Source organism: Gordonia sp. ALPHA1B1 (assembly GCF_005502615.1).
GTDB classification, from domain to species: Bacteria; Actinomycetota; Actinomycetes; order Mycobacteriales; family Mycobacteriaceae; genus Gordonia; species Gordonia hongkongensis.
Window position 1 is genome coordinate 1 of the sequence record NZ_SCOC01000005.1, and the last position, 57,671, is coordinate 57,671.

54 protein-coding genes and 2 tRNA genes are annotated in these 57,671 nt (G+C 68.5%); 19 read left to right on the forward strand and 37 right to left on the reverse strand.

Translation table 11 applies throughout. The annotated features are described in order from the left end of the window. Positions 1-185 precede the first annotated feature (185 nt). Entirely contained in the window at positions 186-1,154 is a 969-nt protein-coding gene (gene holA / locus FFS52_RS04435; protein ID WP_137808978.1) for a DNA polymerase III subunit delta, read from the reverse strand. A gap of 165 nt (positions 1,155-1,319) precedes the next feature. Here holA and FFS52_RS04440 point away from each other — a divergent pair, with 165 nt between their 5' ends. Continuing rightward, complete coding sequence (locus tag FFS52_RS04440) at positions 1,320-2,732, forward strand: amino acid permease (protein ID WP_137808979.1); 1,413 nt, start codon at positions 1,320-1,322, stop codon at positions 2,730-2,732. Positions 2,733-2,744: 12 nt separating this feature from the next. Here the strand turns inward: FFS52_RS04440 and FFS52_RS04445 are convergent, their stop codons facing one another. The 11 genes from FFS52_RS04445 to FFS52_RS04495 all read right to left on the reverse strand — a co-directional run bounded on the left by FFS52_RS04445 (position 2,745) and on the right by FFS52_RS04495 (position 12,883). Then, complete coding sequence (locus FFS52_RS04445) at positions 2,745-4,142, reverse strand: ComEC/Rec2 family competence protein (RefSeq protein WP_137808980.1); 1,398 nt, start codon at positions 4,140-4,142, stop codon at positions 2,745-2,747. A 3-nt stretch (positions 4,143-4,145) separates the two neighbouring features. Continuing rightward, entirely contained in the window at positions 4,146-5,147 is a 1,002-nt protein-coding gene (locus FFS52_RS04450; RefSeq protein WP_137808981.1) for a ComEA family DNA-binding protein, read from the reverse strand. Positions 5,148-5,263: 116 nt separating this feature from the next. Continuing rightward, the gene (locus FFS52_RS04455) at positions 5,264-6,124 is read right to left on the reverse strand and encodes a DegV family protein (protein ID WP_137808982.1); all 861 of its coding nucleotides are present in this window, start codon (positions 6,122-6,124) and stop codon (positions 5,264-5,266) included. A gap of 4 nt (positions 6,125-6,128) precedes the next feature. Continuing rightward, positions 6,129-6,953, reverse strand: a complete 825-nt coding sequence (gene octT / locus FFS52_RS04460) for a diglucosylglycerate octanoyltransferase (protein ID WP_078112910.1) — start codon at positions 6,951-6,953, stop codon at positions 6,129-6,131. 13 nt (positions 6,954-6,966) lie between these two features. Then, positions 6,967-7,680 (reverse strand): histidine phosphatase family protein, encoded by a 714-nt coding sequence (locus FFS52_RS04465; RefSeq protein WP_058252104.1) that lies wholly within the window; start codon positions 7,678-7,680, stop codon positions 6,967-6,969. Next, positions 7,677-8,039: a ribosome silencing factor gene (gene rsfS / locus FFS52_RS04470; protein WP_004023080.1), complete on the reverse strand. Its 363-nt coding sequence runs from the start codon at positions 8,037-8,039 to the stop codon at positions 7,677-7,679. The genes FFS52_RS04465 and rsfS overlap by 4 nt, the downstream gene beginning before the upstream one ends. A gap of 10 nt (positions 8,040-8,049) precedes the next feature. Then, complete coding sequence (gene nadD / locus FFS52_RS04475; protein WP_137808983.1) at positions 8,050-8,829, reverse strand: nicotinate-nucleotide adenylyltransferase; 780 nt, start codon at positions 8,827-8,829, stop codon at positions 8,050-8,052. A 48-nt stretch (positions 8,830-8,877) separates the two neighbouring features. Continuing rightward, positions 8,878-10,272: a VWA domain-containing protein gene (locus tag FFS52_RS04480; protein ID WP_137808984.1), complete on the reverse strand. Its 1,395-nt coding sequence runs from the start codon at positions 10,270-10,272 to the stop codon at positions 8,878-8,880. Beyond that, on the reverse strand, positions 10,272-11,216 hold the full coding sequence (locus FFS52_RS04485) for a MoxR family ATPase (protein WP_171011550.1): 945 nt from the start codon (positions 11,214-11,216) through the stop codon (positions 10,272-10,274). Before FFS52_RS04485 ends, FFS52_RS04480 begins: the two co-directional genes overlap by 1 nt. Beyond that, on the reverse strand, positions 11,216-12,511 hold the full coding sequence (locus tag FFS52_RS04490) for a glutamate-5-semialdehyde dehydrogenase (RefSeq protein ID WP_137808986.1): 1,296 nt from the start codon (positions 12,509-12,511) through the stop codon (positions 11,216-11,218). Before FFS52_RS04490 ends, FFS52_RS04485 begins: the two co-directional genes overlap by 1 nt. A 105-nt stretch (positions 12,512-12,616) precedes the next feature. Then, complete coding sequence (locus FFS52_RS04495; protein WP_137808987.1) at positions 12,617-12,883, reverse strand: metal-sensitive transcriptional regulator; 267 nt, start codon at positions 12,881-12,883, stop codon at positions 12,617-12,619. 193 nt (positions 12,884-13,076) lie between these two features. On the opposite strand from FFS52_RS04495, the gene FFS52_RS04500 reads away from it, so the two are divergent. Next, on the forward strand, positions 13,077-13,481 hold the full coding sequence (locus tag FFS52_RS04500; protein WP_137808988.1) for a DUF302 domain-containing protein: 405 nt from the start codon (positions 13,077-13,079) through the stop codon (positions 13,479-13,481). A 37-nt stretch (positions 13,482-13,518) separates the two neighbouring features. Then, positions 13,519-14,124, forward strand: coding sequence for a DsbA family protein (locus FFS52_RS04505; protein WP_137808989.1), 606 nt, complete (start codon positions 13,519-13,521; stop codon positions 14,122-14,124). Positions 14,125-14,175: 51 nt separating this feature from the next. Here the strand turns inward: FFS52_RS04505 and FFS52_RS04510 are convergent, their stop codons facing one another. The 3 genes from FFS52_RS04510 to FFS52_RS04520 form a co-directional block, all read right to left on the reverse strand. Further along, positions 14,176-14,946, reverse strand: coding sequence for an HNH endonuclease family protein (locus tag FFS52_RS04510; protein WP_137808990.1), 771 nt, complete (start codon positions 14,944-14,946; stop codon positions 14,176-14,178). Between the two features lie 119 nt (positions 14,947-15,065). Continuing rightward, positions 15,066-17,312 (reverse strand): ATP-dependent DNA helicase RecG, encoded by a 2,247-nt coding sequence (recG, locus tag FFS52_RS04515; RefSeq protein WP_137808991.1) that lies wholly within the window; start codon positions 17,310-17,312, stop codon positions 15,066-15,068. Continuing rightward, positions 17,309-18,958, reverse strand: a complete 1,650-nt coding sequence (locus FFS52_RS04520; RefSeq protein ID WP_068970234.1) for a DAK2 domain-containing protein — start codon at positions 18,956-18,958, stop codon at positions 17,309-17,311. Before FFS52_RS04520 ends, recG begins: the two co-directional genes overlap by 4 nt. 281 nt (positions 18,959-19,239) lie before the next feature. Between FFS52_RS04520 and rpmB the strand changes: the two genes are divergently transcribed. Then, positions 19,240-19,431 (forward strand): 50S ribosomal protein L28, encoded by a 192-nt coding sequence (gene rpmB, locus FFS52_RS04525; protein WP_004023092.1) that lies wholly within the window; start codon positions 19,240-19,242, stop codon positions 19,429-19,431. A gap of 107 nt (positions 19,432-19,538) precedes the next feature. Further along, entirely contained in the window at positions 19,539-20,378 is an 840-nt protein-coding gene (locus FFS52_RS04530; protein WP_068970235.1) for an enoyl-CoA hydratase-related protein, read from the forward strand. Between the two features lie 229 nt (positions 20,379-20,607). On the opposite strand, the gene FFS52_RS04535 is transcribed toward FFS52_RS04530, so the two are convergent. From FFS52_RS04535 to FFS52_RS04545, 3 genes are read right to left on the reverse strand one after another with little or no spacing between them, the layout of a single operon-like run. Then, the gene (locus tag FFS52_RS04535) at positions 20,608-21,291 is read right to left on the reverse strand and encodes a uracil-DNA glycosylase (protein WP_065632720.1); all 684 of its coding nucleotides are present in this window, start codon (positions 21,289-21,291) and stop codon (positions 20,608-20,610) included. Between the two features lie 26 nt (positions 21,292-21,317). Next, on the reverse strand, positions 21,318-21,839 hold the full coding sequence (locus FFS52_RS04540; protein ID WP_058252116.1) for a gamma carbonic anhydrase family protein: 522 nt from the start codon (positions 21,837-21,839) through the stop codon (positions 21,318-21,320). Between the two features lie 31 nt (positions 21,840-21,870). Beyond that, a complete protein-coding gene (locus FFS52_RS04545; protein WP_068970239.1) occupies positions 21,871-22,914 on the reverse strand; it encodes a thiamine-phosphate kinase in 1,044 nt (347 codons plus the stop codon). Positions 22,915-23,139: 225 nt separating this feature from the next. Between FFS52_RS04545 and FFS52_RS04550 the strand changes: the two genes are divergently transcribed. Then, entirely contained in the window at positions 23,140-23,385 is a 246-nt protein-coding gene (locus FFS52_RS04550) for an Lrp/AsnC ligand binding domain-containing protein (RefSeq protein WP_058252118.1), read from the forward strand. Between the two features lie 83 nt (positions 23,386-23,468). Then, complete coding sequence (locus tag FFS52_RS04555; protein WP_068970242.1) at positions 23,469-24,062, forward strand: DUF3515 domain-containing protein; 594 nt, start codon at positions 23,469-23,471, stop codon at positions 24,060-24,062. Between the two features lie 14 nt (positions 24,063-24,076). On the opposite strand, the gene FFS52_RS04560 is transcribed toward FFS52_RS04555, so the two are convergent. After that, positions 24,077-25,084, reverse strand: a complete 1,008-nt coding sequence (locus FFS52_RS04560; RefSeq protein ID WP_058252120.1) for an NAD(P)H-dependent glycerol-3-phosphate dehydrogenase — start codon at positions 25,082-25,084, stop codon at positions 24,077-24,079. 144 nt (positions 25,085-25,228) lie between these two features. Between FFS52_RS04560 and cofC the strand changes: the two genes are divergently transcribed. The 3 genes from cofC (at position 25,229) to FFS52_RS04575 (ending at position 29,216) form a co-directional block, all read left to right on the forward strand. Next, the gene (gene cofC, locus FFS52_RS04565; RefSeq protein ID WP_065632753.1) at positions 25,229-25,966 is read left to right on the forward strand and encodes a 2-phospho-L-lactate guanylyltransferase; all 738 of its coding nucleotides are present in this window, start codon (positions 25,229-25,231) and stop codon (positions 25,964-25,966) included. Between the two features lie 74 nt (positions 25,967-26,040). Continuing rightward, on the forward strand, positions 26,041-28,239 hold the full coding sequence (locus FFS52_RS04570) for an RNA degradosome polyphosphate kinase (RefSeq protein WP_137808992.1): 2,199 nt from the start codon (positions 26,041-26,043) through the stop codon (positions 28,237-28,239). 44 nt (positions 28,240-28,283) lie between these two features. Then, entirely contained in the window at positions 28,284-29,216 is a 933-nt protein-coding gene (locus tag FFS52_RS04575; RefSeq protein ID WP_065632716.1) for an NUDIX hydrolase, read from the forward strand. A 102-nt stretch (positions 29,217-29,318) separates the two neighbouring features. On the opposite strand, the gene FFS52_RS04580 is transcribed toward FFS52_RS04575, so the two are convergent. The 3 genes from FFS52_RS04580 to leuC all read right to left on the reverse strand — a co-directional run bounded on the left by FFS52_RS04580 (position 29,319) and on the right by leuC (position 32,224). Further along, positions 29,319-29,942: an HU family DNA-binding protein gene (locus tag FFS52_RS04580; protein ID WP_137808993.1), complete on the reverse strand. Its 624-nt coding sequence runs from the start codon at positions 29,940-29,942 to the stop codon at positions 29,319-29,321. A 173-nt stretch (positions 29,943-30,115) separates the two neighbouring features. Beyond that, entirely contained in the window at positions 30,116-30,709 is a 594-nt protein-coding gene (leuD, locus tag FFS52_RS04585) for a 3-isopropylmalate dehydratase small subunit (RefSeq protein ID WP_065632714.1), read from the reverse strand. Positions 30,710-30,760: 51 nt separating this feature from the next. Beyond that, entirely contained in the window at positions 30,761-32,224 is a 1,464-nt protein-coding gene (gene leuC, locus FFS52_RS04590; RefSeq protein WP_065632713.1) for a 3-isopropylmalate dehydratase large subunit, read from the reverse strand. A 107-nt stretch (positions 32,225-32,331) separates the two neighbouring features. On the opposite strand from leuC, the gene FFS52_RS04595 reads away from it, so the two are divergent. Both FFS52_RS04595 and FFS52_RS04600 read left to right on the forward strand, forming a co-directional pair. Continuing rightward, entirely contained in the window at positions 32,332-33,066 is a 735-nt protein-coding gene (locus FFS52_RS04595) for an IclR family transcriptional regulator (RefSeq protein WP_058252125.1), read from the forward strand. Positions 33,067-33,126: 60 nt separating this feature from the next. Further along, entirely contained in the window at positions 33,127-33,624 is a 498-nt protein-coding gene (locus tag FFS52_RS04600; protein ID WP_058252126.1) for a PPOX class F420-dependent oxidoreductase, read from the forward strand. A gap of 130 nt (positions 33,625-33,754) precedes the next feature. Here FFS52_RS04600 and FFS52_RS04605 read toward each other — a convergent pair. From FFS52_RS04605 to FFS52_RS04625, 5 genes are all read right to left on the reverse strand, one after another. After that, positions 33,755-33,827: transfer RNA gene (locus FFS52_RS04605), tRNA-Glu, on the reverse strand. Positions 33,828-33,881: 54 nt separating this feature from the next. Next, a tRNA-Gln gene (locus FFS52_RS04610) sits at positions 33,882-33,953 on the reverse strand. Positions 33,954-34,039: 86 nt separating this feature from the next. Further along, positions 34,040-35,518, reverse strand: a complete 1,479-nt coding sequence (gene gltX, locus FFS52_RS04615) for a glutamate--tRNA ligase (RefSeq protein WP_137808994.1) — start codon at positions 35,516-35,518, stop codon at positions 34,040-34,042. Positions 35,519-35,564: 46 nt separating this feature from the next. Beyond that, on the reverse strand, positions 35,565-36,389 hold the full coding sequence (locus FFS52_RS04620) for an alpha/beta hydrolase (RefSeq protein ID WP_065632710.1): 825 nt from the start codon (positions 36,387-36,389) through the stop codon (positions 35,565-35,567). After that, entirely contained in the window at positions 36,386-37,156 is a 771-nt protein-coding gene (locus FFS52_RS04625; RefSeq protein ID WP_065632709.1) for a fumarylacetoacetate hydrolase family protein, read from the reverse strand. Before FFS52_RS04625 ends, FFS52_RS04620 begins: the two co-directional genes overlap by 4 nt. Positions 37,157-37,307: 151 nt before the next feature. Here FFS52_RS04625 and FFS52_RS04630 point away from each other — a divergent pair, with 151 nt between their 5' ends. Next, positions 37,308-38,537: an MFS transporter gene (locus FFS52_RS04630; RefSeq protein ID WP_137808995.1), complete on the forward strand. Its 1,230-nt coding sequence runs from the start codon at positions 37,308-37,310 to the stop codon at positions 38,535-38,537. A 74-nt stretch (positions 38,538-38,611) separates the two neighbouring features. Here FFS52_RS04630 and FFS52_RS04635 read toward each other — a convergent pair whose 3' ends face one another. Both FFS52_RS04635 and serA read right to left on the reverse strand, forming a co-directional pair. Beyond that, the gene (locus FFS52_RS04635) at positions 38,612-39,619 is read right to left on the reverse strand and encodes a 3-isopropylmalate dehydrogenase (RefSeq protein ID WP_065632707.1); all 1,008 of its coding nucleotides are present in this window, start codon (positions 39,617-39,619) and stop codon (positions 38,612-38,614) included. Next, positions 39,616-41,211 (reverse strand): phosphoglycerate dehydrogenase, encoded by a 1,596-nt coding sequence (gene serA, locus FFS52_RS04640; protein ID WP_058252194.1) that lies wholly within the window; start codon positions 41,209-41,211, stop codon positions 39,616-39,618. The genes FFS52_RS04635 and serA overlap by 4 nt, the downstream gene beginning before the upstream one ends. Before the next feature lie 340 nt (positions 41,212-41,551). Here serA and FFS52_RS04645 point away from each other — a divergent pair, with 340 nt between their 5' ends. Further along, positions 41,552-42,217, forward strand: coding sequence for a trypsin-like peptidase domain-containing protein (locus FFS52_RS04645; RefSeq protein ID WP_058252132.1), 666 nt, complete (start codon positions 41,552-41,554; stop codon positions 42,215-42,217). Positions 42,218-42,354: 137 nt separating this feature from the next. Here FFS52_RS04645 and FFS52_RS04650 read toward each other — a convergent pair whose 3' ends face one another. The 4 genes from FFS52_RS04650 to FFS52_RS04665 form a co-directional block, all read right to left on the reverse strand. Further along, positions 42,355-43,200: an alpha/beta hydrolase gene (locus FFS52_RS04650; protein ID WP_247449677.1), complete on the reverse strand. Its 846-nt coding sequence runs from the start codon at positions 43,198-43,200 to the stop codon at positions 42,355-42,357. A gap of 172 nt (positions 43,201-43,372) precedes the next feature. Continuing rightward, entirely contained in the window at positions 43,373-44,386 is a 1,014-nt protein-coding gene (gene ilvC / locus FFS52_RS04655) for a ketol-acid reductoisomerase (protein ID WP_137808996.1), read from the reverse strand. Between the two features lie 118 nt (positions 44,387-44,504). Beyond that, positions 44,505-45,008 (reverse strand): acetolactate synthase small subunit, encoded by a 504-nt coding sequence (gene ilvN, locus FFS52_RS04660; protein WP_058252141.1) that lies wholly within the window; start codon positions 45,006-45,008, stop codon positions 44,505-44,507. Then, the gene (locus tag FFS52_RS04665) at positions 45,005-46,969 is read right to left on the reverse strand and encodes an acetolactate synthase large subunit (protein WP_137808997.1); all 1,965 of its coding nucleotides are present in this window, start codon (positions 46,967-46,969) and stop codon (positions 45,005-45,007) included. The genes ilvN and FFS52_RS04665 overlap by 4 nt, the downstream gene beginning before the upstream one ends. 347 nt (positions 46,970-47,316) lie before the next feature. Here FFS52_RS04665 and FFS52_RS04670 point away from each other — a divergent pair, with 347 nt between their 5' ends. The 3 genes from FFS52_RS04670 to ilvD all read left to right on the forward strand — a co-directional run bounded on the left by FFS52_RS04670 (position 47,317) and on the right by ilvD (position 51,315). After that, positions 47,317-47,775: a PH domain-containing protein gene (locus tag FFS52_RS04670; RefSeq protein WP_137808998.1), complete on the forward strand. Its 459-nt coding sequence runs from the start codon at positions 47,317-47,319 to the stop codon at positions 47,773-47,775. An 80-nt stretch (positions 47,776-47,855) separates the two neighbouring features. Then, positions 47,856-49,202 (forward strand): magnesium transporter, encoded by a 1,347-nt coding sequence (gene mgtE, locus FFS52_RS04675; RefSeq protein ID WP_137808999.1) that lies wholly within the window; start codon positions 47,856-47,858, stop codon positions 49,200-49,202. A gap of 268 nt (positions 49,203-49,470) precedes the next feature. Continuing rightward, positions 49,471-51,315 (forward strand): dihydroxy-acid dehydratase, encoded by a 1,845-nt coding sequence (ilvD, locus tag FFS52_RS04680; RefSeq protein WP_137809000.1) that lies wholly within the window; start codon positions 49,471-49,473, stop codon positions 51,313-51,315. Between the two features lie 70 nt (positions 51,316-51,385). On the opposite strand, the gene FFS52_RS04685 is transcribed toward ilvD, so the two are convergent. Then, the gene (locus tag FFS52_RS04685) at positions 51,386-52,600 is read right to left on the reverse strand and encodes a DoxX family protein (protein WP_137809001.1); all 1,215 of its coding nucleotides are present in this window, start codon (positions 52,598-52,600) and stop codon (positions 51,386-51,388) included. Between the two features lie 198 nt (positions 52,601-52,798). On the opposite strand from FFS52_RS04685, the gene FFS52_RS04690 reads away from it, so the two are divergent. Then, on the forward strand, positions 52,799-53,902 hold the full coding sequence (locus tag FFS52_RS04690) for a PQQ-dependent sugar dehydrogenase (RefSeq protein WP_137809058.1): 1,104 nt from the start codon (positions 52,799-52,801) through the stop codon (positions 53,900-53,902). A 102-nt stretch (positions 53,903-54,004) separates the two neighbouring features. On the opposite strand, the gene gatB is transcribed toward FFS52_RS04690, so the two are convergent. Further along, complete coding sequence (gene gatB / locus FFS52_RS04695) at positions 54,005-55,510, reverse strand: Asp-tRNA(Asn)/Glu-tRNA(Gln) amidotransferase subunit GatB (RefSeq protein ID WP_065632694.1); 1,506 nt, start codon at positions 55,508-55,510, stop codon at positions 54,005-54,007. 131 nt (positions 55,511-55,641) lie between these two features. Here gatB and FFS52_RS04700 point away from each other — a divergent pair, with 131 nt between their 5' ends. After that, on the forward strand, positions 55,642-55,878 hold the full coding sequence (locus tag FFS52_RS04700; protein ID WP_137809002.1) for a PspC domain-containing protein: 237 nt from the start codon (positions 55,642-55,644) through the stop codon (positions 55,876-55,878). 15 nt (positions 55,879-55,893) lie between these two features. Here FFS52_RS04700 and FFS52_RS04705 read toward each other — a convergent pair whose 3' ends face one another. Both FFS52_RS04705 and FFS52_RS04710 read right to left on the reverse strand, forming a co-directional pair. After that, positions 55,894-56,928, reverse strand: coding sequence for a 6-phosphofructokinase (locus FFS52_RS04705; RefSeq protein WP_137809003.1), 1,035 nt, complete (start codon positions 56,926-56,928; stop codon positions 55,894-55,896). 89 nt (positions 56,929-57,017) lie between these two features. Beyond that, the gene (locus tag FFS52_RS04710; RefSeq protein WP_065632692.1) at positions 57,018-57,668 is read right to left on the reverse strand and encodes a response regulator transcription factor; all 651 of its coding nucleotides are present in this window, start codon (positions 57,666-57,668) and stop codon (positions 57,018-57,020) included. Positions 57,669-57,671: the final 3 nt, after the last annotated feature.

The following is a 57,671-nucleotide window of genomic DNA, read 5'->3' on the forward strand; positions in this document are numbered from 1 at the left end:
CGCCGCCTCGCCCGCGTCGTCTACAACCACCTCACCACCGACCACCACGCCCGCACCCGCAAAGCCGACAACCCAACACCCGCCGCCGCTTGACATAGGAGCTATGAGCCGGCCCCGAGCGGAGCGAGGCGCCGAGTCGAAGCCACTCCCGTCCGACGGCCGACTCAAGACCGGCCGGACGGGCGTCAGCTCCGCCGACGCCCGTCCGGCCGGAGCTCGGCGACCGTGGCGACGGCGTGGGTGAGGCTGTAATCGGGGTCGGCGGCCTGCCCCTTCACATCCGCGTTGAGCGCCGCGACCACGCCGACCGCCCGCGCGATCGACTCCGCGTCCCACGCCTTGGCCTTCGCCTGCACGTTCTTGACCCGGTTGGGCGGCATGCCGAGTTCGCGGGCCGCATCGAAGTGGTTGATCGACCCCATGGGTCGGATGCGAGCGATGGCGTGGACGGCCTCGGCGAGGGCGTCGGCAAGCAGCACCCGCGGCACGCCGTGGTGCAGCGCCCAGGCCAGGGATTCCAGCGCGCCGGCACGGTCGCCCGTCACCGCCCGGTCGGCCACCTCGAATCCGGTCACCTCGGGACGGCCCTGGTAGTACAGGCGCACGGTGTCGCGGTCGACCTTGCCGCCGGTGTCGGCCACGAGTTGCGCGCACGCGGCGGCCAGCTCGCGCAGTTCCGATCCGACGCCCTCGACCACCTGCTCGACGACATCGGCGCCGACCTTTACGCCCAGCGAACGGAACTCGTTGCGCACGAAAGTCATTCGCTCCGACGGCCACTTCGGGGCGGTCGTCTCGTGCTCGACGGCCCCGGCCTTCTTCAACGCGGGGACCATCGACTTCGCCCGGCCCCCGCCGTGATGGATCACCATCAGCGTGATGCCCTCGGGCAGCGACGACGCGGTCGCGGCGATGAGCGCGGCCGGCTCCTTGCCCGCGTCGGCGGCGGCCTCGACGACGACGATCCGCTCTTCGGCGAACAGCGACGGACTGAGCAACTCCGCGAGTTCGTGTTCGCTCACGTCGCCGGCACGTACCCGGGTCACCGGCACCGGGGTACCTGCCGCTTTCGACGCGGCGTCGACCACGGCCGAGATCACCCGGCCGGTGAGGAAGTCGTCGTCTCCGAGCAGCAGGTGCAGGCGATCGGTCACGGCGACAATGGTGCCAGACGGCGCCGACACGATCACCGGACCGCCGCCCGGCCAACCGAATACGACAAAGTGGACGGGTCCTGTGGGCATGTGAATCCGGTGGATCGCGGGCCGTTACGGTGAGCTTCTGCCATCGGCCCACCGACATTCGGAGGAGTTGCCCGCGTGACTGTCGAGCATCCCGGCACCGACACGGGTGCCGACACCGACGAGGGATACCAACGCGGGCTCACCGCCCGCACCGTGCAGATGATCGCCATCGGCGGCGCGATCGGCACCGGCCTCTTCTACGGCGCGGGTGGCGCGATCGAGAAGGCGGGACCGGCACTCATCCTGGCGTACGCGCTCGCCGGCCTCGCGATCTTCATCGTCATGCGCGCTCTCGGCGAACTCCTCATCTACCGGCCGATCTCCGGCGGCATCAGCGAGTACGCCGACGAGTTCCTCGGACGGTTCGCCGGTTTCAGCCAGGGGTGGACCTATTGGGCCGTGTGGACGACGACGTGCATGGCCGAGATCACCGTGGCGGGCAAGTACATCAACTACTGGTGGCCCTCGGTGCCGGTGTGGGTCACCGTCCTCATCGCGCTCATCGTGCTGTTCGGCGCGAACCTGATCTCCGTCGGGGTGTTCGGACGCGCGGAGTTCTGGTTCTCCGCCATCAAGGTCACGGCGATCCTCGGCATGATCATCGTCGGCATCGGTGTGCTGCTCCCGATCGCCGGGCTGGGGCCCGAGACCGGTCCGTCGGTGACGAACCTGTGGAACGACGGCGGCTTCTTCGCGACCGGCTTCAGCAACGCGATGCTGAGCCTGCAGATCGTCATGTTCGCCTATGTCGGCGTCGAGCTCGTCGGCGTGACCGCGGGAGAGGCACAGAACCCGCGCGTCACGCTGCGCAAGGCGATCAACACCGTTCCGTTCCGCATCGGCATCTTTTATGTCGGCTCGCTGCTGGTGATCCTCTCGGTCCGCAGCTGGACGGACTTCCAGGCCGGTGAGAGTCCGTTCGTCTCGGTGTTCTCCTACATCGGCATCCCGGGCGCGGCCGGCATCGTCAACTTCATCCTGCTCACCGCTGCCCTCTCGTCGTGCAACTCCGGCATCTACTCGACCGGGCGCATGTTGCGCTCCCTCGCCCACACCGGCGACGCCCCGCGGCAGCTGACCCGACTCTCGAACCGCAAGGTCCCGGCCGTCGGCATCACGTTGAGCGCCGCCGTCATGGCGATCGGCGTGGTGGTGAACGTCATCGATCCCGTACACGCCTTCGCCTACATCACCGCGGTGTCGACGGTCGGGATCATCGTCATCTGGTCGACGATCCTGCTGTGCCGGATGGCCTACCGCCGGAAGGTCGCGCGCGGCGAACTGCCGCGTTCGGACTACCGGGTCCCCGGCGCCCCGATCACCACGTGGCTCGCCCTCGCCTTCCTCGCGCTCGTCTTCGTCCTGCTGTTCTTCGACCGCGACGGTCGGATCGCACTGATCGTCGGGGCGGTCTGGTTCGCCGCCGTCGGCGTCGGCTACATGGTGTGGAACCGCACCGCGGGCGAGCTGGCCGACCGCGAGGTCTGACTGCGGGCAGCCTCATCCGAACGGCGAGGGCACCTCCACACTCGCCCAGCCCACGCCGCCGAGGGTGCGCGCGCACACGACCATCCACCACAGTTCGGGGGCGAGGGCGCGCACCAGCAGTTCACCCACGAGCGCGCCGACGCCGTCGGGCGGCCCGATCGCGCCGATGAGTGCGGCGAGGGTGCCGACCACGCTGATCACCGCGACCACCGGGGCGACCAGAAGGTTCGCAACGATTCCCACCACCGAGAACGTGCCGGTCACCACGACCACGATCGGCGCCGTCACCAACTGCGCGGTGACCGCCATCGCGATCACCTCGGCGACACCGGGCGGACAACGCCACTCGCGCAACCGGTCGCGGAGTCGTGGGGCCCACAGCACGATGGCGGCGGTGGCGGCGACCGACAAGGCGAACCCCGGTTGCAGCGCCAGTTCGGGCCACCACAGGAGTCCGCCGACGACCGCCGCACCGAGCGCCGGGAACGCCTGCGCCCGACGAGAGGCGAAGAGCGCCAACACACCCACCGCTCCCATCAACGCGGCACGCACGACACTCGGCGACGGCCGGACGAGCACCACGAATGCCAGGATCACCACCAGCCCGACGACCGCGGCCGCCCGCGGTGGCACACCCGCACTGCGAACCACGAGAAGCGCTGCCCCGCAGACGATCGCGAAATTGCTGCCGCTCACCGCGGTCAGATGGCTCAGGCCGGCGTCGCGGAAATCGTCCCGCAGGCCGTCGTCGAGGGAGCTCTCGTCGCCGAGCACGAGGCCGGGCAGGAGTCCGGCCGCGTCCTCGTCGAGCGCCCGCGCGGCCAACACCTGCAACCGTTCCCGGATCGCACCGGCCACCTGCTGGTGGGCGGGCGGCGAGCCGACGACCCGGGGCTGCTGCGCAGTCAGGGTCGCCACCAGCAGCGAGTGCTCGGGCGGCGGCCGCACCCGCGCGACCGTGAGCACCCGTTGCCCGGGCAACAGTCCCGACCACTCTCCGAGATCTCCCATCAGGTCGGCGGAAGCCGTCGGAACACGATGCGAACTAACCTGTTCCACGTCGACGCGCAGACGGACGCGTCCGGCCGACGAGGGCCCGACAACCACCGGGTCCCCACGCACGGTCAGCACGACCGTCGACTTCCCGGTCGACGCGGCCAGCGGGTGATCGGAGCGGACCTCCTGCCGGATCGCCAACGAGGTCGCGCACACCGCCGCGAGGCCGGCCACGACGACGATCAAACCGACCGCGTCCCATCCGAACCGGCCGCCGGCACAGACCAGCGTGCCGACCGAGGCCACCGCGCCCGAACAGATCGCCAGCCCGAGCGTGTACCCGGGCGGCATCACCAGCCCGAACGCCGTCACCGACCACACCGCCACCGCCGGTACCAGCAGGCGGTAGTCCACCCGTCAGACCGTCACGAGATCGCGCAGTCTGGCCAGGCGTGCCGGACCGATCCCGTCGACCTCGGCCAGCTGGTCCACGGAGCTGAAGCGCCCGTTGCGTTCCCGCCACGACAGGATGGCCTTCGCGGTCACCGGCCCCACCCCGGGCAACTCGTCGAGGTCGGCCTCGGTGGCGGTGTTGAGGTTCACGAGTCCGCCGGTGGCCGGTGGACCACCCGAACCGCCGGCGGGAGCACTTGCATCTGCCGGGGGTGCACCCGCGGGTGCGGGTGGCGCGCCCGAGGCCCCGACGACGGCACTGCGCAGCGACATCTCGCCCTGCCCGCCCGCGTAGCCGACGAGGATCTGATCGCCGTCCCGGAGGACCTGCGCGAGGTTCAGCGACAGCAGATCCGCGTTCTTGCGCGCGCCCCCCGCCCGGTCGATCGCGTCGGCGACCCGCGCCCCGGGCGTGAGTTGCACCAGACCCGGCGCGTGCACCAAACCGACGACACTGACCACCATCTGCGCCGGGGTCGATTCGGTCGGCACGGCCGGCGGCGTCGACGGGTCCGACGTCGACGAGGTACCGGCCACCGCACCGAAATCCACGACCGGCGCCGACTCCGACCCGCGGAACAGTCCGAAGGCCGCGACGGCACAGACGACGACACCGACCGCGATCAGCGCGAGAGCTGCCGGTGGCGCGACCGCGAAGCGCCGCCGAGGGATGGGATCGTCGTCGAAGTCATCGTCATCCTCGGCACCGTCGCCCCCGACACTGTCGCCGCCGTCGGCGTCCGACCGTCGCCGCTGGGTTCGCGCCGGCGTGTCGAGCCACGTCGGCATCCCGCCGATCCCCCACCCGGGATGCTCGGGTTCCTCGACGGGGCCGAGCCGGTCGTCGATGTCCGGCGCGAGCGGCGGCGACACGGGGTCGATGCCTGCCGTACCGTCCCGTCGGCCCGGCAGATCGGCCACCGGCGCCAGCCGGTCCAGCGGGTTCCGCCGTCCTGATGCGCTCATGACGCCACACGCTAGGTCGCACAGCCGCCGCTGCTCCGCACGCGAACCGCAGAACCCGCGATCTGTGGACGGTCAGCGCGAGCTGTGGATGACGCCGAGCCCGGCGCGCCGGACCGCTAGGACTCGCCGAGACCCTCGATCGGTTCGAGGTGCGCGGCGATCACGACGCCCACCGCGCCGGGGCCGACGTGGGCGCCGAGGATGGGACCGAGATCAACGGTCAGCTCGGAGGTCACCACCCGCAGCCTGGCGTGGACGGCCGCGCGCAGTTCCTCGGCGACGTCCGGGCTCTGACAGTGCTGGATGCCGACCGTGACCGCGCGCCCGCCCGCGGAGTCGGCGGCGGCGTCGACCATCTTGTCCAGCGCCTTGGAGAACGTGCGATGACGTTCCTTCAGCGTCAGGGTCCCGTCGACCATGTGCAGGATCGGTTTGATGGACAGCGCCGATCCGAAGAGCTTGCCCGCGGCGCTGATCCGGCCACTGTTGCGCAGATTGTCGAGCTGCTGCACACACAGCAGCGAGTCGACGGTCGCTGCCTGTCGGATGGCGGACTCGTACACGCGGTCCCGGTCGGCTCCCCCGGCGGCGGCCTGGGCGGCCGCGACGGCGGTGAAACCGACTGCGAGACCGACAGATCGGGAATCGACGACCCGAACCTGCCCGGAAAACTTCTCCGCGGCCATCCGCGCCGAACTCCAGGTCCCCGACAACCGGCGCGACATGTGAACGGCGACGACGCCGGCACCCTGACTCGCCTCGAGCGCGGACTCGAAATGTTCGGAGAGGTCGTTGGGGTTGGCACCGGAGGTGGTCACGCCCGGCGTCGTCACGATGTCGGCCGGGATGTCGTCGACACCTTCGCGGTAGTCCTCGTCGCCGACGGCGAGGTGCAGTGGGACCTGCCGAATCCCGTAGTGCTCGGTCACCGACCGCGGCAGTCGGGACGAGGAGTCTGTGACGACGACGACAGGCACGCGTCTACGTTAACGGGTTCACGCGCCGGGCCTCCACGGGCGTCGGGGTCGGGCCCGCGGCGTCGCGATTCGCGCGCCGCCGGACGGCGTCGACGACCGGGGCGACCAGGTCGGCGATGCCCCGATGGCACGAGAAACCCCAGTGGATTCCGTCGGGATTCATCTCGGCGGTGTCGTCGTCGAAGGCGTCCCTGGTGACCGGGTAGAAGTCGACACACGGTAGGCCGTGGCTCGACGCCCATCGCGACATCGCCGCGGTCGTCGGGATCCGCCCGGCATGGACGTTGCCGTAATACGGACTGCGGTGGGTGGGCGGCAGGCACACGACGATCGGGAGGTCCGGACGCAACTGGGCGAGCGCCGCGCGGATCTTCTCCAGGTACTCGATCGTGACGTGCGGCGGCAGCGCGAGCGGCCATCCGAGGTGCGACCCCCGCGGTTGTATCCACGCATAGGCCGCGCGTATTCGCTGCCGCAACCCGTTCGGCCTGATGTAGCGGATCTGCTCCCGGAAAGCAGTCGGAAGCGGCGAGGGCAGCGTGTCCATCCCTCCGAATGCGAGCACGACGACGTCGGCGCGGGGCACGGTGGCCCAGATGTTCGGGTCCTGGGTGAGGGCCCACCAGACGTCCCGGCTCGTCCACCCGATCCGGCCGAACAGCCGCACCTCCGAGCGCGTCGCAGCGCCCACGAGCATCGGCCAGATCCGAGGGTCATCCGCGGGCAGACCGCCCTGCGGACCGTAGTACGCGAGCGAGTCGGACAACACCAGCACACATCGCTCCCGCGCATCGGCAGCGGATGGACCGGGTCCGGCGGCCTCGGTCATCGGCGGACGTCGCTCACTGCACCGCCGGGTCGGAGTCCTCGGCGGACGCGTTCCACACGTCCAGGCGCCACCGCGGCAGTTCGCCGGGCATGCTGTGCCCCGACAGCTGCACCCAACTCGTGTTCGCGAGCCCCCCGAAGACGGGCCAGTTCTCGACCGGCAGCCCGAGCAGCGCCGCGGTCATCGCCGCGATCACTCCCCCGTGGGCCACCAGCACCACCGGCGCCTCCGGGTTGTCGCCGACGCCCCACTCCGGCAACAGCTCGATCAACTCGTCGACCAGGGGGGTGGAGCGGCGGGCGACGTCGACGCGGCTCTCCCCACCCGGCGGCGTCCAGGTCGCGTCATCGCGCCAGACGGCGCGCGCCCCCGGCATCGCGGCATCGACGTCGAGGTGCGTCAGACCCTGCCACTCACCGAGATGTGTCTCACGTAGGCGGACGTCGGTGGTCACCGGCAGACCGGTTCGTTGCGCGAGCGCCTCGGCGGTGTCGCGCGCCCGCCGCAGATCCGACGACCAGATGACCACCGGCTGCCGCTTGGCGAGCTCGACCGCCGCCGAACCGGCTTGCCGGACACCGAGTTCGGACAGATCGGTGTCGATCTGGCCCTGCATCCGACTCGCCGCGTTGTACTCGGTCTGCCCGTGCCGCAACAGGATCAGGCGCCGCACCACCGGGGTGAGACGTTCGACGGCGGTGTCGTGTGAGTCGGGACCGCCACTCACGACAGCCCGTCCACCTCGACCACCGGGCAGTCCTTCCACAGACTCTCCAGCGCGTAGAAGCGTCGCTCGTCGGTGTGCTGGATGTGCACCACGATGTCGGCGTAATCGAGCAGTGCCCAACGACCTTCGCGCGTGCCCTCGCGGCGCAGCGGCTTGTGGCCGGCTTCCCGCAGCTTCTCCTCGACCTCGTCGACGATCGAGTTCACCTGACGCTCGTTGTCGGCGGAGGCGATCACGAAGGCGTCGGTGATCACCAACTGCTCCGACACGTCGATCACCGTCACCTCGTGGGCGAGCTTCTCGGCCGCGGCCAGGGCGGCCACCTTGGCCATCTCCAGCGCTTCAGCTGACGCAGTCACACTTGTCCTCTCATTCGGTCACGGCCTGTTCGCCCAGGGCGCGGCCCGACCCGTCGGTATCGCCCTGCAACTCCCCGGGAGGGATTTCCTCGGGCGGAAGCCTCTCGGGGCGGTTGGCCCCGGGAAGCGCCGGGGCGGAGACACCGGGCGACGACGCCCGAGGCGCACGATACAGCTTCCGCTTGGCGATGTACTGCACGACGCCGTCGGGCACCAGGTACCAGACGGGCCGGCCCTGCAACGCGCGCGTCCGGCACTCGGTGGACGAGATCGCCAGCGCCGGGATCTCCAGCAGATGCAGGGTGTCGGCGGGCATGGCCTCGAGATGGTGGGCCAGGTGCGTGGCGTCGAGCTCGTACCCCGGGCGGCTCACGCCGACGAATCGGGCGAGGCCGAACAGCTCCTCCCAGTCCTGCCACGACAGGATGGATTCCAGCGCATCGGCGCCGGTGATGAAGTACAGCTGGGCTTCCGGGAGCAGCGCCCGCAGGTCGCGGAGGGTGTCCACGGTGTAGGTGTCGCCGTCGCGGTCGATGTCGACACGACTGACGCTGAACTGTGGATTCGACGCGGTCGCGATGACCGTCATGAGGTAGCGGTCCTCCGGCGGGCTCACCGTGGTCGCCTCGCCCATCTTCTGCCAGGGCCGGCCGGTCGGGACGAAGATCACCTCGTCCAGCGAGAACCGGTGGGCGACCTCGCTGGCCGCGACGAGGTGCCCGTTGTGGATCGGGTCGAACGTGCCGCCCATCACGCCGATACGGCGCGCACGCGGGCGGTCGGGTGACATGGACGGTCAGTCTACGCGTCGGGCGCCGATGCGAATCGGCAGCGCTGGTCAGATCGGCAGGAGGTCGGCGATGACCGTGCCCAGCTGGGTGGCGTTCCGGCATTCGAACATGTCGATCACGTCCGCGTAATCGGTCGCGACCGAGTCGCCCGTGCCCCAGTGCTGCTTGGCCTCCGGGTTGAGCCAGTAGGCGTGCCGGGCCCGTTCCACCAGTTCGGCGAGCGCGTCGGCGTGCGGATCGTGATAGTTGTTCCGCCCGTCCCCGAGGATCAGCAACGCACCCCGGTGGGTCAGCGAATCGCCGTAGTCGGCGACGAACCCGGCCAGCATGTTGCCGTAGTCCGAGTGACCGTCACGGGTGGAGATCCGGGCGGTGGAGATCATGTGGTGCATCGCCGCACCGAAATCCTCTTCGCCGTGGTCGAAGTAGTCGGTCACCTCGTCCACGGTGTCGACGAAAGCGAACACCCGCACCTTCGAGAACTGTTGCCGCAGTGCATACACCAAGCGCAACGTGAACTGACTGAACCCGGCCACCGACCCCGAGACGTCGCAGATGATGATGAGTTCGGGCCGCCCCGGTCGGGGCTTGCGGTGACTGAGTTCGATGGGCACCCCACCCGTGGACATCGAGGCGCGCAGCGTCTTCCGGACGTCGACCGCGCCGCGGTGAGCGCGCCGTCGCCTCGTCTCGAGCTTCGCGGCCAGCAATCTTGCCAGCGGCTCGATGGTCTTGCGGATCTCCACCTGTTCTTTGGCACCCGCCGACAGGAAGTTGACGTTCTCGGGTAGCGGGGGCACCGCGTAGGCGCCGACCTTCTCGCGGCCATTGCGGTCGGCCATGCGCCGCTGGGTCTCTCGCTCGATCGCCGCACGCAGATCATTGGCCTTCTGGCGCGCCGCCTGCCGGTAGAGCGGTTCCGTACCGGCCGGCCCGCCGTCCCCGTCGCCATCACCGGCCATGGCCGCCGCGATCTTCGCGATCAGTGTCTGCGGACTCACCGCGGTGATGGCCTGATAGGCCGAGAACGCCTCGCCCCGAGTCGATCCGTAACGCCCCAACTCGTCGACGATCATCGCGATGGCCTGGTCGAGCCGGCCGTCGTTCGCCGACGCGTCGTCGGCGAGCATCTCCGCCAGCGCGTCCCGGACCGCCTCGACATCGAGCTCGCCGTCGGGGGTGCGCGGAAGATCCTCGGTCACGGTGCGCATTCCGGCGCCGACCGGGAACCACAGGTCGAAGACCCGGTCGAACACACCGCGATGGGCGTGATCGACGAGCAGTGTCGTCGCGAGCCCCTCGCGTAGACGGGGGCGTTCGAGGAGGTCGAGGACCTCCATGGCACTCGCCGCATCGATCAGCGCCGACGGCCCGACCACGATCCCGCGACGACGCAACTCGTCGACGAAATCGGTGAGGTGCGCGACGAGCGGAGCCGTCATCAGCCCAGCTTGAGTTCTTTGAGAGCCGTCTTGAGGTCCGGCCGGTGCTTCAGCACGACACCGAGGGTCCGTGCGATGAGTCCGTCGTCGAATCCGCCACCGCTCTTGGCCGTGGCCTTCTCCCCGGCTCCCAGCGCCAACAGGGTGTTCGCCCAGTCGATCGTCTCGGCCACCGACGGCTTCTTGCGGATGTCGAGTGTGCGTAGGACACCGACGATCCGCACCAGCTCGGCGCTGAGCGAATCCGACAGGTTCGGCACCCGCGACGCGAGGATCTCCTTCTCGCGCTCGGCATCCGGGAAGTCGATGTAGAGGTACAGACAACGACGCTTGAGTGCCTCGGACAGCTCGCGGGTCGCGTTCGATGTCAGCAAGACGATCGGACGACGCTGAGCGGCAACGGTTCCCATCTCCGGGATGGTGATCGCGAAATCGCTGAGCACTTCCAGCAGCAGCCCCTCCATGTCGACGTCGGCCTTGTCGACCTCGTCGATGAGGAGCACGGTGGCACCCTCGCGCGAGATCGCCTTGAGCAGCGGCCGCGGCAGGAGGAACTCGTCGGAGAAGATGTCGGCCTTGGCCTCATCCCACACGCGGTCCCCCGTCGCCTGGATGTGCAGGATCTGCTTGGCGTGATTCCACTCGTACAGCGCGCGGGCCTCGTCGATGCCCTCGTAGCACTGCAGGCGGATGAGTTCGGCATCCGTGGCCGCCGCGATGGACCGGGCGAGTTCGGTCTTGCCGACACCCGCCGGCCCCTCGACCAGCAACGGCTTGCCGAGACGGTCGGCCAGGAAGGTCGAGGTCGCGGTCGCGTCGTCGGCGAGGTAACCCGTCGCGCGAAGGCGACCGACGACGTCGTCGACACCCTCGAACGACGGCACGACGGCCGGGCCCGAGCCGGTGTATCCCGCGGTCCCCGCGTCCGGGGTCGTCGCGCTCATCAGGCGGGCCGCACGTGGCCGTTGCCCCAGACCACCCATTTGGTCGAGGTCAGTTCCGGCAGACCCATCGGGCCGCGGGCATGGAGCTTCTGGGTGGAGATGCCGATCTCGGCGCCGAAGCCGAACTGCTCGCCGTCGGTGAAGGCGGTCGATGCGTTGACCATGACGGCGGCGGCATCCACGCGCCGGGTGAACTCGTCGGCGGCCGCCAGGTCGGTGGTGATGATCGCCTCGGTGTGGCCGGTTCCGTAGGTGTCGATGTGGGCGACCGCGGCGTCGAGCCCGTCGACCACCTTCATCGCGATGTCCATCGACAGGTATTCCATGGACCAGTCGTCCTCGGTGGCCGGCTCCATACCCGGCTCGTCGCCGTGGATGACCACGCCCTGGGTCTGCAGCACCGAGGTGATCCGCGGCAGCGCGTCGGCCGCGACGGCCTTGTCGATGAGCACGGTCTCCGCGGTGTTGCAGACACTCGGCCGGCGGGTCTTGGAGTTGAGGATGACACGCGCCGCGACATCGAGGTCGGCGAGTGCGTGGACGTAGACGTGGCAGTTGCCGACGCCGGTCTCGATCGTCGGGACCGTCGCATTCGACACCACGGCCTCGATGAGGCCCGCGCCGCCACGGGGGATGACCACGTCCACGAGTCCGCGCGCCCGGATGAGCGCGGTCACGCTGGACCGATCGTCGCTGGGCAGCAGCGACACCGCATCCGCGCTGACCCCCTTGGCCGACAGGGTCTCCCGCAGCACGCGCACGAGTTCGGCGTTCGACGACGCGGCCGACGACGAGCCACGCAGCAGCACCGCGTTCCCGGACTTGAAGGAGATCCCGAACGCATCGACGGTGACGTTGGGGCGCGCTTCGTACACGATGCCCACGACCCCCAGGGGCACGCGCAGCTGACGCAGCTGCAGCCCGTTGGGGAGGGTCTTCCCCGCAACCACCTCACCGATCGGGTCGGGGAGCACGGCGACCTGCCGCAGACCGTTGGCGATACCGGCCACGCGCGAGGCGTCGAGCCGCAGCCGGTCGAGCAGGCTCACCTCGATGTCGGCCGCCTCGGCACGTGCGATGTCCTCCGCGTTCGCGGCGAGGATGGTGTCGGTGGCCGCCTCGATGGCGTCGGCCGCGGCGAGCAGGACCTCGTTCTTGCCCGCGGTCGTCAGACCGCTCAGCGAGCGGGACGCCGACTTGGCGGCACGGGCAAGCCCGAGAACGACCTTCTCCGTGTCGGACTTCTCGGTGTCGGACTTCTCGGTGTCGGACTGCTCTGCGGTGGGTGCGCTCATCAACATCCTCGACTTCGGTGGTTCCGGGCGCGACCGCCCGGAAGGTGCCGTTCTCAGAGTAACGCCGCAGGTTCGGAGTCCCCAACGAGATCCACGGTCGGCGCCTCAGGCGAGTGTGAGGAAGAGTTTCTCCAGCTCTGCCTCGGTCAACGGCGGTTGCTCACCGTCAACGGTCTCGATGCACTGCCGCATTCCCGAGGCCACGATCTTGAAGCCGGCGCGGTCGAGCGCGCGGGACACCGCGGCGAGCTGGGTGACGACGTCCTTGCAGTCGCGCCCCGCCTCGATCATCGCGATCACACCGGCGAGTTGCCCCTGAGCTCGGCGTAACCGGTTGAGGACCGCGGCCGTCGTCTCGTCGTCACCGGTCATCACTTCTCCTCCAGTTCGCGGGTGGCGGCACCACGTACGGGCGACCCGAGCGGGTCGGCCGTGGTTTGGCCGGCCACGTAGATCGGTACCCGACATCGGTGTCGGCGACCACGATACCCCCTGGGGTATGGTGGTCCCCGGGTGCAATACCCCAGGGGGTATCTACCGTGCCATCGAACAGAAAGGAATCGCGATGTCTCTCGCTCTGGCCACCACGCTGCCGGTCCCGTTCGCGGAGGCCGTCGAACGAACCCGCACCGCACTCGCCGACCAGGGATTCGGCGTTCTCACCGAGATCGACGTCCAGGCGACGCTCAAGACGAAACTCGACGAGGACATGGAGCCGTACTTGATACTCGGCGCGTGCAATCCGCCGCTGGCGCATCGGGCGCTCGGCGTCCAGCGGCAGATCGGGTTGCTGTTGCCGTGCAACGTCGTCGTCCGCTCCGACCCGGGGAACCCCGACCACACGCTCGTCGAGGCGATGAACCCCGATCTCATGGTCCAGGTCTCGGGCGAACCGGACCTCGAACCGGTCGCACGTGATGCCGCGGTGAAGTTGCGCGCCGCGATCGATTCCCTGACCGCACAGTCCTGAACCCCTTGCACATTCGTCCGAGACCAACGGAGTTCTCATGACCCACTTCGATTTCCACTTCGACCCCGTGTGCCCCTTCGCGTGGGCGGCCTCGCGGTGGCTCATCGACCAGGCGCAGGCACACGATGCCTCCGTCGACTGGCACGTGATGAGTCTGGCCATCCTGAACGAGGACCAGGAGCCGGATTCCGACGAGCAGCGGCAGCAACTCGACACCTCGCGGAGGCTCGGACGTGTGTTGATGGCGGCCGTCGACGAGTCCGGGACCGACTCCCTCGAACCGCTCTACTCGGCGATCGGCCGACGGCTGCACCACGCGGGCGACGAGATGACTCCCGCGACGGTGTCGGAAATCCTCGTCGACACCGGCCTCCCCGCCGGCCTGGCCGAGGCCATGGACGACGAATCGTTCGACGACGCCCTGCGCGCGTCGCATCAACGCGGCCAGGATGCTCTGGGCGAGGCCGGCGGCAGCCCCATCACCGGGATCGACAGCAACCATTTCTTCGGTCCCGTCCTCTCCGACATCCCGACCGGGGACGACGCGGAGGCGCTCTTCTCCGCACTCGTGACCCTCGCCGGCACCGAGGCCTTCGCGCAAATCAAGCGTCCCGCCGACGGTCCGCCGTCCTTCTCGCCGTGATCCCCGGGGCCCGGCCGGAGTCCGCTCCACCCTGTCATCGGCGCCGCGGCGTCACTCACACCGCAGCGCCTCCGACAGGACGCGTCGGGAGGGTTCGTCGATCGCCAATCCGTATGTAGCCGTGACGATCACGAACTGAATCGCGTACTGGCACCAGAATCCACGGGCCGGTGGCATCCAGCGCGCGGGTTCGGAGTCGCTCTTTTCCTGGTTCGAACGCCCGTCGACGGCAACGAGATTGGCGGGGTCGTTCGCGAAGTCCAGCCGCCGGTCGGGCGGCCACGCCCACGCTCCCATGTCCCAGGCATACGACAGCGGGACGATGTGGTCGATCTGCACCGCCGACGCGCTCCGATCGCGCCGGAAGACGACGAAGTCGCCGGTGTACGGGCTCCGCAGTTCGCCCGCCAGTACGGCACGAGGACAACTCGGCGTCGGGCCGGCTCGGATGTCGTGGAGATCCCGAGCCAGCACGTCGTTACGGGTGTCGCACCCGTTGCCGCCTCCGGGAACGGACCCGGCGTCCGACCAGGCGCTGCCGAACGCGGCCCGGTCGTAATCCTGTCGGTCGGTACGACCCGCACTGATCGGGATCGAGGCGAGCGACGACGCCGCCTGCCCCGCCATCGCCCGAATCCTCGGGTCGGTGTCGGGACCGGCCCGAAAGGCGTCGACGCCGACGGCGACCACCACCGCCGTGACGACGGCGGCGACGAGCACCGCCCACTGCCGTGGCGACCAGGACGGCGAGTCCCGCGGCGTCCAGCGCATCCATCGGATCCGCATGCGGAGTCGTCGCAGCGTCGGCGAACGCATCACCATGCATTCTCAGACGCACGCGGCAACCTTCTGGTTCCGTGTGTCGATCGGCCCGGTACCGGTGTCGCAGAACGTGGCGCCAGGCGCACCGATGCGCGACAACTGGGCTCGGGCCGAGCCGGTCAGGACTTGTCGAGGTACGCGATCTTGTGCGGCACGAGGATTCCGTCGACGAGATCCGCGAGCGGTCGGTGTTCGAGCAGCGTGATGTCCTCGCTCACCACCTCTTCCGCGAGTCCGCGGGCGTCCTCGATGACCTCGACGTCCTCGAGCAGGGACAGGAACCGCAACGACGTGTTGACGCCCGACTGTAGGGACCCGAGCAGATCACCCTCCCGGCGTTGCTCGAGATCGACTCGCGCGAGCTCGAATCCGTCGTTCGAACCGGCCACGGCGCGGAGGCGGTCCATCGACGGCGAGCCGTCCCGGGCATTCGTCATCAGCAGGCACAGACCCGCATGCCGCCCACGTCCCACACGACCGCGCAACTGATGCAGCTGGCTCACTCCGAACCGATCGGCGTCGACGATGACCATCGTGGTCGCATTGGGCACGTCGACACCCACCTCGATGACGGTGGTGGACACCAGCACGTCCACCTCGCCCCGACCGAAGGCATCCATGACGGCGTTCTTCTCGTCGGCGGGTAGGCGGCCGTGCAGGAGCTCCACGCGTCGGTGCGCGAACGGGCCGGCGACGAGGGCCTCGTACTGCTCGAGGACCGAGGTCGGCCGCGGGCCCTTCTCCTCGTTGTCGTCGGACTCGGGTTCGGGCCCGTCGCCGATGCGCGAGCACACGACATAGACCTGACGGCCGGCGTCGATCTCCTCGTTGGCGCGCGACCACACCCGGTCGACCCATGAGGATTTCCCGGTGGGCACCACCGACGTGGTGATCGGCTGCCGGCCGCGCGGCAGCTCCCGGAGGACCGAGGTCTCGAGGTCACCGAAGGCGGTCATGGCGACGGTCCGCGGGATCGGCGTCGCGGTCATCACGAGGAAATGCGGTATCCGCCCGTTGCGGCCCTTGCCGCGCAACACATCTCGCTGCTCCACGCCGAAGCGGTGCTGTTCGTCGATCACGACGAGTCCGAGGTCGAAGAACTCGACCTTGTCCTCGAGGAGCGCGTGGGTCCCGATCACGATCCCGGCCTGGCCCGTCACCACGTCGAGGAGCGTCTCGCGCCGGCCCTTGGTCTTCATCGAACCCGTCAGCAGCGCGAGGCGCGTCGCGCCGTCGGCCGCGGTCAGTTCGCCCGCCTCGGCGAGGTCGCCCAGCATCGTCTTCATCGTCCGGTAGTGCTGTGCGGCAAGCACTTCCGTCGGGGCCAGGATGGCGCACTGGTACCCGTTGTCGACGACCCGCAGCATTGCCAGCAACGACACGAGTGTCTTCCCGGACCCGACCTCGCCCTGCAACAGCCGCGACATCGGCTGCGCGCGGGCCAGATCCTCGGCGAGCTCCTCCCCCACCTCGACCTGACCGTCGGTCAGGGTGAACGGGAGTCGGTCACGCAACTTGTCCTCGAGACCGCCGGGCACGCGTGGACACGGTGGCGCCGACTCGCTCCGCCCCGCCAACCGGCGCTGCGCCAGCACGGTCTGGATGGCCAGCGCCTCATCGAACTTCAGCCGATGGGCGGCGACCTTCACGTCGTCCTCGGCATCGGGCAGGTGGATCTTGCGGATCGCCTCGTCGGTGCTGACGAGACCCCGCGCGCGGCGTTCGGCTTCGGTGAGTGCGTCGGGAATCGGCGCGCTCTCACTCAGGACCCGACGGACCGCGCCGAGGATGTCCCAGGTCTGAATGTTCTTGTTGGCCGGGTACATCGGCAGGATGTCGCGGTCGAACATGGTGACCAGGGGGTGATCGCCGCGCTCTCCGGTGATCTGCTCCTCGATCGCGTACATCTCGGTCAGCATCTTGGAACCGACGACGTCCTCGATCTCCGGATCGCCGTCGGGAAGGATCATCCATTCCGGATGCGACAACTGGATCTGGTCGCGGAAGTACTTGACCGCGCCGGCCATCATCACCCGTGCACCGGGTCGGAACAGCCCCTTGAGGCGGTGGGCGTTGAAGAAGCTGGCCTCGTAGACGTCGTTGTCGTCGGTGACCTTCACCTTGAGGAACGACCCTTTGCGGCTCCTCATCTTGATGAGATCGGACTTGGTGATCCGTCCGACGATCGTCAGCCACTCACCCGGTTCGGGCCGCTCCTGGTCGACCACGTGGCCGCGTCGGATGTACCGGCGGGGCGTGTACCGCAACAGCTCCCCGACCGTGTGCACGCCGACGGTGGCGAGCTGTTCGGCGGGCTTGGTCCCCAGGACGTCGGACAGCGAATCCGACAGTGCCAGTTCGGTCACTCCACACCCACCTGGACGAGATCGGTGCGCTGTCCGGTGCGGTACACCGCCAATTCGATGCCGGGGTAGCTGCGCCGCATCTGCTCCGCGACGGCCTCGAGGGCGGCCTCGTCGACCTCGACGCCGGCAAGCACCGTGACCAGCTCGCCTCCGGTGGAGAGCATGAGGTCGACGAGGGCGGTGCACGCCGACGTCTGATCCGGCGCCACGACGAGCACGTCGTCGCCGATCAGCCCCAGCACGTCACCGACCTCGCTCATCCCCGCCAGCGTCATCATCCTCGTGGTCGCCGACTGCAGCGATCCCCAGCGTGCCCCGGCGGCGGCCTCGGCCATCGCGTAGGCGTCGACGTCGGGGACCTCGCTCGGATCGTGCACGGCGAGAGCGGCGAGGCACTGGGTCATCGACGACGTCGGCAGCATCAGGACCGAACGCTGGGTGGACCGCACCTCGGTGGCGACCGTGACGAGATCCTGCGATGTCAATGCGCCGTTGGCCATGACGACGACATGCGCGCTGTCGGTGTCGCGGATCGCGCGGCCCAGCTCGTGGGCGGAGAGTCCGTCGTCGGCGCGCAGCACGACCGCACCGGCCTCGCCGAACAGTTCGGCCGCGCCGTCACCGGACACGACGACCACCACCGCCCGTTTGTGCCGGGGCGGCGGCTCAGCCGAATCCGCCTGTGCCCGAATGGCATCGAGAGCGAAGCAAGTGATCCGGACATCCGAGAGCTGCCCGATGCCCGCGCCGGCCTCGACCGCCGCACCCGGGTGGCAGGTGTGGACATGTACCGAGAAGCGTTCGCCCTCACCGCTGGAACTGTCGCCGACGATCACCACCGCGTCGCCGAGTTCGTCCAGACGTTCGCGCAGTTCGGCGATCTGCTCGCCGGCCGCGCCGTCGAGGAGGTACATGACCTCGAAGTCCTGGTCGCTCCCGTCGAGGCAACTGTCGTCCGGTCCGTGACCCAGCGTGGTGCTGTCGGTGAGGATGCCCCGGTAACGCCGGCGGCGGTGCGAGACGCCGGTGATGACCTTGACCATGGCGTCCACGATCGCGAGGAAGCCACGCCCGCCCGCGTCCACCACGCCCGCGTTCGCGAGCACCGACAGCTGTTCCGGGGTGCGTTCGAGCGCTTCGGCACAGTCGTCGGCGACGGCGCGCACCTGGTCGGCCGGGGACTCGTGCTCGTGCGCCGCGGCCGATTCGGCGGCGACCCGCACCAGCGTGAGGACCGTGCCCTCGCGCGGTTCACTCACCGCACGGGTCGCCGCGAGCGAACCGAGACGCAGACCCAGCGTCGAGAACTCGGCGAAGGTCAGGGCGTCGGTGTCGCCCAGGATCTCCGCACCGTCCGCGAGTCCGACCAGCACCTGCGAGAGGATGATCCCCGAGTTGCCCCGCGCCTGCGCCACCGCGCCGTCGGCCATCGCGCGGGCGACCTCGGGCAGCGACGCGTCGGGCGGCGTCTTCTCGACCGCCTCGGCCGCGGCCCGCATCGTGAAGAGCATGTTGCTCCCGGTGTCCGAATCGGGGATCGGGAAGACGTTGAGGTCGTTGATCTCGCCGCGCAGCGACTCGAGCTGTTCGACCGAGACTCGGGCCCAATCGCGCAGCAACTGCGGGTTGACGGTGCGGGCGATCACACGGTGGCTCTTTCTCGCAGACGCGGCGCGCGACGTACTGTGCTCTCGCGCGCAACGTGACCGGCTGGTGAGGTTGTGGGCAAGGTTACTCGGGGTGTCCGACCGTGCGGCGCGCCCGAGCGGGACCGGGTGGCGGATCGGCTCGGATTTGGTCACGCCACCACGACCTGGTTATCCTTGCAGGGTTGCCTTTCGCCTCGAGCGCGCACACCCACCGGTGGTGCCGATCGATCCGAGCGGCTGAACACCAGACCATGATCATCTACCAAGGGAGTTCGACGATGGCTGCCGTCTGCGATATTTGCGGCAAGGGCCCGGGCTTCGGCAAGTCGGTGTCTCACTCGCACCGCCGTACCAACCGCCGCTGGAACCCGAACATCCAGTCCGTTCGCGTGGAGGTCGCCCCCGGCAACCGCAAGCGCAAGAACGTCTGCACCTCCTGCCTGAAGGCCGGCAAGACCGCAGCTGTCTGACCTCCTCGCCCGTCCGCGGGTGGGAGTTCGAGAGCACGAGACCCGATGCCATGAGCGCAAGCTCCCCGGCATCGGGTCTTTGGTGTGTGCGCGATAGGGTTTCGCGCATGGCCTCATCGAACCCCACCGCCCCCGCTGCCGTAGACGACACCGACGCTCTGGTGCACGAGCGCAACGGCGTCCTCACCCTCGCGGTCTCGACGGCGGGCGCGGGCAACTCGCTCGACGACGCCGCCCTCGCCGCGGGAACCCAGGCACTGCGCGAGGTCGCGCGTGGACAGCGTGACGTGGGGGCGGTCCTGCTCGTCGGGCTGGGCAAGAACTTCTGCGCCGGCGGCAACGTCCGCGCCTTCGCCTGTGCGGACGACCGCCCGACCTATCTGCGCGAGATCGCCGACAACTTCCATCAGCTCGTCGGCGCCCTGTACGAGGCGAACCGCCCCGTCGTCGTCGCCGCGAAGGGCTGGGCCGCCGGCGCGGGCATGTCGCTGGTGTTGCACGCCGACGTCGCCGTCGGTGGTCCGTCGACCCGGCTGCGGCCCGCCTACCGCGGTATCGGTCTCACTCCCGACGGGGGTCTCACCTGGACCCTCCCCCGCGCCGTCGGCGCTGCCCGGGCACGCCAGATCATCCTGACCGACCGCGTCATCAGCGCCGACGAGGCCCAGCAGTGGGGGCTGCTGTCGGAGATCGTCGCCGACGACGAGGTCGAGTCCGCCGCGCGCACGGCCGCCGAGGCCATCGCGTCGGGTCCCCGCGACGCCGACGCGATGACCAAGCATCTGTTGGCCGTCTCCGCCGACACCACGTTGGTCGAGCACCTCGCCCTCGAAGCCCGCTCCATCTCCGAACGGTCCGGACTGCCCGAGGGCATCGAGGGAGTTGACGCCTTCGTCGGCAAGCGCGCGCCGGACTTCACCCGGGGCCGTGCCACCACCGCCCCCTGATCCGAAAGAACTACATAACCATTGCTCCCTGAGGTGCGAGGAGCGCCAGCGACGAGCCACGAAGGGCCTGGTGAGACAGGTTGCGGAGCCCTTCGTGGCTCGCTTCGCTCGCACCTCAGGGAGCAGAGATGTGGACGCTCAAACAGTGTTCTTTCGTAGTCCACGACGGCCGCCAGGCCGCAGGTACTGAGGTGCGAGGAGCGCGTCGAGGTCGACGAGCCTCGAAGGGTCACGGCAGACGCCACTCCACCGGTTCGGCCCCGAGGTCCATCAGTTCCTCGTTGGCCCGGCTGAAGGGTCGGGACCCGAAGAACCCGCGCGAGGCCGACAACGGTGACGGATGCGCCGACACGATGGTCGGGACGTCGGGCAGCCACTTCTCCAGTCCCGCGGCGTCCCGGCCCCACAGGATCGCGACGAGCGGCTCGTCGCGGGCGGCAAGCGCCTTGATCGCGCACTCGGTCACCTCTTCCCAGCCCTTCCCCCGGTGAGAGGCCGGCTCGCCGGGGGCCACCGTGAGCACGCGGTTCAACAGAAGCACACCGTTGTCCGCCCAGGGCGTGAGATCCCCGGTGGTCGGCATGGGGTAGCCGAGATCGGCGCAGTACTCGGTGTAGATGTTCGTCAGGGAACGCGGGATCGGGCGCACGTCGGGCGCCACCGAGAAGCTCAGTCCGACGGCGTGTCCCGGCGTCGGGTACGGATCCTGCCCGACGATCAGCACGCGCACGTCGTCGAGGGGGCGCGTGAAGGCCCGCAGGACATGTTGTCCCGCAGGCAGATAGCGCCGCCCCTCGGCGATCTCGGTGCGCAGGAACCGGCCCATCTCGGTGATGAGCGGCTCGACCGGGGCGAGCGCCTGCGCCCAGCCCGGGTCGATCAGTTCGGCAAGGGGTTTGGGTGGTGCGGTCACTCGATTGCCTCCGTCGTGGGCGGTCGTCAGTCCAGTCGTTTCAGGGCGGTGCGATAGTGCTGCGCGTTCTGGAAGTACATCTCGCAGTTGAGTTCGGTGTGCCCCTCCGGTACCTCGTAGCCGTCGCGGAGCCGGGCCGGTACACCGAGCGCCATCCGTCGCGAGGGAACGTCGAACTTGAACGGGACCACCGCGCCGGCTCCGACGATCGCGCCGTCGCCGACCGTGGACCCGTTCAGGACCACCGATCCCGAGGCGATGAGGCAGTCGTTTCCGATCGTCGCGCCCTCTATGTGCGCGTTGTGTCCGACAACGCACCGTTCGCCGATCACGGTCGGGTCGAGAACCGTGCAGTGGATGACGGTGCCGTCCTGGATGTTGCTGCGGGCGCCGACGGTGATGGTCCCGTAGTCGCCGCGGAGTACCGCGCCCGGCCACACCGAGACACCGTCGCCCAGGGTGACCGCGCCGATCACCACCGCGTCCGGGTGCACGTAGGTGTCCTGTCCCAGGACCGGTTCTCGGTCGTCGAGTGCGTAGATCGCCATGAGGCGACTCTAATGGTGCGCCCCGGGGACCTCAGTCACCAGTCGGGTCGGCGAAGGACTGCCACCCGTGCAGTTCGAGACCGTCGGGCCCACCGACCCGGCGGTCGTCGACCCAGACCTCGGGCGCCGACGAGGACTTCTCCCCCACCGAGCCGATGACGGTCCACCCTGGCGGCACCACCGCGGGCCCGCCGAACGCCGCGAGCAGGTGATGGTCCTCGCCGCCGGCCAGTACCCAGCGGTCGACGTCCGCCCCGAGTTCGCTTGCCGCGGCAGCCAGATCCGGGCGCCGCGGTACGGCGTCGCCATGCACGGTCATGGCGACCTGGGCAGCCCTCGACATCGTGAGCAGTTCCTCGACCAGACCGTCGGAGATGTCGGTCATGGCGTGCGCACCTGCCGCCGCGGCGACCGGCCCCTGGGTGAGGTCGGGGTTCGGAACTCGGTGCAGTGCAACCAGTTCCGACCAATCGCTGACCATGAGACGCGGATCGGACAGCACCGCGAGTCCCGCGGCGCTGGCCCCCAGCGGACCGCTCACCGCGAGGACGTCACCAGGCCGGGCACCGCCCAGCGAGACGGGGGGCCGACCCTCGAGCGCGCCGACCGCGGTGACACTCACCACCACCTGACCGGCCGCGACGAGGTCGCCGCCCAGCACCCGGGCCCCCTGTCCGTGTGCCGCGCGGACCACGCCGTCGTTGAGGTCGAGGACGACGCCGACCGGCGTGTCCGACGGACACGCGATGGACACGACGAGACCCGTTGTGCGGCCGCCCATCGCGGCGACGTCGGCGGCACTCTGCACCACCGCGCGGGCGCCGACCTGCTCCGGCGTCGACCAGTCGAATCGGAAGTGGCGCCCCTCGACGACGGTGTCGGTGCTGATCACCGCCGATCCCCCGATGTCGAGAACGGCTGCGTCGTCACCGGATCCGATCACGATGTCGTCGGCGGGCTCACCGGAGGTCGCGGACGCGGTCAACGCGGCGATCACGGCACGCTCACCGATCGCCCCGACCGTGTCGGTCCGGTCGATCGCGCGGTCCTGCCGACCTGTCTCGTCGAAGGTCACTCGTCGGGGCCTTTCCTCTTCCGGTCGCGCGCGCACGGGGTTGTCGGTGACAATGTGTGCCACAGTGTATGGGGCCGCCGGGCGAGAGCGATCCGCAACAGTCCGGCCGCCCGCGGCAGTCGTGCACTGCCCGACGACCGCGCATGCGCCGAGCCGCCGGTACGACAGCCCGTGTCGACGATGTGCCCCATACGATGTGGCCCGGGAACGACACAGACGGAGAGGATGTCCGTGGTTCAGGCATACATACTGATCCAGACCGAGGTCGGCAGGGCCGCCCTCGCAGCCGCGACCATCGCCGAGATCGCCGGGGTCGCCTCGTCGGAAGAGGTCAGTGGGCCGTACGACGTGATCGTCCGGGTCGACGCCTCCGATGCCACCCACCTGACCGAGAACGTGGTTCCGCAGATCCAGAAGGTGGACGGGATCACCCGCACCCTGACCTGCCCGGTGGTCCCCACGACGCGCTGAGGGGCGTCGGCCGGCCGCCCACGACGGTGATCGTGACGGGTCCCCGTGCGCGGGTTCGGCAGACCGACTCCTACTGTTGTGGGGTGACGTCAGCAGGTTCGGATGACACCCAGCAGGATCCCGTCGACGGCGAATCCGCCGAGGACTCCGCGCGGTATGGCGGCGGCGGACGTCTCAGCCCCGCACTCGTCGCGACCCTGGTAGCCATTCCGGTGATGGTGCTCGCCGGCTTCATCGTGTTCGCCGCGATGCGCCCCGATCCGGTGACCCCGATCGAGTCCTACGACTCCGTCGGCCCGGTCGCCGCGGAGTGCACCCGCTTGCTCACCGAAGCACCGGACACCTTCGAGGGTTTCGGCACCAAAGAGGTCTCCGGCGACCGCGCGACGTGGCCGTCGACCGGCCCGGGCGACGACATGACACTTCGGTGCGGGGTGACCCGACCTGCCGAGCTGTCTCCCACCAGCAATCTCCAGGAGATCCACGCCGCCGGCCAGGCCGGGGTCCAGTGGTTCATCACGGACACGGTCGACGGCTCGGGCCAGGCCTATGTGTGCGTCGACCACCGGCCCTATGTCGCGATGTGGATTCCGACGAACGCCGGCAACGGACCCATCACCGACATCTCGGGACTGATCGACCGCACCCTCGAACGGGGACCGCTCGACTTCGGCTGATCGGCGGCGGGCGCTCAGTCCCGGTAGATCTCCGGCTTGGTGCTGCGGCCCAACAGCGAATTGACCGCGTCGGCCACCGACATGCCGTCGTGACAGACCTGGTGGACCGCGTCGGTGAGCGGCATCGGCACCTGGTGTCGCTCGGCCAGCGCACGCACCGACGAGCACGACTTGACGCCCTCGGCGACCTGCCCGTTGGTGGCCTCCTGAGCCTGCGCCATGGTGGCACCCTCCCCCAGCCGCGCGCCGAACGTGCGGTTGCGCGACAACGGCGACGAACACGTCGCGACGAGATCCCCGATCCCGGCGAGACCCGCCAGCGTCTCGATCTGCGCGCCCACCGCGACGCCCAACCGGATCGTCTCGGCGAGCCCACGAGTGATGATCGTCGCCAGGGTGTTCTGACCGAACCCGATGCCGCTGGCCATCCCGCAGGCCAGCGCGATGACGTTCTTCGCAGAGCCGCCGATCTCACATCCGACGACGTCGGTGTTGGTGTACGGCCGGAAGTATCGCGTACTGAACGCGCTCTGCAGCGTCACCGCCCGCGCCTCGTCGGCACAGGCGATCACGGTCGCCGCCGGTTGACCCTCCGCGATCTCGCGTGCCAGGTTCGGCCCGGTCAGCACCGCGATCCGGTCGTCGGCGACACCGGTCACCTCGGCGATGACCTCACTCATCCGCAGCAGGGTGTTGGATTCGATGCCCTTGGCGAGCGACACCAACGACGCATCCGACCCGATGTAGGGCGTCCACTGCGTCAGGTTGGGGCGCAACGACTGCGACGGGACACCGCAGACGACGACGTCGGCGCCGAGCAGGGCATCGACCGCCGAACTCGTCGCGGTGAGCGCGGCGGGCAGCGCGATGCCGGGTAGATAGTCGGCGTTGACGTGCTCGGTGTTGATCGCCTCGGCGAGTTCGGGTCGCCGCGCCCAGATCACGGTGTCGGTACCGGCATCGACCAGCACCTTCGCCACCGAGGTTCCCCAGGAACCCGCACCCATCACCGCTGCGCGCACCGCAACCTCCCACCGGGCAAGCCCAATTCCGTATTCCCACCGCCGGCGCCGGCCGGACGGCCGACCCTGCTCACCCTAGTGCCTGCCGGGTATGGCCGACCCGGAATGTCACCGACCAGGGGTCGGTGCATCATGATGGTCGGCATGGAACACAGCACCGTCGGCGCGGGCGCCGACTCGACGGTCGTCGACGCGGGGGGCAACGAGCCCGTCGCGACGTCGGTCGCGGCCGTGCTGGCGGTCAAGAATCTGCACCGCGCGAAGTCTCGACTGGCGGCGACGCTGTCCACCGCATTCGAGGGTGACGACCCCGTCGCCCGGGGTTCCCTCGTCCTGGCGATGTTCCTCGACACCGTCGACGCCTTGCGCGGCGCCGGGATCTCTCGGCTCGTCGTCGTCAGCCCCGACGACGAGGTGCTCGCCGCGGCGCGGCGCTCGGGCATGCGCGGCCTGAGCGAGTCGCCGCACCGGGCACCCGCGGACGCCGGTCTCAACTCCGCGTTCGTCGAGGGTGCGCGCTGGGCGCGCGAGGCGTGGCCCGAGTCGACGGGCCTGATGTACGTGCAGGCCGATCTGCCGGCGGCGACGAGCACGTCCGTCGCCGCCGTGTTGCGCGCCGCCGGTGAACACCGCTCGAGCTTCGTCACCGACCGGGACGGCTCCGGGACGGTGCTGCTGCACGGCACCGGTACCGGCGTCCCCGCTCCCCGTTTCGGTCCCGGTTCGGCGGCCGCCCACCGGGCCGCCGGCGCCGTCGAACTCGACCCGGCCGGCCGGGAGTGGGCCGACCTGCGCACCGACGTCGACACCGCGGCGGACCTGGGCGTCGCCCGCGAGCTCGGCCTCGGACCGCACACCGTCGCTGCGCTGCGTCATCTCTGACCCCGACCCGCAATCGACAAGCGTCCGACCGGCGGGCGTGTACGCCGGGGACGGCGATGGGTCATCATTGGGGGGTGAGCCCCGCCGACGATGACGTATCGCAGACCGCCACGGTCACCACGACACCGATCCCGCATGCCCCGCCGGCCGCCACCCTGGTGCCCGACGAATCCGCCGACCTGCCCGAGGACCGTTACCTCAACCGGGAATTGAGCTGGCTGGACTTCAACTCCCGGGTGCTCGCACTCGCCGAGGACACCTCCCTGCCGCTCCTCGATCGTGCGAAGTTCCTCGCCATCTTCGCCTCGAACCTCGACGAGTTCTTCATGGTGCGGGTGGCCGGACTCAAGCGGCGCGACGAGACCGGCCTGTCGGTCCGGTCCGCCGACGGCCTGTCGCCGCGAGAACAACTCATGCGCATCGCCGGACGCGCGCAGACCGTCGCCGACCGGCACGCGCGCGTCTTCCTCGATTCGGTCCGACCGGCGTTGGCCGACAACGACATCTACGTGGTGTCCTGGTCGCAGCTCACCGCCGAGCAGCAGGCGCGGATGACCGATTATTTCCAGGACGAGGTATTTCCGGTCCTGACGCCCCTGGCGGTCGACCCCGCTCATCCGTTCCCGTACATCAGCGGGTTGTCGCTGAACCTCGCGGTCACGGTCCGCGACGTCAACGAGAGCGGCGAGCACTTCGCGCGGGTCAAGGTACCGGACAACGTGAACCGCTTCATCCGCGTCGACCGGCTGTCGCCCGCTCGGGCGCCCGACGACGACAAGGCCGCCAGGAGCGCGGTGTTCCTACCGTTGGAGAGTCTGATCGCGGCCAACCTCGGGACGTTGTTCCCGGGTATGGAAATCGTTGAGCACCACGTCTTCCGGATCACCCGCAACGCCGACTTCGAGGTCGAAGAGGACCGCGACGAGGACCTCCTCCAGGCGCTCGAGCGAGAACTCGCGCGCCGTCGGTTCGGCTCGCCGGTGCGGCTCGAGGTCGCCGACGACATGAGCGAGCACATGCTCGAGTTGTTGCTGCGCGAGCTCGAGGTGGACCCCGCCGACGTCATCCAGGTGCCCGGACTCCTCGATCTGTCATCACTTTTCGAGATCTACGCGCTCGACCGCCCGCATCTCAAGGACCGTCCGTTCGTCCCCGCCACCCACCCCGCGTTCGGCGAGCGAGAGACACCCAAGAGCGTGTTCTCTACTCTTCGCGACGGTGACGTACTCGTCCACCATCCGTACGACTCGTTCTCGACGAGCGTGCAGCGGTTCATCGAGCAGGCCGCGGCCGACCCGCAGGTCCTGGCCATCAAGCAGACGCTGTACCGCACCTCCGGCGACTCCCCGATCGTCAACGCGCTCATCGACGCCGCCGAGGCCGGGAAGCAGGTCGTCGCGCTGGTGGAGATCAAGGCCCGCTTCGACGAGCAGGCGAACATCAAGTGGGCCCGCAAACTGGAACAGGCCGGCGTCCACGTCGTCTACGGCCTCGTCGGTTTGAAGACCCACTGCAAGACCTGCCTGGTGGTGCGTCGCGAGGGCTCGACGATCAAGCGGTACTGCCACATCGGGACCGGCAACTACAACCCGAAGACCGCGCGGCTCTACGAGGACGTGGGCCTGCTGACCGCCGCCCCCGACATCGGCGCCGACCTGACCGACCTGTTCAACACCTTGACCGGCTACTCCCGCAAGCAGGAGTACCGCAACATCCTCGTTGCGCCGCACGGCATCCGGGCGGGCATCATCAAACGGATCCATCGCGAGATCGAGCTGTTCCGCGACGGCGACACGCGCGCGAGAATCCAGCTCAAGGCGAATGCACTGGTCGACGAGCAGGTGATCGATGCGCTGTACCGGGCCTCGCAGAGCGGGGTACCCGTCGACGTCGTCGTCCGTGGCATCAGCGCGCTGCGGCCCGGGGTCGAGGGTTACAGCGACAACATCCACGTGCGGTCGATCCTGGGGCAGTTCCTCGAGCACTCCCGAATCCTGTATTTCGGTGCGCAGAACGAGTACTGGTTCGGCAGCGCGGACATGATGCACCGCAATCTCGATCGGCGCGTGGAGGTCATGGTGAACGTCCGTGACGAGCGTCTGGCCGGTGAACTCGGTGACATCTTCGCCTCCGCCCTCGATCCGCGGACCCGCTGCTGGGTCCTGCAGTCCGACGGGAGCTGGGTGGCCTCACCCGCCGAGGGCGAAGAGGTGCGCGACCATCAGCGACAGATGATGCGGCGCAATCGTCGTCGGCCGGAGACCAGTTCGTGACCGGCACCGACGCGTAACCTTCGACCTCTACGATCACCATCGACATGGCGAAGAAGACGAATGAGGTATGGGCCGCCGGCGGTGTGGTCTGGCGACCGGTTGTCCCCGGTCCGACCGGGAACGATGCCGCCGAGATCGACGATGTCGAGATCGCGGTCGTCCACCGCCCCAAGTACGACGACTGGACGCTGCCCAAGGGAAAGGCCGAGCCGGGCGAGACTCTCATCGACACGGCGGTGCGCGAGATCGCCGAGGAGACGGGCCAACACGTCGTCCTCGGCCGGCACCTGGACGACGTCCACTACGACCTCGGCAGTACCCGCAAGCATGTGCGCTACTGGTCGGCGCGAGCGTCCGACGGAGAGTTCGTCGCCGGGCACGAGGTCGACGAGCTGCGGTGGCTCTCCGTCGACGAGGCCCGGGAGATGTTGAGCTATCCGCTCGATCGCACGATCCTCGAGGAGTTCGTGCGGCTACCCGCGGACCTGCACACGTTCCTGTTGGTACGGCACGCCAAGGCCGGTCGGCGCTCGACCTACAAGGGCGACGACCGGTTGCGGCCCCTCGACAAACTCGGCCGGGCGCAAGCCGCCGCCCTCGCCCCATTGCTGATCGCGTTCGGGGCGAGCCGGGTGCACTCGGCCGATCGCGTCCGCTGTGAGCAGACCCTGGAACCGCTACGCGACCGGCTGGGGGTCGAGTTGCACAGCGAGCCGGATCTGTCGGAGGAGACGTATCGGACCAATCCGGCAGCGGCGCAACGCCGGATCCTCGAACTCGCCGCCGACACGACGTCGACCCTGGCGGTCTGCAGTCAGGGCAAGGTGATCCCGCCCCTCATGGACTGGTGGTCCGAGCGCGACTCGATCCCGCTTCCCAAGGCCTCCAACCGCAAGGGCAGTGTGTGGGTTCTGTCCCTGTTCGACGGCCGGCTGGTGGCGGCCGATCACATCGCCGGGCCGCTCCCGACAGCCTGAGTCCCGCGCCCCCTCAGGTTGACCCCGAACACGATTCAGCCCCCGGCGGGGGAAGTACGCCGGGGGCTGAATTGTGGTCGTCGACCGCGGTTGTCCCGCAGGTCAGCGACGGGTGGTCTTCTTCGCCGCGGTCTTCTTCGCGGCAGCCTTCTTGGCCGGAGCCTTCTTCGCCGCGGTGGCCTTCTTGGCCGGCGCCGCCTTCTTGGCCGGAGCCTTCTTCGCCGCGGTGGTCTTCTTGGCCGCCGTGGTCTTCGCCGGAGCCTTCTTCGCCGCGGTGGTCTTCTTGGCCGCCGTGGTCTTCGCCGGAGCCTTCTTGGCCGCCGTGGTCTTCTTGGCGGCGGCGGTCGTCTTCTTGGCGGCGGTCTTCTTCGCCGGCGCAGCCTTCTTGGCTGCCGTGGTGGTGGCTCCGCTTCCGCGCTTCACAGCCGGACCGGTCGCGGACAGCTTCTGCTTGCCCGCCACAACGGCTTTGAACTGAGCGCCCGGACGGAACGCCGGCACCGAGGTCGCGCGGACCTTGACGGTCTCGCCGGTGCGCGGGTTACGGGCGACGCGCGGTGCGCGCTTCCGCTTCTCGAATACGCCGAAGCCGGTGATCGTCACGCTCTCGCCCTTGTTGACCGCGCGCACGATCGTGTCGACGACGAGCTCGACGGCTTCAGTCGCAGTCTTGCGATCCGCGTCGAGCTTCTTGGTCAGCTCATCAATGAGCTCCGCCTTGTTCATGAGTACCTCCGCAAGCTGATCTGACCGAGTTTCGGCCAGCTACCAACACACGGTAAACGTCGGATGTGAAAACGTCCATCTTCCACGCCAATTAGGACGCCGTGTTGCGAAATGGCATGGCAGCTCACGATGGTGCCGCCGCGGCGAGATGACCCCGCCGCGGCGGTGCGAAATCAGTCCGCGAGGGTGCGCGGCTTGAATGCCGGACGCGCCGACTCGTACTCGGAAATCGCCTCTACCTGGCGCAACGTGAGTCCGATGTCATCGAGACCCTCCATCAGGCGCCACCGCGTGTAGTCATCAATTGCCAACGGCACCACGAGGTCTCCGGCGGTGACCGTCTTATCGACAAGACTCACCGTCACTTCGAGGCCCGGAGTCTCCTCGAGGCGCTTCCACAGCAGTTCGACGTCGGACTGCTCGACCTGCGCGGCCACCAGACCCGCCTTGCCCGAGTTGCCGCGGAAGATGTCGGCGAAACGCGACGAGATCACCACGCGGAAGCCGAAATCGGACAGCGCCCAGACCGCGTGCTCACGCGACGACCCGGTGCCGAAGTCGGGACCGGCAACCAGGACCGACCCGCGGCTCCAGGGCTCGTTGTTGAGGATGAAATCGGGATCGGTCCGCCAACCGGCGAACAGACCGTCCTCAAAGCCGGTGCGCGTCACCCGCTTCAGATAGACGGCCGGGATGATCTGGTCGGTGTCGACGTTGCTGCGACGCAGCGGGACACCGATTCCGGTGTGTTCGGTGAACGGTTCCATGAGAAAGCCCCTGTTCGAATGATGTGGCAGGAATGTGGGTCGGACCGTGACTCAACCGAGATCGGCGGGCGCCGGCTGCGAGTCCAGATCGGCGGGCGCGGACAAGGTGCCGCGCAGCGCGGTGGCCGCTGCCACTCCCGGAGACACGAGGTGCGTTCGGCCACCCTTGCCCTGGCGCCCTTCGAAATTGCGGTTGGAGGTCGACGCACACCGCTCCCCCGGGGCGAGCTGGTCCGGGTTCATGCCCAGGCACATCGAGCACCCGGCCTGCCGCCACTCGGCGCCGGCCGCGAGGAAGATCTCTCCGAGTCCCTCGTCCTCGGCCTGTGCACGCACCCGCATCGAACCGGGCACGATGAGCATCCGCATCCCGTCCGCGACCTTGCGCCCCTTGAGGATGCCGGCGACCTCGCGCAGGTCCTCGATCCGGCCGTTCGTGCAGGAGCCGACGAAGACCGTGTCGACCTTGATGTCGCGCAGCGGCGTTCCGGGCTCGAGGCCCATGTACTCGAGCGCCTTGGCCGCGGCACTCGCCTTGACCTCGTCGCCGTACTCCGCCGGGTCGGGTACCGCCGCGCCGAGCGGGGCACCCTGTCCCGGATTGGTCCCCCACGTGACGAACGGGGTCAGCGAGGCGGCGTCGATGTGCACCTCGGCGTCGAAGGTGGCGCCGGGATCGGTGCGCAGACTGTCCCAATAGTCAACGGCAGCATCCCAATCGGCACCCGAGGGGGCATGCGGGCGGCCCTTGAGGAACTCGTAGGTGACCTCGTCGGGTGCGATCATCCCCGCCCGGGCGCCTGCCTCGATCGACATGTTGCACACCGTCATCCGCGCTTCCATGGAGAGCTTGCGGATCGCCTCCCCGCGGTACTCCAGCACGTAACCCTGCCCGCCGCCGGTGCCGATCTTCGCGATGATCGCGAGGATCAGGTCCTTGCTCGTCACGCCGGGCGGGAGCTCGCCGTCGACGTTGATCGCCATCGTCTTGAACGGGCGCAGCGAGAGGGTCTGCGTCGCCAGGACGTGCTCGACCTCACTGGTACCGATACCCATCGCGATCGCTCCGAAGGCACCGTGTGTGGAGGTGTGGCTGTCACCGCACACGACGGTCATGCCGGGTTGGGTCAGGCCCAGCTGCGGCCCGACCACGTGGACGATGCCCTGCTCGGCGTCACCCATGGGGTGAAGGCGGACGCCGAATTCCTCGCAGTTGCTGCGCAGCGTGTCGACCTGGGTCCGCGACACGGGATCGGCGATGGGCTTGTCGATGTCCACCGTCGGGACGTTGTGGTCCTCGGTCGCGATGGTCAGATCCGGTCGGCGGACCGGACGACCGGCGAGGCGCAGGCCCTCGAAGGCCTGGGGACTGGTGACCTCGTGGACGAGGTGGAGGTCGATGTAGATCAAGTCGGGATTGGTGTTGCCGGACGCATCGACGTCACCGGGGACGACGACATGGTCGCGCCACACCTTCTCGGCGAGAGTCAGCGGCTGGGCTGGGCTGTTGCTCATGGCTTCACTCGTTATCTGCTCGGGTTCTTCGGACTCTGCACGCGGTGTTGACGTTCTGGCTGTGTTTCGAACGTGCATCTCACTATTTGGACAGCTAGTATCGTCCTATGGGAAAGGATACCGCATCCGCGGTCAGCAGCGGAATCGGAGTGCTCGACAAGTCCGTGGCGGTGCTGCACGCGATCGCCGAGGCGCCGTGCAATCTCTCCGAGCTCTGCGAGCGCACCGGTCTGCCCCGGGCGACGGCACATCGACTCGCCGTCGGACTCGAGACGCACCGCTTTCTGACCAGGGATGTCACCGGCCGCTGGCAGCCCGGCCCCGTCCTCGGCGAACTCGCCTCCTCGGCACACGATCCCGTCACCGAGTCCGCTCTCATGGTCCTCCCCCGGCTCCGCGACATCACCGGCGAATCGGTTCAGGTCTATCGCCGCGAAGGGGCCGAACGCGTCTGCGTCGCCGCGATGGAACCACCGACCGGCCTGCGTGACACCGTGCCGGTGGGCACCCGGTTCCCCATGAGCGCAGGGTCCGCGGCGAAGGTCCTCCTCGCCTGGGCCGACCCCGCCACCCAGCGCGCGCTCGTGCCGGACAGCGTCTTCAGCGAGCGCGCACTGCACGAGATCCGCCGGCGCGGGTGGGCCCAGAGCGCCGGTGAACGCGCCGCCGGAGTCGCGAGCGTGTCGGCTCCCGTGCGCGACGGCAACGGTGACGTGGTCGCCGCGATCTCGGTGTCCGGGCCGATCGACCGAATGGGCCGGCGACCCGGTGCACGCTGGGCCGCCGATCTGCTCGCCGCCGCCGACGCCATCCACAAACGCCTCCAGGCCGCACGTCCCTGACCCAGAGCCGTTGCACCCGGAGCGGTTCCGATGAACCCGCCGGTGGGCTAGCGTCGGGGAATGGGAGTCAACCAACGCAATCAGATCGTCATGTCCGAGGCCGAGATCGCGGAGTTCGTGGCGCGCAGTCGGACCGCGACCCTCGCCACCACCGGAGCGGACGGGAGCATCCACCTCGTGGCGATGTGGTACGGGATCATCGACGGCGAGATCTGGTTCGAGACCAAATCCAAGTCGCAGAAGGCGGTCAACATCCGTCGCAACAACCGGTGCTCGGTGATGATCGAGGACGGTGACACCTACGACACACTGCGCGGCGTCACCTTCGAGGGCACTGCCGAGATCCTCGACGACCCGGACTCGTGCCTGAAGGTCGGCATCAGCGTCTGGGAACGCTACACAGCGCCCTACACCGAAGAATCGCGACCATTCGTCGAGCAGATGATGAACAAGCGCGTCGCCGTCCGGATCCGTCCGTCCCGCACCCGTTCCTGGGACCACCGCAAGCTCGGCATCCCCGAGATGCCGGCCTCGGGCACCACCGCCGAATTCCTCTGACCGCAGTCCCGGCGCGACACCTTCTGACCCTCGTCCGTGTTTCGGTGTGATCATCGCAACACGGACGAGATGGTCTGTCGCGCAATGAAAAACACCCTCCCCCTGCATCGCAGAGGAAGGGTGTTTCTCGTAGCCCCGACGGGATTCGAACCCGCGCTACCGCCTTGAGAGGGCGGCGTCCTAGGCCGCTAGACGACGGGGCCATGGGAACTTCCGGCGATCAAGACCTTAGCACGGTCTCGATCTCTTTCTGTCCGCTGGGGTACCAGGACTCGAACCTAGAATGGCGGTACCAGAAACCGCTGTGTTGCCAATTACACCATACCCCATTGGCTTGATTCTCCTTGCGGAAAACTGCCGAGAAAGAGAGTATCAAAGGGTCACCGTAAGTCCACAAACGTGCAGCTCAGCGGCACTATTCGGCTGCGATCTCCCGTGCCGAGGCCAGCCGCGCGAGCGTCTTGTCGCGACCCAGGATCTCCATCGATTCGAAGAGCGGCGGACTGACCTGGGAGCCGGTCACCGCCACGCGTACCGGACCGAACGCCTTGCGCGGTTTGAGCCCCAGATCGTCCACCAGCGCAGCATTCAGTGCGTCCTGCAGTGCGGCGGTGGTGAAGGAGTCCAGCGACTCGACCGCGGCGATGGTGGCGTCCAGGACCGGCACCGCGTCGGCGCCCAGGTTCTTGCTCGCCGCCTTCTCGTCGATCGTGAACTCGTCGTCGGAGACGTAGGCGAAGGAGATGAGGTCCCACGCGTCGCCGAGGACCTGGATACGCGTCTGCACCAATTCGGCCAGAGCCGCGAAGGTCTCGTCGTCGGCGCTCTCGGGGAGCTTGCCCTGCGCGACGAGATACGAGCGCAGCCGCGCCGTGAAGTCGGCGACCTCGAGCATCCGGATGTGCTCGGCGTTGATGGCGTCGGCCTTCTTCTGATCGAACCGTGCGGGGTTCGAGTTGACCTGTCGCACATCGAAAGCCGCGATCATCTCGGCCAGGCTGAAGACGTCGACATCGCTCTTGTAACCCCAGCCGAGCAGCGCGAGGTAGTTGAGCAGACCCTCGGGGATGAAACCGCGGTCGCGATGGTGGAAGAGGTTCGACTGGGGGTCGCGCTTGGAGAGCTTCTTGTTGCCCTCACCCATCACGAAGGGCAGGTGCCCGAAGGCCGGCACGGCGTCGGCGACGCCGATACGGATCAGCGCGTCGTACAGCGCGAGCTGCCGCGGAGTCGACGACAGGAGATCCTCGCCGCGCAGCACATGGGTGATCTTCATCATCGCGTCGTCGACCGGGTTGACCAGCGTGTAGAGCGGATCGCCGGTCGCACGGGTCAGCGCGAAGTCGGGAACGGTACCCGCCTTGATCGTCGTCGTGCCGCGCACGAGATCGTCCCAGGTGAGGTCGGTGTCCGGCATCCGCAGGCGGACAACGGGTTTACGTCCTTCGGCGAGGTAGTCCGCACGTTGCTCGGGCGTCAGGTCACGATCGAAGTTGTCGTACCCGAGCTTGGGGTCGCGTCCGGCGGCGCGGTGCCGGGCCTCCACCTCTTCCGGGGTCGAGAACGCCTCGTAGGCCTCGCCGGCCTCGAGAAGGCGGGCGACGACGTCGGCATGGAGTTCCCGCCGCTCGGACTGCCGGTAGGGACCGTAGGGTCCGCCCACCTCCGGCCCCTCGTCCCAGTCGAGACCGAGCCAGCGCAAGGCGTCTAGGATGGCCTCGTAGGATTCTTCGCTGTCTCGCGACGAGTCGGTGTCCTCGATGCGGAAGACGAAGGTGCCACCGTCGTGCCGGGCCTGCGCGAAATTGAAGAGCGCGGTCCGCACGAGTCCCACGTGGGGAGTGCCGGTCGGGGATGGACAGAATCGGACGCGAACGGCCTCACTACTGGTCATGAGGCTCAGCGTATCGAAGCCGACCGCCGCCCCCGCACGCCCGCCGTCAGGCCCGGTGGCGCTCGCAGAACTCCACCAGGACCCGGTTCACCTCGGCCGGCTGTTCGAGATAACCGAAATGACCGGCCCGCTCGATCTCGACGTACTCCGCGCCTGGAATGGCCTCGGCGACTTCGCGCGCCAGCTTCGCCGGCAGGGTCCGGTCGTCGGCGAATCCGACGACCAGCGCGGGCCGGGTGATGCCGCGGTACGCCGCGAGACGGTTGGACTCCTTGTTGTGGAGTTCGAGCTGTGCGCGGACGCCCGGGGTGATCGTCTGCGGGGAGAACCCGATGATGTCGAGCCAGTCTCGCGCGGTGCGGTCGTCGTCGAGCGTGTGCGGCGACAGGTTGAGATGCGCGGTGATGGCGGCCTCGTACTCCGGTGGCAGCTTGATCTTGTTGTCGTAGAGGGCCCGCTCACCGGCCGAGATCGCTTCCTGCAGTGGGGTGTTGCGGCCGTACGTCGCAACCATCACCGCCGCCTTGACCACGTCGGGGCGGGCCAGCGCCAGCTCCTGGGTGATCCGGGCACCCAACGAGGTGCCGATCACGATCGCCGGACCGCGGCCGAGGTGTTCGATCAGAGCCGCGGTGTCGGCGACCATGTCGTCGAGCGTGAAACCCTCGGCGCACTCCGACGACGGTGCGACACCGCGGTTGTCGAACGTCACGACGGTGAAGCCGGCTTTCACCAGCGCGGGTTCCTGATGCGCCTTCCAGACGCGGCCGGGACTTCCGGTTCCCATGACCATGACCACGAGCGGGCCCGACCCGGCGAGGCTGTAGGAGATGTCGATCCCGTTGACACGGGCCGTGCTGGGAGCTGTCACTTGTCCACCACCGGGTTGGAGAGCGTACCGATACCGTCGACGGTCACCGAGATACGTTGACCGGCGACCATGGGCCCGACCCCTTCCGGGGTGCCCGTGAGGATCACGTCGCCGGGCAGCAGGGTCATCACGCGCGAGATCCACTCGACGATCTCACCGACGTCGTGGAGCATCAGCGATGTCCGGGTCCGCTGCTTGACCTCGCCGTCGAGTTCCGTCACGAGTTCGACGTCCGACGGATCGAGCGAGGTGTCGATCCACGGGCCGAGCGGACAGAAGGTGTCGTACCCCTTGCCGCGGGTCCACTGACCGTCGGCCTGCTGGTGGTCGCGGGCGGTTACGTCGTTGGCGACCGTGTATCCGAGGATCACGCCCTTGGCCTGCGCGGCCTTCACGTCCTTGCACGGGCGTCCGATGACGGCCGCGAGCTCCCCCTCGTAATCGACCCGTTGCGACGACGGCGGACGCACGATGGGCACCTCGGGGCCGATGATCGAAGTGTTGGGCTTGAGGAAGATCACCGGGTCGGCGGGCGCCTCGCCGCCCATCTCCGCCGCGTGTGCGGCGTAGTTCTTGCCGATGCAGATCACCTTGCTGGCGAGGATCGGCGCCAACACCCGGACATCCGCCAGCTTCCACGACCGGCCAGTGAACGTCGGCGTACCGAAGGGATGTTCGGCGATCTCCTTGACGACGGCGTCGTCTCCGTCGCCCTCGACGGACACGAAGGCCACGCCGTCAGGACTCGCAATTCGACCTAAGCGCATGTCCAGACCCTATCGCACCGCCGATCCCACACGTTGGGAGACGAGTTGGCGGACGTCGGTGCCGGTTTTACAATGTGGTCACACTGTTTCATATATTGAGATATCCAACCCCGGTTCACCGGGTCCGGACAGGCAGCGAGGTGAGTAGACCATGGCCGATGTCGACGACATCACCACTGCCCGAAGGTGGATCATCCTCGGGTGCTCGCTGCTCGCCGCGCTCACCACGACTTGTGTGGTCAGCGGTGTCGCCTACCTGATCCCCACGCTGCACACCGACGCCGGACTCACCCTCACCCAGGCCTCGGCGCTTGCCGCGATCCCGACGGTCGGACTGATGGCGGCGACGATCCCGTGGGGAATCCTGTTGGACCGCTACGGCGAACGACGGATCCTCCTGCTGTCGCTGTCGATCTCGCTCGCCGGCGCGACCGGGGCGACCGTCGCCGCGTCAGCCGATGCGTCCTATGCCGTCGTGGGTGCCGCGCTCTTCGTGGGCGGTCTCGGCTCGGGGGCGGCGAACGGGGCCAGCGGTCGCATCGTCGTCGGCTGGTTTCCCGCACACCAGCGTGGGACTGCGATGGGCATCCGGCAGATGGCACAACCGCTGGGGATCGGCGTCTGCGCTCTCACCATGCCGGTTGTCGCAGCGAGTTCGGGACCCGCTGCGGCACTGGCGATCCCAGCCGTGGTGACTGCTGCAGGACTCGTCGCGGTGGTCGTCGGCATCACCGATCCGCCGCGTCGGCCGGCTCCCGCGTCGACGGTCGGCAACCCTCCCCCGCGCACGAATCCCTACCGCGACAACTCTTTCCTCGCACGCATCCACATCGCCAGCATGCTGCTGGTCATCCCCCAGTCCATGCTGTGGACCTTCGTACCGACCTGGCTGATCGTCGCGCACGGGTGGTCACCGGCCGGCGCCGGAACCCTGATCACCGTGACCCAGATCATCGGTGCACTGGGCCGGATCGTCGCCGGACGGTGGTCGGACGCCTGGATGTCGCGGATGCGACCGGTCCGCGTGATCGCGGTGGCCGGTGTCGCCGCCATGTCCGCGCTCGCGATCGCCGACTGGTTCGACAGCCCACTCGCGCCCGCGCTCATGGCGGTGGCGAGCGTCATCTCGGTGGCCGACAACGGCTTGGCGTTCACCGCCATCGCCGAGTACGTCGGACCGGAATGGAGCGGCCGCGGACTCGCCGTACAGAACACCGGACAGTATCTGGTGACCGCGGCGACCACACCGCTTCTCGGAGCACTCATCGCGACCGTCGGTTTCCCGATCGCCTTTGCCGCGACCGCCCTGGCACCGCTTGTCGCGACGCCCCTGGTCCCGCGCGACCGGATGCGAGAACCCGATGAGCTGGTCGACGCCTGAACCCACCACCAACGGACGAACCCGCCACCGAATTGGTGGCGGGTTCGTCCCTTGCTGGTGAATATGCCTGCGAACTACAGCCGTTCGCGGATACGCGCACCGATCTCGGAGGTGCTGAACGTACCGCTGCGCTCGGCGAGGTCGTCGGCGACGGCCTTCTCGATCCGGGCGGCGGCGTCGTCGTCGCCGAGATGCTGGAGCAGGAGCGCGACCGACAGGATCGCGGCCGTCGGATCGGCCTTGCCCTGCCCGGCGATGTCGGGTGCCGAGCCGTGCACCGGCTCGAACATCGACGGGTTGGCGCCGGTGGCGTCGATGTTGCCCGACGCGGCCAGCCCGATACCACCGCTCACCGCGGCGGCGATGTCGGTGATGATGTCGCCGAACAGGTTGTCGGTGACGATCACGTCGAAGCGGCCGGGGTCGGTGACCAGGTAGATGGTCGCCGCGTCCACGTGGCAGTAGTCGGTGGTGACGTCGGGGAACTCGGCACCCACCTCCTCGACCGCGCGACTCCACATCGACCCGGCGAAGGTCAACACGTTGGTCTTGTGGACCAGCGTCAGCTTCTTGCGACGCTGCTGGGCACGCTGAAATGCGTTGCGCACGACGCGTTCCACACCGAACCGGGTGTTGACGCTGACCTCGGTGGCGACCTCGTTCGGGGTTCCGACACGAATCGCGCCACCGTTGCCGGTGTAGGGCCCCTCGGTCCCCTCCCGAACGACCACGAAGTCGATGTCGGGGTCGCCCGCGAGGGGCGAGGAGACACCGGGGAAGCGGCGCGACGGCCGCAGGTTGACGTGGTGGTCGAGTGCGAATCGCATCGTCAGGAGCAGACCGCGCTCCAGCACGCCCGACGGTACGGACGGATCGCCGATGGCGCCCAACAGGATCGCGTCGTGACGACGAAGCGACTCGAGGTCGTCCTCGGTGAGCAGCTCGCCGTTGCGGTGGTAGCGGCGCGCGCCGAGGTCGAACTCGGTAGTGCTCACCGACGGTACGACCGAGTCGAGGACGCCCAGCGCCTCGCCGATGACCTCGGGACCGATGCCGTCGCCGGCGATGACTGCGAGTTTCATGCGAGGTCGACCTGTTCGATGAGGGTTGCGCTGACCGCGTCACCGATCGCGGCGACGACCTCGTCGTCGAGGACGCTGCTCACGCGCAGCATCATGGTCGCGCCGCCGCCCTCGGCGTCCTGCGACAAACCGGCCGCCAGGATGTCGATGCCGGCGTTCCCGAGCAGCGTTCCGATCTTGCCGAGGGAACCCGGCTGGTCGGCGTAGCTGACGATGAGGTTGTGCCCTTCGGCACGCAGGTCGAAGTTGCGGCCGTTGATGTTGACGATCTTCTCCACCAGGCGCGGACCCGACAGGGTGCCCGAGACATTGTGGGTCGAGCCGTCGGCGAACACGGCCTTCACGTCGACCACGCTGCGGTGGTTGGGACTCTCCGGCGCGGTGGTGACCTCGCTGGTCACGCCGCGTCCCTCGGCGACCGCGGGGGCGTTGACGAAGGTGACCGGCTCGTCGAGCACTGCGGAGAACAGGCCGCGCAGCGCGGACAGGCCGAGCACGTCGACGTTGTTCGCGGCGAGTTCACCCCGTACGTCGACGACGATGGAGGTCGGCGGCTCCTTGCTGATGGCGCCGACGAGCACGCCCGCCTTGCGAGCGACCTCGAGCCACGGTGCGACCTCTTCGTCGACGGCGCCCCCGGTGATGTTGACGGCGTCGGGGACGAAGTGACCGGCCAGCGCCAGCCGGACGCTCTTGGCGACGTCGGTGCCCGCGCGATCCTGCGCCTCGCTGGTCGATGCGCCGAGGTGGGGCGTCACGACGACCTGCGGCAGCTCGAAGAGCGGCGAGTCGGTGCAGGGCTCGGTGGCGAAGACGTCCAGGCCGGCCGCGCGGACCTGACCGGAGTTGATCGCGTCGGCCAGTGCCTGCTCGTCGATGAGACCACCGCGGGCGGCGTTGACGATGACGACGCCCTTCTTGGTCCGGGCGAGCTGCTCGGCGCCGATGAGGCCCAGGGTCTCCGGGGTCTTCGGCAGGTGGACGGTGATGAAGTCGGCGCGCTCGAGGAGTTCGTCGAGGCTGACGAGCTCGATCCCGAGCTGGGCCGCACGAGCCGGCGACACGTAGGGGTCGTAGGCGATGATGTGGGTTTCGAAAGCGGCCAGCCGCGCGGCCACCAGCTGGCCGATGCGGCCGAGTCCGACGACACCGACCGTCTTGTCGAAGATCTCGACGCCGTTGAACGACGAACGCTTCCAGGTCTTCTCGCGCAAGGTGGCGTCCGCGGCCGGGATCTGGCGCGACGCGGCCATCAGCAGCGCGACGGCGTGTTCGGCCGCGGTGTGGATGTTCGAGGTCGGGGCGTTGACGACCATGACGCCGCGCTCGGTCGCGGCAGGCACGTCGACGTTGTCCAGACCGACACCCGCCCGGGCGATGATCTTCAGCTTCTTGCCCGCGTCGAGGACCTCGGCGTCCACGGTCGTCGCGGAGCGGACCAGAATGGCGTCGGCGTCGACGACCGCCTCGAGCAGCTTGGGACGATCCGGGCCGTCGACCCATCGCACCTCGACACCGTCACCGAGTGCTTCCACGGTGGACGGCGCCAGCTTGTCGGCGATGAGTACAACCGGGCGGCCAGCAGAGCTCACAGTCATTTCTCCAGGTTCGGGGAGTGCGGTTTCACGAACGTCGGTATGGAGTGTCGGTGACGACTCCGTACGACAGCTTAAAGGTGTGGTAGGTGCCGTCGAGCATGCGGTCTACCCCGGAACGAGAGCCCTGTCCCCCGGCACGAGTAGAGTGTGACGCGCATTACGGCAAACTCGCGCGGCGCATCACAGAAGTGTTGCAAACCGACCGCGGCTCGATCCCACGCCGCCGTGCGCGCGTGGGGTGCCCGGTACGGTGTGCTTGCCGCCCATCGCGAAGTTCCCGACGGGCGGCGATGCCCGTGATCGAGAACTGGTTGACCCGAGAAGTGGAGTGCGGATGACGAAGAAGCTGACAGTACTGTTGGCGGTTTTGGCTGCGACGGTGCTGGCCGGCTGGGGAGGGGGCGTCGCGGTCGCCGCACCGGCGAAGATCTTCATGGGAGGCGGGTCCGGAATCCTGGTGCTCAAGGGCGGCAACTCCGCCGCGGCCTGCACCCTGACCACCATCGGCCGCTCGAAGACCAACAAGCTCATCGGCGTCACCGCGGGACACTGCGGCACTCCCGGCCAGAAGGTCTACTCCGAGACGTTCCAGGACCGCGGCCAGGCAGGCACCATCACCTACACCGCGCCGGATCTCGACATGGCGATCATCGAACTCGACGCCTCGCGAGTCGTGCCGCTGCGCACGGTCCGCGGCGTGACGATCCGCTCGGTCGACCAGGCGCCGCTCGCCTTCCCGACCATCGCCTGCAAAGAAGGCCGGACCACCGGCAACACCTGCGGCATCGCCTGGTTCTCCGACGGCGACGTGCACGTCAGCCAGATGTGCGTCATCGAAGGTGACTCCGGTAGCCCCGTGGTCGTCGGCGACCGGCTGGTGGGCATGGTGAACGCCTACTACTTCCTCGGTTGCCTCGGCCCCGAGACCGGCACCAACATCCAGCCGATCCTGAAGCGGATCGCTTCGCTCGACGCTTACAAGGGATTCCGGGTCGCCTGACGACTCTGGGTCCCACCCCCACCGACGCCCCGGATGGTTTCCCTCCGGGGCGTCGTCGTGTGCGGGGTGACGTGCGCAGTGAGGCGCCGGGACGACTGCTCGGGCCGAGCACGACCCGGGTGGTCAGCCGGCTTCGGTCACCGGGTGACCCCGAGCCAGTCCTCGATCTCCCGGGTGACCGCTGCCGTCGCCTCCAGGGGTGCGAGATGTCCGACACCGTCGAGGATCACGGGGTCGCGGCGGTCGGGCAGGAGGTCTCGTAGCTGCGTGGCCTGCTCGACGGGAATCCACGGATCGTCGGCGCCCCAGCCGATCCGCGTCGGGCATCGAACCTGAGACAGGCGTTCCGCGACGGGTCTGGTATGCTCCGGCCGCAATGCCGCGATCTGACGATAGAACCCGGCCTTGCCGTCCCCGCCGAGCCACGGACGAGTCAGCTCGTCGAGGTCATTGTCCGTCAGCCGGTGCCGCGCGGCACCGGCGATGTACTCGCGCACCAACGCCGCGTGCAAGGGGTCGGGAAGTTGCTCGAAGACCTCGGTGTTGTCGGCGACCAGTCGGAAGAAGGGCGACCCCCACGGATCGAGAGTCACGATGTCCCAGAGGAACAACGACGCGTACTCGCGACCGTGGAGCAGATGCGCGCCCAGTGCCACCGCGCCCCCGATGTCGTGTGCGATCACGTGCGGCCGCGTCAGACCCCACTGAGACTGCAGCACAGCGAATCTCGACATCTGGGTCGCCAGATCCACCGGTGCGTCCGTGACCATCGACTGCCCGTATCCAGGCATGTCCCACAGGAAGACTCGGCGACCGAGGCCGATCTGTTGCGCCACGCCGGCCCACACGTACGCCGACCACGGAGTCCCGTGGCACATCACCACATCGATGTCGGTGTGCCCCGCCGGCTCGAGAACATATGTCGCAACACGCTCCACGTCGACATAGACCGGCGGTGGCAGAACGATCCCTTGGCTGTCCACGAGTCAGACATTAAACCCGTCGAGCCGAACCCACCCTTTTTCGGTATTTCCTCACCCCGCGACCCCGGTGGGTTTGCCGAAAAGGGGTGGGTGTGCGGAGACGCAAGCGGGTCCGCACCACATCGGTGCGGACCCGCTGTGGGCGCTGCGTTCAGCGCAATACCGCTGCGACTCAGGCGGTCTCGGTGATCGGACGATCAACCCAGCTCATCAGGTCGCGCAGCTTCTTGCCGGTGACCTCGATCGGGTGCTCGGCGTTCTCCTTGCGCAGGCCCTCGAGCTCCTTGTCGCCGCCCTCGACGTTGGCGACGAGGCGCTTGACGAAGGTGCCGTCCTGGATGTCGGTGAGGATGCCGCGCATGCGCTCCTTGGTGTCGGCGTCGATGACCCGCGGGCCCGACACGTAACCGCCGAACTCGGCGGTGTCCGAGACCGAGTAGTTCATGCGCGCGATTCCGCCCTCGTACATGAGGTCGACGATCAGCTTGAGCTCGTGCAGCACCTCGAAGTAGGCCATCTCGGGGGCGTAACCCGCCTCGACCATCACCTCGAAGCCGGTCTTGACCAGTTCCTCGGTGCCGCCGCACAGCACCGCCTGCTCGCCGAAGAGGTCGGTCTCGGTCTCTTCCTTGAACGTGGTCTTGATGATTCCGGCACGACCACCGCCGATGGCGCTGGCGTAGCTCAGCGCAAGCGCCTGGCCCTCGCCCTTGGGGTCCTGATGGACGGCGATGAGCGCGGGAACGCCCTTGCCGTCGACGAACTGGCGGCGCACGAGGTGGCCGGGGCCCTTCGGGGCGACCATCGCGACGGTCACGTTCTCCGGCGCCTTGATGAGGCCGAAGTGGATGTTGAGACCGTGGCCGAAGAACAGCGCGTTGCCGTCCTGCAGGTTCGGCTCGATGTCCTCGGTGAAGATCTTCGCCTGCGAGGTGTCGGGCGCCAGCACCATGATGACGTCGGCCCAGGCGGCGGCCTCGGATGCGGTGAGCACCTTGAGGCCCTGCTCCTCGGCCTTGGCCTTCGACTTGGAGCCCTCACGCAGACCGATCACGACGTCGACGCCGGAATCGCGCAGCGACAGCGAATGCGCATGGCCCTGGCTGCCGTAGCCGATCACCGCGACCTTGCGACCCTGGATGATCGACAGATCCGCGTCGTCGTCGTAGAACAGTTCGATGGCCACTATGTTTCCCTTCGATATGTGGTGTCCCTGGCGGATTCTCGGAATCCGTCGGGATTCGTAATTCCCTTGTCGCTCCTCGCCGATGCTCAGATGAGCGCGAGGACAGCGGGATTCTCTGTCAGCGGTTGGCCGACATGCTCTTCGGTCCCCGACCGAGGGTCACCGCGCCCGATTGCGCGATCTCCCGGATTCCATACGGATCGAGCATCCGCAGAAGTGCTTCGAGTTTTTCCGACGTGCCGGTGGCCTCGATCGTCAGCGACTCGGGCGAGACGTCGATCACCTTGGCGCGGAACAGGTTCACCACCTCGATGACCTCGGTGCGCACCGTCGAATCCGACCGCACCTTGACCATCATCAGCTCGCGCGAGACCGAGCTCGCCGGGTCCTGCTCGACGATCTTGATCACGTTGATCAGCTTGTTGAGCTGCTTGGTGACCTGCTCGAGGGGAAAGTCCTCCACCGAGACCATGATGGTCATCCGCGAGATGCCCTTGAGCTCGGTGGGGCCCACGGCGAGTGACTCGATGTTGAATCCGCGCCGCGAGAACAGCGCCGAGATCCGCGCGAGGACGCCGGGTCGGTCTTCGACCAGGACACTGAGGGTATGGGTGGTGCTCACTGCTCGTCCTTCTGGTTTGCGCGATCGGCCGGCGCGTTGTCGACCGTTTGATGGCCATCCATCGCCTGGTGGATCTCCACCGGACCCGACGCCGACTCGTCGTCGTCGAACAGCGGCCGGATGTCGCGGGCGGCCATGATCTCGTCGTTGCCGGTACCGGCGGCGACCATCGGCCACACCTGGGCGTCCTTGCCGACGATGAAGTCGATGACCACCGGGCGGTCGTTGATCTCCCGCGCCTTCGCGATCACCTCGTCGACGTCCTCCTCGCGCTCGACGCGGAAAGCCACGCAGCCCAGCGCCTCCGAGAGCTTGACGAAGTCCGGGATCATCCGCGAGTGCGTCGACAGATCGGTGTTCGAGTAACGCTCTTCGTAGAACAGCGTCTGCCACTGACGCACCATGCCCAGGTTGCCGTTGTTGATCAGCGCCACCTTGATCGGGATGCCCTCGATCGCGCAGGTGGCGAGTTCCTGGTTGGTCATCTGGAAACAGCCGTCACCGTCGATCGCCCAGACCTCGGCGTCGGGGTCGGCGGCCTTGGCGCCCATGGCGGCGGGCACCGCGTAGCCCATCGTGCCCAGACCACCGGAGTTGAGCCAGGTGCGCGGCTTCTCGTAGGAGATGAACTGTGCGGCCCACATCTGGTGCTGGCCGACACCTGCGCAGTACACCGCGTCCGGGCCGGCGGCCTTGCCGAGGGCCTGGATGACGAACTCCGGCGACATCGAGCCGTCGGTCTGACGGTCGTAGCTCAGCGGATAGGTCCGACGCAGGTTGTCGAGGTAGGACCACCACTGCGAGATGTCGGGAGTCGAGCCGCTGGTCGCCCGCTCCTCGCGCAGCGCCTCGGTGAGCTCGGCGATGACCGCCTTGCAGTCACCGACGATCGGCACGTCGACGGGCCGGTTCTTGCCGATCTCGGCGGGGTCGATGTCGGCATGGATGACCTTGGCGTTCGGCGCGAACGACGACAACTGTCCGGTGACCCGGTCGTCGAAGCGTGCTCCGAGGGTGATCAGCAGATCGCTGCGCTGCAGGCCCGCGACCGCCGCCACCGTGCCGTGCATGCCGGGCATGCCCAGGTGCAGCTGGTGGCTGTCGGGGAACGCGCCGCGTGCCATCAGCGTGGTGACCACCGGGATGCCGGTCAGCTCGGCCAGTTCCAGCAGCTCGGCCGACGCGTTCGCCTTGATGACACCGCCGCCGACGTAGAGCACCGGCGACTTCGCGGCGTTGATCATGCGGGCCGCCTCGCGAACCTGCTTGCCGTGCGGCTTGGTCACCGGGCGGTAACCGGGGAGGTCGATCTGCGGCGGCCAAGAGAACGTGGTCTGCGCCTGCAAGATGTCTTTGGGGATGTCGACCAGGACCGCGCCGGGACGACCGCTCTCGGCGATGTGGAACGCCTCGGCGATGGTCTTCGGGATGTCGATCGCCCGGCTGACCAGGAAGTTGTGCTTGGTGACGGGCATCGTGATACCCGAGATGTCGGCTTCCTGGAACGCATCGGTGCCGATGAGCGCACGACCGACCTGGCCGGTGATCGCGACGACCGGCACCGAGTCCATCTGGGCGTCGGCCAGCGGGGTCACCAGGTTGGTGGCACCGGGACCGGACGTGGCCATCATGACGCCGGCGCGTCCGGCGACCTGGGCGTACCCGGTCGCGGCGTGACCTGCGCCCTGCTCGTGACGGACGAGGACGTGGCGGACCTTCTGCGAGTCCAACAGCGGGTCGTAGACCGGCAGGACCGCGCCACCCGGAATGCCGAAGACGACCTCGACACCGAGCTCCTCGAGGGAACGAACCACTGACTGGGCGCCGCTGACACGCTCGGGAGCAACGGTGTGCTGGGTTACCGCACGGAGGTTGCCCGCCGCCGGAGACTGCTGCCGCAGTCCTGCGTTGCGCGTCGGCGCGTTGCGGCCGGCGTCGGTGCGTGCTGTTGGTGCGCTCACTGCACGATCCTCATCTTGGTTGTGGATTCCGATATCGGTGATGGAAGTACCTGGCATGAAAAAACCCCCGACAGCTTCCGCTGTTCGAGGGTGGCGCGTCGATGCCGGTTGGGGGTCTGCGAGGTGACCGGTCAGGCGAAGACGCGCCAGCCGATTACTACGAGGATCCCGTTCTGCATCACGGGTTCACGGTAGGACTGTGTTCGGTTCCGAGTCAAACTCCGGACCATGCTGTCTCACGATCTGGGAAAACACTGGTCGAGTCGGTTGTCTGCGCACCTCGATTTCGGTGCGGCGCGACGAACCCGTCGGCGAGGGACCTCGGGGCCGGTTGGCACAATGGAACGGTGCCGACTGATTCCACCGACCCCGTAGACCCGAAGACCAGCGCGACCCCTGCCGACGACGACGTCGCATTCGACTATCCGGTGACGTTCCGTATCAACCGGACCGCGTACTTCACGGTCCCGATGGCCGCTCTGGTGGTCGTGCTCCTGGTCGGCGCCTCCCCGTGGTTCGCCTTCGCCCTGATCGTCCCGGTCCTGGTCTGGCTGTGGATTCACCGGTTGCGGACCGTGGTCACCGAGAACGGACTCACCTCGGTGCGGATGTTCTCGACCACCGAGATCGCCTGGTCCGACATCGCCGGACTGCAGTTCCCGAAGTGGAGTTCGGTGCGTGCGGTCCTGACGGATGGCAGTCGAGTTCGTCTGCCCGCCATCGGTTTCCGTGATCTTCCCGCGTTGTCGCTCGTCAGTGGTGGCCGCATTCCGGACCCCTTCGAGGCGGCCCGCTCTGCCGAGTAGTCACGGTCTCCTCGTTTCCGGCACGGATCCGACTCCGCTCGGTCTCAGAGGCCTCCACCTGCCGGCGATAGAGTGCGGCCGTGGAGCACACCCGAACATTCGACGCCGGTGAACTCGACGAACTGATCTCGGCAGGTCGCCTCGCAGACGTCGGGACGACGCTGTCCGCGATGCCCGCGGGCGACATCGCCGCCCTGCTCGACCGGCTCCCCCACAAGTCCCGTGGCGTCGCGTTCCGTCTGCTGGCCAAGGACCTCGCGGTGGAGGTGTTCGACGATCTGTCGGCCGGCTCGCAGCGCCGCCTCATCGACGATCTGGGCACCGCGGACGTGGCCGCCGCCTTCGACCACCTCGACCCCGACGATCGCGCCGAGTTGCTGGACGAGTTGCCCGCGGGAGTCGCCAAGTCGCTGATCCAGCAGTTAACCCCGGCCGAACGCGACATGACCGCGGTGGTTCTCGGCTACCCGCGCGGTTCGGTGGGGCGTCGGATGAGTCCCGAGTTCGTCCACGCCCGAGAGGACGAACCGGCCGGCGACGCGTTGGCCCGCGTGCGAGAACGCGGACACGCCGCGGAGACGATCTACACGGTGCCCGTCCTCGACGGCGCTCGCTCGCTGTGCGGTGTGGTCAGCCTGCGCGACCTCCTCCTGGCCGACCCGGCCGAACCCGTCCACGACCTGATGAACAAGCCGATGTTCGCTCATGCCGAGGATGACGCCAAGGCCACCGCACAGAGGTGTGTGGACCGGGGAATCCTCGCCATGCCCGTCGTCGACAGCGACAGCCGCCTGGTCGGCGTCCTGACGATCGACGATGCCGTCGACGTCGTCGAGCAGGCCCGGGACACCGACGAGGCCCGTGCGGGCGCGCGTGAACCCCTCCGCGACCCGTACCTGTTCTCGTCCATCCTGTCGATCACGCGCGCCCGGATCGTGTGGCTGTTCGTGCTCGCGGTGTCGGCGATCCTCACCGTCAACGTGCTGGAGATCTTCGAGGGCACCCTCGAGCAGCGGGTCGCGCTGGCACTGTTCATCCCGCTGCTCACCGGGATCGGCGGGAACACCGGTTCGCAGGCGGCGACGACCGTGACCCGCGCACTCGCCACCGACGAGGTCGCCCCGCGCGACGTCGCCCGCGTCGCCGCCAAGGAGGTCCGCGTCGGACTGACCATGGGCGCGCTACTCGGACTCGCCGGGTTCACCGTCGCCGCACTCGTCTACGGCCTCGAGATCGGTGTGGTGATCGGCCTGACGATCCTGTCGGTGTGCACCCTTGCCGCGACCGTGGGCGGCGTGATGCCGCTGATCGCGAAGTCGATCCGCGTCGATCCCGCGGTGTTCTTCACGCCGTTCATCTCGACGTTCTGCGACGCCACCGGCCTTCTCCTCTACTTCTCGATCGCCAAGACGGTGCTGGGGATCTGACCCCGACCGAGGACGGCACCGGCGCGGCCCGGCCCGCACGCCCGAATGGTTTTGTTACCCATCGTCACAGCGGAGTAGCCTGCTTCTCGGTGCTCCCTCACGCCCACCCTCAGCGAGGCGGCGCCCGTCAACACAGTTCGCCCCGGCCACAGCCCGTGGGAACACACCCGGGGTCGCGGTGTTGAGCCGAAGAGTCCGGCGCCGGTCCGTCACCGCACGTCCGATCGCGCCGGGCCCGCCTGAGCCACACGATCGATTCGAGGAACCCATGCCTGCTCTGAGGTCACGTACCACCACCGTCGGCCGCGAAGCCGCCGGCGCCCGCTCCCTGTGGCGCGCCACCGGGATGACCGACGACGACTTCGGCAAGCCGATCGTGGCCATCGCCAACTCCTACACCCAGTTCGTGCCGGGGCATGTGCACCTGAAGGACGTCGGCGACATCGTGGCCGAGGCCGTGCGGGCCGCCGGTGGCGTGCCGCGGGAGTTCCACACCATCGCCGTCGACGACGGCATCGCGATGGGTCACGGCGGCATGCTCTACTCGCTGCCCAGTCGCGAGATCATCGCCGACTCGGTCGAATACATGGTCAACGCCCACACCGCGGACGCGCTGGTGTGTATCTCCAACTGCGACAAGATCACTCCCGGCATGCTCAACGCCGCGATGCGCCTGAACATCCCGACGGTGTTCGTCTCCGGCGGGCCGATGGAAGCCGGCAAGGCAGTCGTCGTCGGCGATGTCGCACATCCGTCGTCGGACCTGATCACCACGATCTCGGCGTCGGCGAACAGTGCCGTCGACGACGCCGGACTCGACGAGGTCGAGCGGTCGGCGTGCCCCACTTGCGGTTCGTGCTCGGGCATGTTCACGGCCAATTCGATGAACTGCCTCACCGAGGCTCTCGGACTGGCACTGCCCGGCAACGGCTCGACGCTGGCCACCCACGAGGCCCGCCGCGCCCTGTTCGCGCGCGCCGGCACGGTCGTCGTCGATGCGGCGACACGTTGGTATCGCGACGACGACGCATCGGTGCTGCCGCGGAACATCGCCACGCCGATCGCGTTTCGGAACGCGATGGCCCTCGACGTCGCGATGGGCGGTTCGACCAACACCGTCCTGCACATCCTCGCCGCCGCGCAGGAGGGAGAGGTCGCCGATTTCGACCTCGGGGTCATCGACGAGATCAGCCGCAACGTGCCGTGTCTGTCGAAGGTCTCGCCGAATTCGGACTACCACATGGAGGACGTCCACCGGGCCGGCGGAATCCCGGCGATCCTCGGGGAACTGCGCCGCGCGGGCCTGCTCGACGACACCGCGTCGACCGTGCACACCCCGACCATGGCCCAAGCGCTCGACGACTGGGACATCCGCGGCGGCAAGGCTATCGACGAGGCCGTCGAACTCTTCCACGCCGCACCGGGCGGCGTCCGCACCACCACTCCGTTCTCGACGTCGAACCGGTGGAGTTCGCTCGACACCGATGCCGCAGGCGGTTGCATCCGCGACCTCGAGCACGCCTACACCGTCGAAGGCGGTCTGTGCGTGCTGCGCGGCAACCTCGCCCCCGACGGCGCTGTCCTGAAGACCGCGGGCATCGACGAGGACCTGTGGCACTTCGAGGGCCCGGCCCGTGTCGTCGAGAGCCAGGAAGACGCCGTCCAGGTCATCCTCTCCAAGACCATCCAGGCCGGCGAGGTCCTCGTCGTGCGGTACGAGGGTCCCGCGGGTGGCCCCGGCATGCAGGAGATGCTGCATCCGACGGCCTTCATGAAGGGCACCGGGATGGGCAAGAAGTGCGCCCTCATCACCGACGGCCGGTTCTCCGGCGGGTCATCGGGCCTGTCGGTCGGTCACATGTCCCCCGAAGCCGCGTCGGGTGGTGCCATCGGACTCGTCGAGGACGGCGACCCGATCCTCATCGACGTCAAGACCCGCCGCCTCGAGGTCCTGGTCGACGACGAGGTGCTCGCCGAGCGCCGCGCCAAGATGGAGGCCTCCGAACGGCCGTGGCAGCCGAAGGACCGTCAGCGCACGGTGACCACCGCACTCCGCGCGTACGCCAAGCTCGCGACGTCGGCCGACCGCGGCGCGGTGCGTCAGGTCGACTGACTCCTCACCACAGAGTGCGGGGGACGTATCGGATTCCGATACGTCCCCCGCGTTCGGTGTCGGTGCCGACTCAGATGAGCGGGTTGCTCCCGTTGGCCAGGACCCAGACCGCGACGGCTGCCGCCACGCCGACGATGAGCCAGAGGAACGAGCCGACGAACGGCCGTCGCGCCCAACCCCGTGGATAGTCGAGTGAGTACAGACCCGGGCCGGTCAGGATGACGACCGCCGCGGCCACCGCGAGGAAGAGCTCGAACTCGACCCCGCCGGCGGCGGCGAAGAACGAGAAGCCATCAGCCATCGACATCTTGTAGGCCGCGGCGACGAGCATGGTGCCGAGGATCGCCGACGCCCCGATCGGGGTCAGCAGCCCGAGGATCACCATCAGTCCACCGATCGTCTCCGACAGCGCACCGACGATGGCGAGGATCTGGGCGTAGTCGGCGGTGAAGCCGGCGTCGACGAGCATGGACTCGAAGCCGCTCAACCGCGGACCGTTCCACAACCCGAAGAGCTTCTGCAGGCCGTGCGCACCGACCAGGCCGCCGAGCGCAACACGCAACAGCAGCAAACCCAGGTCGATGGTGCCGCGCCGCGATTTCGCGAGCGCGTCCTCGAGGTCGTCGTCGGCCCCGGCACCGCGCCGATCATCGGTGTCGTCGTCGGTTCGGCGCCGCCCGAACCGACGTCGACCGCGCGGCTCGTCGTCGAGCACTTCGGTGTCGGACGCGGCGTCGTGCGCTCGGGCGCGGGAGATCAGATCGTCGTCGTCATCGACGAAGTCGTAGCGCGCGGTGCCGACCGGCGGCAGGGCGGGCTCCGGGGTGGTGACCGCGTCGTCGGCGGTCTGCACGCGCGCGGGGCCGGGCTGTTTGGCGAACTGTACGGTCTCGAAGTCGTCATCGGACGGTGCACCCGTTCCGGCGGGAGGCCGTGAGGTCGCCGCGACCGGTCGCGTCGGCGCCGGGCCGGGCCGAGGAGTCGCGGCCGGGCCAGCGGCGACCGAACGGGTCTCGACGTCGCCGGGATCGAGGTCGTCGAGATCGTCCACCCGGGAGTAGGGGGCCGGCGACCGCCGGGCGTGCCGGTTGTAAAAGTCGTCTCGGTCGGTCACCGCGGGTGGCGTCGGCGGGCCGGCGTCGGGACTCGAACTGCCCGCCCCGGGTCCCGTGCCGGGTGCGCCGGTCGCGCCGCCCGGGACCGGGATCTGTCCGGTCGGTTCGTCGTAGGGGCTCGTCGCCGGTGTGTCGCGCTCGCTGGTGCCCGACGTGTCGCGTTCGCTCACACGCCCGACTCTAGAGGCTCGCGGACTGCGGTCACCGGACCCCGACGGGGTGAGTCGGGGCACCACGCTCGGGGCACCGCCACCCAGAGCACCATTACTGTGGACGGCATGTGGAAGGGGCGCCCGACGGGCACGCGCGACGTTGCCCGGACGAGTTCAGCCGCGACGGCGGACCGCCGGGTGTGGGCCCGGTGGCGAGTGCTGGTGACGTTGCTGACGGCGGTCGTGGTGCTGGTCGGCGGCTGCGCGGACTTCAGCGCCCAGGACAATCAACGCGAGGCGGGTGCGTTCAGCCCCAACAACCGGCCGAGCGGCCAGCCCGAACCGACGCCACCGCCGGAGACCCCGCGCGAGACGCAACCGCCACCGACCGGCCCGTGCGTCGACCCCGACCCCGCGGTGATCGCGACGTGCCTCGCGTCCACCGGCGGTGTGATGCCCGGCGACGAGCAGGGCGAGGTCACCGTCGTCGCCGAACGTACGACCGGCAAGATCATCACAACCAAACGCTACGGGCCTGCCCGGACCCTGGGAGAGACGCCGGTCGATGCGTCCGGTGACGGCGGTCTGATCGATTTCGCCTACTCCCCCACCTATTCTCAGGACCGGTTGATCTACGCCTACATCACGACCCCGTCGGACAACCGCATCGTCCGCCTGGCACCGGGAGACGTGCCCAAGCCGATCCTGACCGGCATCCCCAAGGGCGCCACCGGGAACATGGGCGCGATGTACTTCCGGTCGCCGACCGAACTCGTCGTCGCCACCGGCAATGCGGGGAATCCCGCGGCCGCGGACGATCCGTCGTCCCTCGCCGGCAAGGTACTGCTGGTGACCTCGTTCACCTCTGGCGACGGCCCTCGGCCGGCGATCCTCGCATCCGGCTTCGGGTCGTCGGTGGCGTTGTGTCCCAACGCTTCCACGGGGACGGTCTACGTCGCCGACCAGACGGCCACCGAGGATCGCGTGCAGGTGCTCGAAGAAGGCGGGCCCAAGGTGCTGTGGACGTGGCCGGACCGGCCGCAGATCGCGGGTTGCGGGGTCGCCGGCGGCAGCATCTTCGTCTCGACGACGCGCACCCAACGGATCGAGGCCATCAACGAGCCCACTCGCGAGGAGCCGACGATCACCGCTCCTGCTGTCGTGCTCGACCGGCGGTACGGTGCCCTCGGCCGGATGGCCGCGCTCCCCAATGGGCTGCTGCAGGTGGCGACCGTCAACAAGGAGGTGGGTTCAGCGAAGCCCACCGACGATCGCGTGTTCCGCTTCCTGCCCTCCGGCGGTGGCAACGACCGGACGTGACCGGGACGCGCCCTTCGTGGCTCGTCGCTGGCGCTCCTCGCACCTCAGGGAGCAATGGTTATGTCGTCTTTCGGATCAGGGAGCAGAGGGGCTGTGCCCGCCTCAGGAACAGGCCGCGATGACGAGTTCCTTGACGCGGGCCGGGTCTGCTTGTCCGCGAGTCGCTTTCATGACGTCTCCGACGATCTTGCCGGCGGCCTGGACCTTCCCGCCGCGGATCTTGTCGGCGATGTCGGGGTTGGCGGCCAGCGCGTCGTCGACGGCCTTCTGGAGCGCGGAGTCGTCCCGAACCACCTCGAGGCCGCGGTCGGCGACGATCTGGGCGGGCTCACCCTCACCGTCGAGGACGGCGGTAGCGACCTGCTGCGCCAGCTTGGTCGTGAGCTTGCCCTCGTCGACCAGCCCGATGATCTCGGCGACCTGCGCCGGCGTGATGGACAGGTCGGCGAGTTCGACTCCGCGAGAATTGGCCTGCTGCGCAAGGAAGGACACCCACCAGCCGCGCGCCGCCTCGGGTGCTGCCCCGGCGTCGACGGTGGCGATGATGAGATCGACCGCGCCGACGTTGACGAGGTCACGCATGACCTCGTCGGAGACTCCCCAGTCCTCCTGGATGCGGGCGCGACGTAGCCACGGCAGCTCGGGCAGGTTCGCCCGCAACTCCTCGATCCACGCCGAATCCGGCTGCACCGGAGGCAGATCCGGCTCCGGGAAGTAGCGGTAGTCCTCGGCGGTCTCCTTGCGGCGCCCGGCCGACGTGGTGCCGTCGGTCTCGTGGAAGTGCCGCGTCTCCTGGACGATCTCGCCTCCGGCCTTCAGGATGGCGGCCTGACGGCGCATCTCGTAGCGAACCGCCACCTCGACGCTCTTGAGCGAGTTGACGTTCTTGGTCTCGGTGCGCGTACCGAACTCGGTGGCGTCCTTGGTCTTCAGCGACAGGTTCACATCGCAGCGCATCGAGCCCTGGTCCATGCGCACGTCCGACACGTCCAGCGACTTGAGCAGATCACGCAGTGCCGACACGTACGCCCGGGCCACCTCGGGCGCGCGTTCCCCCGCGCCCTCGATGGGCCGCGTCACGATCTCGACGAGCGGCACGCCCGCGCGGTTGTAGTCGAGCAGCGAATGACTCGCCCCATGGATTCGACCCGTCGAGCCGCCGATGTGCAGCGACTTGCCGGTGTCCTCCTCCATGTGGGCGCGCTCGATCTCGACCCGCCAGGTGGTGCCGTCGCCGAGCACGACGTCGAGGAAACCGTCGTAGGCGATCGGCTCGTCGTACTGCGAGATCTGGTAGTTCTTCGGCTGATCCGGGTAGAAGTAGTTCTTCCGCGCGAAGACGCTCGACGGCCGGATGGAGCAGTTCAGCGCGAGGCCGATGCGGATCGCGGACTCGATGGCCTTGGCGTTGGCGACCGGGAGCGAGCCCGGCAGTCCGATGCACACCGGGCACACCTGGGTGTTCGGGTCGGCGCCGAACTCGGTGGGGCACCCGCAGAACATCTTGGTCGCGGTGCCCAGCTCGACGTGCACCTCGAGACCCATCACCGGATCGAATGCGGCAAGCACCTCGTCGTAGTCCAACAGGTCGACGGCTGCGGAAGTCATAGCGGCCAGTTTATGCGGCGATATCCCAGGGGCACGTTCAGGGTGATCACCGATGCCAGGAGCCGGACCCGCTCCTAGCGTGGATGTCACCGGCGAACGACGCCGGACCACAATCCACACAGGAGGACGAGATGACCACCCCACAACCCGCCGGCACCGGCCCCCGCCTGATGCGCTCGCGCACGAACTCGTGGCTGGGCGGCGTCTGCGGCGGCATCGCCCAGCGCTGGGGGTGGGATCCGACGCTCATCCGCGTCCTGTTCGTTCTGTCGATCCTCTTTCCCGGCCCCCAGGTGCTGATCTACCTGGCGCTCTGGATCATCATCCCTCGCGAACCGGTTGCGTCGGCGGTGTCGCCCGTCGTCTGACGCGCGGCCGCGATCTCACCCGAAGATGACCCGGATCTCCTTGTACTGATCCAACGGCACCGTCTTCAGTTCACCGAGTGCCTCGTCGAAGGTGATGCGTGCGATCTCGGTGCCGTGCAGCGCGACCATCTGCCCCCAGCCCTTCTCGGCGACGAGGTCGGCGGTCGCCATCCCCATGCGGGTCGCGAGCACCCGGTCGTAGGCCGACGGCACGCCGCCGCGCTGGATGTGGCCGAGGATGGTGGCCCGGGTCTCGATCCCGGTCCGCTCCTCGATGAGCGGGGCGAGCACCTCCCCCACACCACCGAGTCGGGGACGGTTGAAACCGTCGAGGCCTTTGGTGGAGTACGCCTCCTTCATCTCCGGGAGCTTGAATCCCTCGGCGACGACGACCATCGGCGAACGCCCGCGCGACTTGACGCTGGTGACCCAGGCACAGATCTGGTCGAGACTCTCGGGGTTCTCCGGGATCAGGATGACGTGGGCGCCGCCCGCGATCCCGGAGTGCAGGGCGATCCAGCCCGCGTGGCGACCCATGACCTCGAGGACCATGCACCGTTTGTGCGAGTTGCCGGTGGTGCGGAGGCGGTCGATGGCCTCGGTCGCGATCTCCACCGCGGTGTTGAACCCGAAGGTGTAGTCGGTGGCGGCGATGTCGTTGTCGATGGTCTTGGGAACCCCGACGATGTTGATGCCGTCGTCGAACAGCCGCTTCGACGCCGCCGCCGTGCCCTCGCCGCCGATCGCGATCACGCCGTCGATCTCGAGGTTCTTCAGCACCTTCTTGATGTTCTCGGGACCGCCGTCGGGTTCGGAGTAGGGACCGAACCGGCTCGTGCCGAGAATGGTGCCGCCCTGGTTCGACAGGCCGCGGACCGTCGACCGGTTCAATTCGACGATGTCGCCGTAGACCAGTCCGGCCCAGCCGTCCCGGAAGCCGACGAACTCGTGGCCGTACACGGTCTCACCCTTGAGCACTGCGCCGCGAATGACCGCGTTCAGTCCGGGGCAGTCTCCCCCGGACGTCAGAATGCCGAACCTCTTGGCCACTGGTGAGACCACCCTCCCTGTCGTCATCGGTCAACCTGCCCGAGCAACCCCAATCTAGTGCCCCGGCGAGCCCGGCGCTGGTCGCGAAATCACTTGATGCCGTTCTCGTAGGCGAACACGACGGCCTGCGCCCGATCCCGGAGCCGGAGTTTGTTCAGGAGACTGCTCACATGGGTCTTCACCGTCTGCTCGGTCACGAACAGGTCCGCGCCGATCTCGGCGTTGGACTTGCCGTCGGCCACCAGGTCGAGCACCTCGCGCTCCCGCGGGGTGAGCGTGTCGAGCTTCTGATCCCGCGCCGGCCGCCGGCGCCTGGCGGTGACCTCGGTGATCAGCCGCCGTGTGATCGACGGTGCCAGCAACGCCTCACCCGCGGCCACGACGCGGACCGCTCGCACCAGCTCATCGGCGGGCGCATCCTTCAGCAAGAATCCCGATGCCCCTATGCGCAGCGCCTCGTACACGTAGTCGTCGATGTCGAAGGTCGTCAGCATCAACACGCGCGTGGGTGGTTCGGCAGACGACGCGAGTATCTGCTCCGCGGCCCACAGTCCGTCCTTGCGCGGCATCCGCACATCCATCAGCACGACGTCGGGACGCACCCGACGACACACCTCGACGGCCTCGACCCCGTCGGCGGCATCGCCGAGGACCGAGAGGTCGGGTTGCGCGGCGAGCAGCGCCGAAAAGCCCTGACGCACCATGGCCTGGTCATCTGCGATGACTACGGTGATCGGCACGCC

Excerpts from the sequence above, each read along its gene's own strand:
- FFS52_RS04580 (WP_137808993.1), bottom strand. The coding sequence starts at position 29,942 with ATGAACAAGGCGGAGCTCATTGATGAGCTGACCAAGAAGCTCGACGCG.
- FFS52_RS04490 (WP_137808986.1), bottom strand. The coding sequence starts at position 12,511 with ATGAGCGCACCCACCGCAGAGCAGTCCGACACCGAGAAGTCCGACACC.
- FFS52_RS04540 (WP_058252116.1), bottom strand. The coding sequence starts at position 21,839 with ATGGCGATCTACGCACTCGACGACCGAGAACCGGTCCTGGGACAGGAC.
- FFS52_RS04630 (WP_137808995.1), top strand. The coding sequence starts at position 37,308 with ATGGCCGATGTCGACGACATCACCACTGCCCGAAGGTGGATCATCCTC.
- FFS52_RS04600 (WP_058252126.1), top strand. The coding sequence starts at position 33,127 with ATGGGAGTCAACCAACGCAATCAGATCGTCATGTCCGAGGCCGAGATC.
- rpmB (WP_004023092.1), top strand. The coding sequence starts at position 19,240 with ATGGCTGCCGTCTGCGATATTTGCGGCAAGGGCCCGGGCTTCGGCAAG.
- octT (WP_078112910.1), bottom strand. The coding sequence starts at position 6,953 with ATGACCGAGGCCGCCGGACCCGGTCCATCCGCTGCCGATGCGCGGGAG.
- FFS52_RS04485 (WP_171011550.1), bottom strand. The coding sequence starts at position 11,216 with ATGAGCGCGACGACCCCGGACGCGGGGACCGCGGGATACACCGGCTCG.
- leuC (WP_065632713.1), bottom strand. The coding sequence starts at position 32,224 with ATGAGCAACAGCCCAGCCCAGCCGCTGACTCTCGCCGAGAAGGTGTGG.
- FFS52_RS04480 (WP_137808984.1), bottom strand. The coding sequence starts at position 10,272 with ATGACGGCTCCGCTCGTCGCGCACCTCACCGATTTCGTCGACGAGTTG.
- FFS52_RS04635 (WP_065632707.1), bottom strand. The coding sequence starts at position 39,619 with ATGAAACTCGCAGTCATCGCCGGCGACGGCATCGGTCCCGAGGTCATC.
- nadD (WP_137808983.1), bottom strand. The coding sequence starts at position 8,829 with ATGTCACCCGACCGCCCGCGTGCGCGCCGTATCGGCGTGATGGGCGGC.
- leuD (WP_065632714.1), bottom strand. The coding sequence starts at position 30,709 with ATGGAACCGTTCACCGAACACACCGGAATCGGTGTCCCGCTGCGTCGC.
- FFS52_RS04495 (WP_137808987.1), bottom strand. The coding sequence starts at position 12,883 with ATGACCGGTGACGACGAGACGACGGCCGCGGTCCTCAACCGGTTACGC.
- cofC (WP_065632753.1), top strand. The coding sequence starts at position 25,229 with ATGGAACACAGCACCGTCGGCGCGGGCGCCGACTCGACGGTCGTCGAC.
- FFS52_RS04595 (WP_058252125.1), top strand. The coding sequence starts at position 32,332 with ATGGGAAAGGATACCGCATCCGCGGTCAGCAGCGGAATCGGAGTGCTC.
- FFS52_RS04550 (WP_058252118.1), top strand. The coding sequence starts at position 23,140 with ATGTCCGTGGTTCAGGCATACATACTGATCCAGACCGAGGTCGGCAGG.
- FFS52_RS04500 (WP_137808988.1), top strand. The coding sequence starts at position 13,077 with ATGTCTCTCGCTCTGGCCACCACGCTGCCGGTCCCGTTCGCGGAGGCC.
- FFS52_RS04530 (WP_068970235.1), top strand. The coding sequence starts at position 19,539 with ATGGCCTCATCGAACCCCACCGCCCCCGCTGCCGTAGACGACACCGAC.
- gltX (WP_137808994.1), bottom strand. The coding sequence starts at position 35,518 with ATGACCAGTAGTGAGGCCGTTCGCGTCCGATTCTGTCCATCCCCGACC.
- FFS52_RS04450 (WP_137808981.1), bottom strand. The coding sequence starts at position 5,147 with ATGAGCGCATCAGGACGGCGGAACCCGCTGGACCGGCTGGCGCCGGTG.
- FFS52_RS04575 (WP_065632716.1), top strand. The coding sequence starts at position 28,284 with ATGGCGAAGAAGACGAATGAGGTATGGGCCGCCGGCGGTGTGGTCTGG.
- FFS52_RS04625 (WP_065632709.1), bottom strand. The coding sequence starts at position 37,156 with ATGCGCTTAGGTCGAATTGCGAGTCCTGACGGCGTGGCCTTCGTGTCC.
- FFS52_RS04510 (WP_137808990.1), bottom strand. The coding sequence starts at position 14,946 with ATGGTGATGCGTTCGCCGACGCTGCGACGACTCCGCATGCGGATCCGA.
- FFS52_RS04645 (WP_058252132.1), top strand. The coding sequence starts at position 41,552 with ATGACGAAGAAGCTGACAGTACTGTTGGCGGTTTTGGCTGCGACGGTG.
- gatB (WP_065632694.1), bottom strand. The coding sequence starts at position 55,510 with ATGACTTCCGCAGCCGTCGACCTGTTGGACTACGACGAGGTGCTTGCC.
- FFS52_RS04505 (WP_137808989.1), top strand. The coding sequence starts at position 13,519 with ATGACCCACTTCGATTTCCACTTCGACCCCGTGTGCCCCTTCGCGTGG.
- ilvD (WP_137809000.1), top strand. The coding sequence starts at position 49,471 with ATGCCTGCTCTGAGGTCACGTACCACCACCGTCGGCCGCGAAGCCGCC.
- FFS52_RS04700 (WP_137809002.1), top strand. The coding sequence starts at position 55,642 with ATGACCACCCCACAACCCGCCGGCACCGGCCCCCGCCTGATGCGCTCG.